This window comes from Streptomyces sp. NPDC053665 (assembly GCF_055585285.1).
This window is the reverse complement of record NZ_JBVJKK010000011.1, coordinates 29,496-85,261: the sequence shown is the minus strand read 5'-3', so window position 1 is coordinate 85,261 and position 55,766 is coordinate 29,496. Positions and strand designations below refer to the sequence as shown.

The following is a 55,766-nucleotide window of genomic DNA, read 5'->3' as shown; positions in this document are numbered from 1 at the left end:
CCGACGCGATCGTCGACACCACCAGCCCGAACGACACCACGCCCGTCGAGCGGACCATCGACCCGCACGAGTGCTTCGACATCCCGACCCAGTTGCCGGGTGTCGTCACCGTCAGCGCGACGGGCGTCGACAACCTCAAGTCGTACTACTCGACGTACGGCAAGGGCGTCGTGGACGTCGCCGCGCCGGGCGGCGACCGCCGCTACCAGATCCCGGACACGCCCTCCAAGGACGGCCGGATCCTGTCCACGCTGCCGAACGGCGCGTACGGCTTCCTCCAGGGCACGTCGATGGCCTCGCCGCACGTCGCCGGTGTCGCCGCGCTGCTGAAGTCGAAGCACCCCTGGGCCCCGCCGGCCGTGCTGCAGGCGCTGCTGAAGGCACAGGCCGACCGCACCGCCTGCCCGGAGTCCTACGACCAGGACGGCAACGACACCCAGGACGCGGTGTGCAAGGGCGGCCCGGCCGTCAACGGCTTCTACGGCCACGGCATCGTCAACGCGCTGCGCGCGGTCAAGTGACCTCTCGCCGCGCGCACTTGCGAACCATCCGCACCATCAGCTCGTACCGTGAACGAACTGGAGACACCATGACCGCGCCGCACGCGCGCTACCGCCGCGCCGTCGCCATCCCGGCCGGGATGGCCATGGCCACCGCCCTCGCCTTCCTGCCGAACACCGTCGCCACGGCCGCCGAGGACGCCCCCGCGGCCGTCTCGGCCGACGCGACGCCGCTGAGCTACGTCGTCAACGTCGCCCCGGGCCACGGCACCTCGGCCTCCGTGAAGAAGGCCGTCGCCAAGGCCGGCGGCACGATCGTGACGTCGTACGACCAGATAGGCGTCATCGTCGTCCACTCCTCGAACCCGGACTTCGCCAAGACCATCCGCACGGTGCGCGGCGTGCAGTCGGCCGGGGCCACCCGCACCGCGCCGCTGCCCTCGGCGACCACCGGCGACCTGGGCTCGCCGAAGGTGCTGAGCGCGGCCGAGGTCGCCGAGGCGGAGGCGGCGGAGGGCCAGGACCCGCTCGAGGGCCTGCAGTGGGACCTGCCCGCCATCAAGGCGGACAAGGCGCACGAGAAGTCGCTGGGCAGCAAGAAGGTCACGGTCGCCGTGATCGACACCGGTGTGGACGACACCCACCCCGACATCGCGCCGAACTTCGACCGCAAGGCGTCGGTCAACTGCGTGTCGGGCAAGCCGGACACGGCCGACGGCGCCTGGCGGCCGAGTGCGGCGGAGAGCCCCCACGGCACGCACGTCGCCGGTGAGATAGCCGCGGCCAAGAACGGCGTCGGCATGACCGGTGTCGCGCCCGGCGTGAAGGTGTCCGGCATCAAGGTGTCCAACCCGGACGGCTTCTTCTACACGGAGGCCGTGGTCTGCGGCTTCGTGTGGGCGGCCGAGCACGGGGTCGACGTGACGAACAACAGCTATTACACCGACCCCTGGTACTTCAACTGCAAGAACGACCCGGACCAGAAGGCGCTCGTGGAGGCCGTCACGCGTGCCTCGCGGTACGCGGAGAAGAAGGGCGCGGTCAACGTCGCGGCGGCCGGCAACGAGAACTACGACCTGGCCTCCGACGAGATCACCGACCCGTCGTCCCCGAACGACACCACCCCGGGCGACCGGGTCGTCGACCCGTCCGAGTGCCTGGACATCCCGACGCAGCTGCCGGGTGTCGTCACGGTCGCCTCGACCGGCGCCAAGGGCCTGAAGTCGTCCTTCTCCAACTACGGCCGGGGCGTCATCGACATCGCCGCGCCCGGCGGTGACTCGACGGCCTACCAGAAGCCGGAGCCGCCGGCCACGAGCGGCCTGATCCTGGGCACGCTGCCGGGCGGCAAGTGGGGTTACATGGCCGGTACGTCGATGGCGTCCCCGCATGTCGCGGGCGTCGCCGCCCTCATCAAGTCGACGCACCCGTACGCCCCGCCGGCGCTGGTGAAGGCGCTGCTGTACGCGGAGGCCGACGCCAAGGCGTGCACGGACCCGTACGACATCGACGCCGACGGCAAGGTCGACGCGGTGTGCGAGGGCCCGAAGAACCGCAACGGCTTCTACGGCTGGGGCGTCGCCGACGCGCTGGACGCGGTGACCAAGTAGGACCGCGGACCGGGTGGGCCGCGCACGGCCCACCCGGTCCACCCGGTCCACCCGCTGGTGACGGCACCGCGGGTCGGACGGCCCGCATCTCGCCGGACGTCACCGCCAGTGCCCTGCGGGCGTCGAGGGCCGCGACCCGGTACGGGCTTGCTTCTTGGTGATCTCCACCAACTCGCTTCCGGACAAACCCCCCATAGGGTTCCGGAGGGTTGTCGACGCCGGGACACGGCGGGCGCGGCTGACCGTCGATCAGACGTACGCCCCGCGAACGGACAGACCGGACAAGCCGCCTGAGGGGGCGTCGGGACGGCGAGCCCGGCGCACCTGGCGGACGGCGGTGTCAGTCGCGGCCCGTATCCTCGTGAACCATGCTGGATGACCTGACGACCGCCCTGTTCTCCGCCACGGCGTGGCCGGCCGCCTACCCCCGGGGATACGCGGTCGTCGACGTGGAGACCACGGGCCTGGCCCGGCACGACCGCATCATCTCCGCGGCCGTCTACCGGCTGGACGCCCGCGGCGAGGTCGAGGACCACTGGTACACGACGGTCAACCCCGAGCGCGACCCCGGCCCCGTCTGGATCCACGGCCTGACGAGCGAGGCACTGGAGGGCGCTCCCCTCTTCGCGGACATCGCCGAGGAGTTCGCGGCCCGGCTGACGGACCGGGTGCTCGTCGCGCACAACGCCGTCTTCGACTGGCAGATGATCGCCCGCGAGTACGCCCGCGCCCGGCGGGAGGCCCCGGTGCGGCAGCGGCTGTGCACCATCGCCCTGTCCAAGGAGCTGGGGCTGCCGCTGCCCAACCACAAGCTGGAGTCCCTCGCCGCGCACTTCGGCGTGGTCCAGCAGCGGGCACACCACGCGCTGGACGACGCGCGGGTGCTGGCGGAGGCGTTCCGCCCGAGCCTGCGGACCGCCGCGGCGCGGGGCGTCCGGCTGCCGCTGCACGAGTGCCTGCCGCTGACCGAGTGGACGGACCGGCCCGTCACGCCCCGCATCGGGCAGCAGGCGGCCTACGGCGGCCACCGGCAGGGCGGCTGGCGTCCCTCCCGCAAGCGCCCCGCCTGCCCGTACCCCAACCCCGGGCGCTACGAGCCGGGCGGGCGGCTCAAGCAGGGCATGCGGATCGCCTTCTCCGGCGACACCTCCACCGAGCGGGAGCTGCTGGAGGACCGTGCGACCGAGGCCGGGCTGCACGTGGCCACGAGCCTGTCCCGGCTCACCAGCCTGCTCGTCACGAACGACCCGGACTCGGGCACGTCCAAGGTGGTCAAGGCCCGCCAGTTCGGCACACCGGTCGTGGACGAGGCGGCCTTCGGGCAGCTCCTCGCGGACGTGGAGCCGGCAGCGCCGCAGTGAGCGCGCCCGCACACCGCACCGACCGTACGGACGGGTGATTGCCGGGCGACTCGCCCGGCCGCCGCTCGCCCGCGCGGGGACGACGGCCCACCCTGTGGCGCATGGCGACCTGTGAGGTTTGTGGCAATCAGTACGGAATGACCTTCGAGGTGCACGCGCAGGGCGCGGTGCACGTCTTCGACTGCTTCGCCTGTGCGATCCACCGCATGGCCCCCATCTGCGAGCACTGCCGGGTGCAGATCATCGGCCAGGGCGTCGACGTCGACGGCCAGTGGTACTGCGGCGCCCACTGCGCCCGGGCGGAGGGAAAGGTGGGCATTGTCGACAAGGTGTGAACCGGTACCCGCCTGATTGCACCCCACGACCGAGTTGTACGGTCGTGGGGTGTACCGCTTCCTCATGTCCCGGCAGTGGGTGATCCTCGTGCTGGTCGCCCTGCTCCTCATCCCCACGATGATCCGCCTGGGCATATGGCAGATGCACCGCTACGAGGAGCGGACCGCCCGCAACCAGCTGGTCACCGACGCCCTGGCGGCGAAGCCGGTGCCCGTGGAGTCGCTGACCGGCCCGGGGCACACCGTCACCAGCGCCGAGCGCTACCGCACGGTGATCGCCCAGGGCCGCTTCGACGCCGAGGACGAGGTCGTGGTGCGCCGCCGCACCAACTCCGACGACGAGGTCGGCTACCACGTGCTCACCCCGTTCGTCCTGGACGACGGCAAGGTGCTGCTGGTCAACCGCGGCTGGGTCCCGGGCGATCGCAGGAGCCAGTCCGCCTACCCGAAGGTCCCGGCCCCGCCGGGCGGTGAGCTGACCGTGCGGGGGCGGCTGATGCCGAGCGAGACGACCGAGGCGAGCGGGATCAAGAACCTCCAGGGCCTGCCGGACCGGCAGGTCATGCTGATCAACAGCGAGCAGCAGGCGCGGCGCCTGAAGGCGGAGGTGCTCGGCGGGTACATCGCCCAGACGGCGCCCGAGCCCGCCGGCGACACCCTTGAGCCGCTGGGCGACCCGGGCAAGGAGGACGCCGCGCTGAACTACGCGTACGCCGTCCAGTGGTGGCTGTTCGCCGCCGCCGTCCCGGTCGGCCTGGTCGTCCTGGCCCGCCGGGAGGCCCGGGACCGGGGCCAGGCGGCGAAGGAGACCACGTCCGGCGAGGCGGCGGAACCGGCGGCGGTCTGAGGCGTCGGTCCGAGGCGGTCCGCCGCTCCGAGGGGGCGGTCCGAGGCGCCGTCGGCCCTCCCCCGCTGAGTGGGGTCCACGCCGTCGGGAACATGTCACCCACAGGGGCCTCTGCCCTGATTGCGGCGCCGACTTGCCGGGAACCCGCACTGCGTGCACCCCCGTATCGAGGACTACGCGCTCATCGGCGACGAACAGACGGCGGCCCTGGTCTCCACGGACGGATCCGTGGACTGGCTGTGCCTGCCCCGGTTCGACTCCGCCGCCTGCTTCGCCAAGCTGCTCGGCGACGAGGACAACGGCCACTGGCGCATCGCCCCCGTCGGGGCGGACCGCTGCACCCGGCGCGCCTACCGCCACGACACCCTCGTCCTGGACACGGAGTGGGAGGTGGAGCAGGGCGCGGTGCGGGTCACCGACCTGATGCCGCAGCGCGACCAGGCCCCCGACCTCGTCCGGATCGTCGAGGGTCTCGACGGCGAGGTGACGCTGCACAGCGTCCTGAAGCTGCGCTTCGACTACGGGTCGATCGTCCCGTGGGTGCGCCGGTCCGACGGCCACCGCGTCGCCGTCGCCGGCCCCGACTCGGCCTGGCTGCGCAGCGAACCGGAGGTCCACAGCTGGGGCGAGGACTTCGCCACGCACGCCGAGTTCACGGTCAAGAAGGGGGAGAAGGTCGCGTTCGTCCTGACCTGGCACCCCTCGCACGAACCGCGCCCGGCTCTGGTCGACCCCCACGAGTCCCTGCGCCACAGCGTCGAGGACTGGCGGGCCTGGGTCGCGCACTGCCGCTACGACGGGCCGTACCGCGACGAGGTGGTGCGCTCCCTGATCACGCTCAAGGCGCTCACCTACGCCCCGACCGGCGGCATCGTCGCCGCCGCCACCACCTCCCTGCCCGAGGAGCCCGGCGGGGTGCGCAACTGGGACTACCGCTACTGCTGGCTGCGCGACGCCACCCTCACCCTCAACGCCCTGCTCGCCGCGGGCTACCAGGAGGAGGCCGAGGCCTGGCGGAACTGGCTGCTGCGCGCGGTCGCGGGCGACCCGGCCGACCTGCAGATCATGTACGGGGTGGCGGGCGAGCGGCGGCTGCCCGAGTTCGAGCTGCCCTGGCTGTCCGGCTTCGAGGGGTCCGCGCCCGTGCGGATCGGCAACGACGCCGTGAACCAGCTCCAGTTGGACGTCTACGGCGAGGTCATGGACTCCCTGTCGCTGGCCCGCGAGTCGGGGCTGTCGCCGCAGCCCGACGTGTGGGCGCTGCAGCGGGCCCTGATGGACTTCCTGCGCACGCACTGGCGGCAGCCGGACGAGGGGCTGTGGGAGGTGCGCGGCGGCAGGCGCCAGTTCGTGCACTCGAAGGTGATGGTGTGGGTGGCCGCCGACCGGGCCGTGCGCACCCTGGAGGCCCACCCGGAGCTGGACGGCGACCTGGACGGCTGGCGGGCGCTGCGCGAGGAGGTGCACCGCGAGGTCTGCGAGAAGGGCTACGACGCCGAGCGCAACACCTTCACGCAGTCCTACGGCTCGCGTGAGCTGGACGCCGCCCTGCTGCTCATCCCGCGCGTCGGGTTCCTGCCGCCGGACGACCCGCGGGTGATCGGCACCATCGACGCGGTCCGCGAGGAGCTGGAGCACGGCGGCCTGCTGCGCCGCTACAGCACCACCCCGTCCGACGTCACGGAGGTCGACGGCCTGCCCGGCAGCGAGGGCACCTTCCTGGTGTGCTCGTTCTGGCTGGCGGACGCGCTGCACATGGCGGGCCGGACGAAGGAGGCCCGGGAGCTGTTCGAGCGGCTGGTGGGCCTGGCCAACGACGTCGGCCTGCTGTCCGAGGAGTACGACCCGGTGGCCGGCCGGCAGCTCGGCAACGTCCCGCAGGCGTTCAGCCACATCGGCCTGGTGCACACCGCCCTCGCCTTGTTCGGGGAGGACGGGGCAGGATAGGGGCCATGGATCTTGGACTGAAGGACCGGGTGTACGTCGTCACCGGGGCCACGCGCGGCCTCGGTCACGCCTCCGCGCGCGAGCTCGTCGCGGACGGGGCGAAGGTGGTCGTCTCCGGGCGGGACGAGGAGAGCGTGGCGAACGCGGCGGCCGCGCTGGGACCGAACGCGGTCGGGGTGGCCGTCGACAACGCCGATCCGGAGGCGGCGGAACGGCTGATCACTGCCGCGCGCGAGCACTTCGGCCGCTTCGACGGCGTCCTGGTGAGCGTGGGCGGGCCGCCGGCCGGTTTCGTCGCCGACAACACCGACGAGCAGTGGCAGACGGCGTTCGAGTCGGTGTTCCTCGGCGCGGTGCGGCTGGCCCGCGCCGCGGCGGCCGAGCTGGACGCCGGGGGTGTCGTCGGGTTCGTGCTGTCCGGGTCGGTGTACGAGCCGATCCCCGGCTTGACCATCTCCAACGGGCTGCGCCCCGGGCTGGCCGGGTTCGCCAAGTCGCTGTCCGCGGAGCTCGGACCGCGCGGGATCCGGGTGGTCGGGGTGCTGCCCGGGCGGATCGACACGGACCGGGTGCGTGAACTGGACGCGCTGTCGGCGGACCCGGAGGCCACCCGGGCGGCGTCGGAGTCGCGGATCCCGCTGCGGCGCTACGGGGCGCCCGAGGAGTTCGGCCGGGTGGCCGCGTTCCTGCTGTCGCCCGCGGCGTCCTACCTGACGGGGGTCATGGTGCCCGTCGACGGCGGCGCCCGGCACGGCTTCTGAGCCGCCCGCCGCCCCGGGCCGGTCTCAACTGACCCGTTCGGCCCCGTGCTTGACGCCCTTCAGCCGCACCTCGGCGGGCAGCGACTCCAGACCGGCCGAGGCCCGGGCGTGGGTCAGGGGGCCGGCGGCGAAGTCGTGCAGCGCCGTCCCGGGGTCCACGTGCGGCTCCAGCGCGAGGCGCACCCGGGCCTCGGGGGTGCTGTGGCGGCCCGTCAGACGGGCCTGGGCCCGGCCCACACCGTCGATGTGGGCGGCCTCCTGGGTGAGGACGTCCTCCACGGCCCGGCCGCGCAGCAGGGCCCCCTCGCCGTCGCCGGTGTCGACGAGGACCTCGGCGAGGCGGCGGCGGCGCAGCACGGCGACGAGCCACCACAGGGCGAGCAGCAGCAGGACGGCCAGCGCGGCGATGACGACGGGCCACCACCAGCTCTCGTCCTGCCAGCGGGTGCGCTCGGCCTCGCTCAGCAGCACGTCGTGCCGGTCGTGGTGGATCCACCACGAGGGCACGGGCGCGCCGAGGCCCACGGCCAGGACGGAGCCGCCCAGCACCAGCAGCACCAGGCCCACCAGTGCGAGGAACACGCGGTCGACGATCCTGAGCACCGCTCTCACCCCTTCCGGCCGGGCCGCCGCACCCGCACCTTGAGCGCGGGCGGGTGGGACAGGCCCAGGCCGCCGACCGCTCCGGTGAGCACGTCGTCCAGGTCGGTTCGTACGTCGTCCAGTTCACGGAAGTGCGACTCGGCCCGCACGGCCGCCCGGCGCCTGCGCACCTTCACCCGTGCCGACTGCACACCGGGCACCTCCATGGCCCGGTCGCGCAGGGCGGTCGCGGCGGCGTCCCGGTGCAGCCCGGCCCGTACGTCGGGATGGGTGCGCCGCATGGGGAGCACGGACCGCAGACCGGGCGTGCAGGCGAGGACCAGGAGCCAGAGCCCGAGGGCGGCGGCGACCCCGGCCCCGACGAGCACCCAGGTGTCGTCCAGGGGCAGTTCGGCGAGCTGGTCGGCCAGCTCGCGGCGCCAGTACATGCCCGGCCGGCCGGCGCGGACGGAGACGATGTCGTAGAGGAACAGTCCGGCGAGGCCCAGCAGGAGCAGGGCGACGATGCCCGCCGGGACGCGGCGCGCCGACCAGAAGCGGCCCGCGCGGCCGGTCGCCTTCTCGGGGGCGGGCTGCTGCGGTCCGTCACCGGGCGGCGTCTCCCCGGGGCCGGGGCCGTTCCCCTGCGCCTCCACGACCGGCAGGCGTCGCGTGTCGTCCTGCGACGGCTCGGAGCCGTGGGGCCGGCTCATCGCGTCCTCCCCTGTGCCGCGCCCAGGGCGGGGGCCAGGTGCAGCCGCTCGACGTGGACGACGACCTCGGGTACCTCCATGCCCACCAGGGTGCCCACCCGTTCGGCGACCCGCCGGCGCACACGGCGGCACCGGTCGCCGATGTCGCACGGGTAGTCGAGTTCGACGTGCACCCGGACGTGGGCGACGTCGTGGTGCACCACCACGGTCGCGGAGGGCGCCCCGGCGGACGGCGGCAGTGTCCCGACGGCCTCGCGGGCCGCCTGTGAGGCGACCTTGGAGACGACCCGGTCGGCGATCCGGGTCGCCCCGCGCTCCCCCGGCGGCACGACGGCCGGGGATCGTTCGAGTTCACCGGCCCCCGCGCTCATCGGTGTCACCGCCGCCGTTCACGGGTGCGGAAGAAGTCGCCGAGTTCCATGTCCCCCTCCAGGAACCGGCCGACGACGAAGCCGACGGCGCCCAGTGCCGCCACCAGCAGGAAGGCACCGAATCCACCGAAATATCCGGCGAACGCCAGTGCCATGCCGGCGATCATGCCGGCCACGGCCATGCTCATGCGCTCCTCAGCTCCTCAGCCTGTGTGGGGTCGTCCGTGGACCGGTGGCTCACTGGATCCGGCGTTCCGGCTCTTCCTCCTCCTCGTCGGGCAGCTTCACGTCGCTCACCGCGATGTTGACCTCGACGACCTCCAGGCCCGTCATCCGCTCGACCGCGGTGATGACGTTCTCCCGCACGTCGCGGGCGACATCGGCGATCGACACGCCGTAGTCGACGACGATCTCCAGGTCGAGGGCCGCCTGCACCTCGCCGACCTCGGCCTTCACGCCGCGGGTCACGCCCGACTTCTGACCGCCCGGCACACGGTCGCGCACGGCGCCGAAGGTGCGGGACAGGCCGCTGCCCATGGCGTGCACGCCGTCCACGTCCCGGGCGGCCAGGCCCGCGATCTTCTCCACGACGCCGTCGGCGATGGTGGTCCGGCCCCGGGAACCCGGGTCGCCACCGCCGTGCTTGGCCAGCGGGCTCCTGCGCGCCGCCGCCGACTCGCTCTCCCCGCCCCGGTTCTCCGTCATGTCAGTCATCGCCGTACGTCCTTTTCGGTCGTCGTCCTGAGACCCACGGTAAGCACGGTTGCGCGGAAGCGCGCCTCTGATGCGGCAGGCTGGAGGAATGACGGCGGATCGCTGGACGCAGGCAGTGAGACATCAGCTGGGCATCGGCAGGCTGCTGCCCCTCGGTGACGCGCGGGACGGCGCGTGGATCACGGAGCGGGCGGCCGAGGCGGTGCTGGCGGGCGCGGTGCGGGGCGTCCCGGGCGTGCGCCTGGGCCCGCTGCGGATCGCGCTGGCCGACCCGGAGGACGCGGAGGAGTCCGCTGTGCCGGCTCCGCCGAGCGCGTTGCCGTTCGGGCCCCTCCGGGTGACGGCGGACTTCGCGGCCACGGCGTCGCGGCCGCTGCCGGCGACGTCGGCGCAGCTGCGGGAGGCGCTGGCCACGGCGGCGGCGCAGCGGCTCGGTCTCGACGTGTCGGACGTGGACCTGCGGGTGACGGGCCTGCTGGACGAGCAGGACGTGGAGCGGCCGGCCGTCGAGGAGCCCGAACTGCCGCCGCAGGCGCGGGCCGAGGACGGCGACGCGGGCGTCGTGGCCGCCGCCGCCCGGGCGGTTCCGGGCGTGCTGCGGCTGACCGGCACCCTGGGCCGGCCGGTGCATCTGGAAGAGGTCCCGCACGAGGCCGCGCTGACGCACCGCCACGTCCGGCTGGAGGTGGCGGTGGCCGCGGACCACCGCAGCCGGGACGTGGCGCGCGCCGTCCGCGAGGCGGTCGGCGCGGCCTTGCCCGACCGGCCGACGGTGGCGGTCGTCGTGAGCGCGGTCGGCTGACCGCGCTTCCGGCCGGGCCGCGCTCTCAGTCGCCGACGCCCGCGAGGTCCCGCAGCCGGCGTGCCTGGGCCTGGCGCTCGGCGCCGCGCTGCTCCTCGTAGGTGCGGTCCTGGGCGCCGCGCAGCAGGGCCTTGGTCTCGATCACGGCGTCGCGGGGCGCGGCGAGGAGGGCCGCGACGAGGTCGCGCACGGTGTCGTCGAGCTGGCCGGTGGGCACGGCCACGTTGGCGAGCCCGGTGCTCACGGCCTCGTCGGCCGTGACGAAGCGCCCGGTCGCGCAGATCTCCAGCGCGCGGGCGTATCCCACGAGGCCCACCAGCGGGTGCGTGCCGGTGAGGTCGGGCACGAGTCCGAGGCTCGTCTCGCGCATGGCGAACTGCACGTCGTCGGCGACGACGCGCAGGTCACAGGCCAGGGCGAGCTGGAAGCCCGCCCCGATGGCATGCCCCTGGACGGCCGCGACGGAGACGAGGTCGCTGCGCCGCCACCAGGTGAACGCCTCCTGGTACTCGGCGATGGTCGCGTCCAGCTCGGCGTCGGAACCGCGGGCGAGGTCGATGAACGACGGCTCGCCGTCGAAGCCCTCGGGCGTGAACGCCTGCCGGTCGAGCCCGGCCGAGAAGGATTTGCCCTCGGCCCGGAGCACCACGACGCGGACGGAGCCCGGCAGCTGCCGGCCGGCCTCGGTCAGCGCCCGCCACAGAGCGGGGCTCTGCGCGTTGCGCTTGTCCGGGTTGGTCAGCGTCACCGTGGCGATCGCGTCGTCCACGGTGAGCCGTACGCCGTCCTTGTCGAGTACGGGAACGAGGTCCTGGTCGGGCGAAGCCATGGGACGCCTCCGATGTGTGCGGTCGCCTTCCGTGCCGCGCGACGGCTGTCCGCCGCCTCACGGCACGCTCAAGTGACTGCACAGTAACCACCCGGCCGGTCAGTGGGACGACCGGGTGGCCACCATCGAAGCCGTGGGGCCACCCGGGGTCAGGCCGTGGCCTTCTTGCCCCGGGTCGCCCCGCCGCGCCCGCGCAGCGTGACGCCCGACTCACTGAGCATGCGGTGCACAAAGCCATACGAGCGGCCGGTCTCCTCGGCCAACGCCCGGATGCTCGCACCGGCGTCGTACTTCTTCTTCAGGTCTGCCGCGAGCTTGTCGCGCGCGGCGCCGGTCACCCGGCTGCCCTTCTTCAGAGTCTCGGCCACCCGTGCCTCCTCAAGGAAGTGCGCTCTGGTCTCCTCATGATCACCCCTCCGGGCCGCGATGGCCACCCATTCGGCAAGGTCCGTGAGACAAGGTTGTGACGACGGGAGCGCGTCCCCACATCCGGAATCTGTGATTCCGAAGAGGGCCGTCCGCCCGGCCGAACGCGTCGGGGCGGGAAAGGCCAGGTCAGAAAGGCGGCGCGGCCGAGCCCCGGAGGATCGGGGACTCGGCCGCGAAATCGATGTAGGACACACCTCGGTACGAGGAGATCTCACACAGATGATGGATCACCGTTGGGCCGAATGATCCATACGCCGTTGATCACGCCTGCGGCCGGACGGTACCGGCGGCACGGGCAGGTCAGGCCAGGGCGACGAGATCCGCGTAGTCGGCGCCCCACAGGTCCTCGACGCCGTCCGGCAGCAGGATGATCCGCTCCGGCTGGAGCGCCTCGACGGCGCCCTCGTCGTGCGTGACCAGGACGACGGCGCCCTTGTAGGTGCGCAGCGCCCCGAGGATCTCCTCGCGGCTGGCCGGGTCGAGGTTGTTGGTCGGCTCGTCGAGCAGCAGCACGTTCGCCGAGGACACCACGAGGGTGGCGAGGGCGAGGCGGGTCTTCTCACCGCCGGAGAGGACTCCTGCCGGCTTGTCGACGTCGTCGCCGGAGAACAGGAACGAGCCCAGCACCTTGCGCACCTCGACGAGATCCATGTCCGGGGCGGCGGAGCGCATGTTCTCCAGGACCGTGCGGTCCGGGTCGAGGGTCTCGTGCTCCTGGGCGTAGTACCCGAGCTTCAGGCCGTGCCCGGGGACCACCATGCCGGTGTCGGGCTGCTCGACGCCGCCCAGCAGCCGCAGCAGGGTGGTCTTGCCCGCGCCGTTGAGGCCGAGGATGACCACGCGGCTGCCCTTGTCGATGGCCAGATCGACGTCGGTGAAGATCTCCAGCGAGCCGTACGACTTCGACAGGCCCTCGGCCATCAGCGGGGTCCTGCCGCAGGGCGCGGGCTCGGGGAAGCGGAGCTTGGCGACCTTGTCGGACTGGCGCACCGCCTCCAGGCCGGAGAGCAGCTTGTCGGCGCGGCGGGCCATGTTCTGCGCGGCGACCGTCTTGGTGGCCTTGGCGCGCATCTTGTCGGCCTGCGAGTGCAGGGCGGCGGCCTTCTTCTCGGCGTTGGCGCGCTCGCGCTTGCGGCGCTTCTCGTCGGCCTCGCGCTGCTGCTGGTAGAGCTTCCAGCCCATGTTGTAGACATCGATCTGGGCGCGGTTGGCGTCCAGGTAGAACACCTTGTTGACGACCGTCTCGACCAGGTCGACGTCGTGGGAGATCACGATGAAGCCGCCGCGGTAGGTCTTGAGGTAGTCGCGCAGCCAGACGATCGAGTCGGCGTCGAGGTGGTTCGTCGGCTCGTCCAGCAGCAGGGTGTCCGCGTCGGAGAACAGGATGCGGGCCAGCTCGATGCGGCGGCGCTGACCGCCGGAGAGCGTGTGCAGGGGCTGGCCGAGCACCCGGTCGGGCAGGTTGAGCGCGGCGGCGATCGTGGCGGCCTCGGCCTCGGCGGCGTACCCGCCCTTGGTGAGGAACTCCGTCTCCTGGCGCTCGTACTGCTTCATCGCCTTGTCGCGGGTGGCGCCCTTGCCGTTGGCGATGCGCTGCTCGTTGTCGCGCATCTTGCGGATCAGGACGTCGAGGCCGCGGGCCGACAGGATGCGGTCGCGCGCCAGGATGTCGAGGTCCCCGGTGCGGGGGTCCTGGGGCAGGTAGCCGACCTCACCGGAGCGCGTGATGGTGCCCCCGGCGGGCATGCCCTCGCCGGCGAGGCACTTGGTGAGGGTGGTCTTGCCCGCGCCGTTGCGGCCGACCAGGCCAATGCGGTCGCCCTTGGCGACACGGAACGTGGCGTTCTCGATGAGGACACGGGCACCGGCGCGCAGCTCGATACCGGAAGCGGAGATCACGGACAGACTCCAGGGCGGATACGGGGGCGGGAAGGGGCGGCTGAGGACGTTCCCGCCGTCTAATGCGCGAGGAGAAAGGCCATGACGACAGTCTAACGGGGCGGTGCAACCAGTTTTTCTGCGTGCGGGTGTTCGGTTCGTCTCGCCGGGTCGTGGGCCGTGCCCGGTGCCAGACTGGACAGGGACCGGCCGGAGCGGGTCCGGATCGCTCCGGGTCCCGGCGACCGCTGACCAGGGAGTGATCGGCATGGCAGGCACGTCCGGCGGACGTCCGAGCATCTGCCCGACGCTGCTGTACCGGGACGCGAAGGCGGCGATCCGCCAGCTCACCGAGGGTCTCGGCTTCACGGAGCTGTCGGTGTACGAGGGCGAGGACGGCTCGGTCCTGCACGCCGAGCTGGTGCAGGGCAACGGGGCGGTGATGATCGGCACCCGGGGCACCGGCACCGTCTTCGACCGGGCGATGACGGGCGCCGGCGCCGCGGGGGTGTACGTGGTGGTGGATGACGTGGACGCGCACCACCGCCGTGCCGTGGAGCACGGGGTGGAGATCCTGATGCCCCCGACGGACCAGGACTACGGGTCCCGGGACTACATGGCCCGGGACGTCGAGGGCAACGTCTGGAGCTTCGGCACCTACGCGCCCGGGGCGGGCGGCTAGGCCCTAGCTGCCGCCGGTGTGCACCTGGAACGCGGCCCGGCGTACGGCCTTGGCCAGGGCGGGGTCGGGGTGGGCGGCGGCCAGGGCGACGAGCACCTGGACGGTGCGCGGGTGCCCCACCGCCCGGACCTCGTCCAGGAGCATCGGCACGGTCGGCTGCACCGCGGACTCCAGGTGTCTGACGAGCAGCGGAGCCTCGCCGTGGTCGGCGACGGCGGCGGCGGTGTCCACCCACAGCCAGGTCGCCTCCTGGCGGGTGAGGACCTCGTGGGCGTCCTCCGGGTCGGCTCCGTCGTGCTCGGCCAGCCACAGCAGCGCGTACGGCCGCAGCGTGGGCTCGTCCAGCACGGCGCGGACGTCCGGCTCGGCGGGGGCGCCGACGACCCGCAGCGCCTCGAAGGCCAGGCCGCGCAGCAGGGCGTCCTCACCGCGGGCGGCCGCCAGCAGCTCGGTGACGGCACCGCCGACGGTCCGGGCCGCGAGCCAGGCGCGGTACTCGGCGCGGGCCGCGTTGGGACGCAGCTGGGCGCAACCGCGCAGCATGTCCTCGGCGGACTGCTCGATGTTCCCGGCGGGGCTCTGCGCGGCGACGCAGATCTGCTCCAGCTTGACCCACACGGCCCAGCTGCCGAGCGGGGTGAGCGTGGCCTGCCCGTCGCCGTAGGTGAGGGCGCCGACGGAGGCGAGGGCGCGCAGGGCCCAGTCGAGCAGGGGGGCGAGCGGGGCGTCGACGGGCGCGGGCTCGGCGGGCGGCTCCGGCCGCGGGCCGTAGGGCACCTCGCAGCGGGCGGTACGCAGCTCGGTGACGCGCTGCTCCAGCAGGTCGAGGAGCTGCTCCACGGGGACCGGGCCGGCGGACAGCTGGAGGAAGGTGAGCGTCTGCGGCATGGCCGAGACGACCTCGGCGACGGCGGCGGGCTCGTAACCCTCGGGCTCCGGGCAGGCGAGCGACCAGGCGTCGAAGAGGGCGACCCAGCCGCGCAGCACGGCACTGTCGTCGCGGTCCCAGGCGCGCAGCCGCCAGCCGGGGCGGGCGCTGTCCCCGTGCACCTCGACGAGTCCGGCGAGGCGGGCGGTGTCCCAGTCGGCCCGCACCTGATCGGGGGTCAGCCCGAGGTCGAGCGCGGCCCGTTCGGCGGTCGCGTCGGAGAGGGTGGCCTTGCCGTCGGCGGTGGCGCCGTCCCGGCCGGGGCCGAGCGCGGTGTCGGCCCAGCGGGCGACGCGGGCCGCGTCGGCCAGGCCCAGGCGTGCCATTCGGGCCAGCTCCGCCGGGGCCGGGGTGCCCTCCGGGGGGCGGGGCGCGGGTCGGCGCGAGCGCCGCTGGTTCATCGCTCGGGGGGCGGCGGCCAGGGGTCGCGGGCGGACGAGTCGAAGCCTGGAGTCGCGCGGGATACGGGACGTCACGGGTGCAGTCTTCCGGTTGACGGTCCGAAAACCCAAACGGAATGTCACCGCGGGCGACGAGGATGGCCAAGGCACCGGCTCCCCGGGGTGCTCGGGGAGGGGAACCGGCCAGTGGTACGGCACTAAACGGAATCCTTACGACCGGTCGGCCGGGAGACGAACGAGCCGTGTCTTCGACCACCCGGGCCGGGCGGTCACATGAGGGGCGTGAGGAAGCGGCGCAGGGCCTCCTCGTAGCCCTTGGGGTCGGCGTTCCACATGGCTCCGTGCGGGGCGTGGGCGACCGTGTGCAGGGCGACGGTGTCCGGGCGGGACTCCGCGAGCCGGCGGGAGAGCCGCCAGGGCGCCACCGCGTCGTCCGGTCCGTGCAGCAGCAGTGCGGGGACGCGCAGCCCGTCGGACGGGGGCGCGTCGGCGACGCGGTCGCCGTAGAGGCCGGTGCGCCCCTGGGCGGCGCGCACCGCCAGGGGCAGCAGCGCGCTCGGGGTGTGGCGGGCCGAGGCCAGGGCGCGCAGGGTGGTCTCCCAGTCGAGGACCGGGGAGTCCAGGACGAGCCCGGAGATGTAGTCGCGCAGTCCCGAGCGCTCGGAGGCGCGCAGGGCCATGGTGGCGCCCGTGGACCAGCCGTGCAGGACGACCTGGCGGGCCCCCTGGCGCACCGCGTGCCGGATGGCCGCGTCGAGGTCGCGCCACTCGGTCTCGCCGAGGTGGCTCAGGCCGTCGGGCGAGCGGGGCGCGCCGACGTCTCCGCGGTAGGCCGGGGCGAGCACCGGGAAGTGGTGGCGGTTGAGGAACTCCATGACGTTGAGGGCGAGTTCCCGGCTGGTGCCCAGGCCGTGCACGGTGATCACCCAGGTCTCCCGGGCGCCGGGGACGAACCAGGCGGGCAGGGGGCCGAGTTCGCCGATGATGTCGACGTCCTCGTACGCCAGGCCGAGGGCGGTGCGGGGGTTGCCGACGTACACGTTGGGGGTCAGCCAGGCCTTGTCGCCGCGCTGGAAGGAGCCGTGCGTGACGGCCTCCAGGCGGCGCACGACGGTGTCGGCGGTGGGCGAGGCGCCCTGGAGGACGGGGCCGACGACGGCGTGGGAGCCGTCCCCGGCCAGGCCGTAGCGGCCGGGTCGCAGGGCGGCGAGGTCCCGGGTGAGGCTGATCTGCCCGGCGGCCGTGCCGTGGACCGTGAGCCGCGGCTCGGTGGGCAGCGGACGGCCCGGGGGCGCCTTCAGCGCGGCGTGGCTGGCGAACCGGCCGGCGGCCACCGCGGCGGCACCGGCTCCCAGGACGGCGGTGACGGCAGCGGCCGTCGCTTTGACAGTGCGCACCGCTCCAGTGTCCTGGCCGGGCCGCCGCGCGACCAGTGGGAGGGGGCCGTGGGGTGATCCGCCGCCGTGCGGTCAGCCGCGCTGGCCGTAGCCGCGCAGGCGTTCCTCCACCTCGGTCAGCTGCCGCCGGGACAGCAGGCTCGGGCTCAGGCCGGGCACGGAGGCGGCGGTGAGCCAGACGCGGCACATCCACTCCAGCTGGGCCGTGCGGTCGTAGGCCTGGGCGAGGGTGGCGCCGTGGGTGACGGTGCCGTGGTTCTGCAGGAGGCAGCCGGAGCGGCCGTCGAGGGCCCGGAGCATGGTCGCGGCGAGCTCGTCGGTGCCGTAGGTGGCGTAGGGGGCGACCCGGACGGGTCCGCCGAGGGCGGCGGCCATGTAGTGGATCAGCGGGAGCTCGGTGACGAGCGTGGAGACGGCCGTGGCGTGGACGGCGTGGGTGTGGACGACGGCCCGGGCGTCGGTGGACCGGTGGAGCGCGAGGTGCATGGGCAGTTCGCTGGTCGGGACGAGGGTGCCGAGGACCTGCCGTCCGTCGAGGTCGACGCCGGTCACGTCGCCGGGTGCGAGCCGGTCGTAGGGGACGCCGGAGGGGGTCACGAGGACGGTGTCGCCGACGCGCACCGAGACGTTGCCCGAGGTGCCCACGACGAGCCCGTCGGTCACCGTCCGGCGGGCCGTCGCGACGAGCTCCTCCCAGGCGCGCGCCTCCTCGGGCGTCGCTCCCCGGGCGTGCGCCTCCCCCATGTCCCGCGCGCCCTGCGCCTCGCCGGAATTCCGTCCGCCGTGCCCGGTGCCGTCCCGCTGTTCCGCCATGCGGCGATCCTGCCAGGCGGCCGCGCAAGGCGCCCCGGGCCGGGGCCGGTTCCGGCCGGTGGCGGGCGGCGCACCTCGCCCGTATACGGCCGCGCCCCCCGACGGCCGGCGCCCCCGGTGGCGTCGCAGCGTCCTTGCGATCACCCCTGGTCGATCACCCGTCACTACGCGTCGGGTACTCTGCCTGTGGGCTGCCGCGGTCACTCGATCGGCTGAAGCGGTACGCGCGGGGCATCCGGCCGCCGGAGGGCGGGGACCCTGACAGCAGGGCGGAACGGCAACCCTCGTTTGTGGACACTCCCGCGCCCCTCCCAGTTCATCTTCCGTTCACTCGGGTTACCTACGTTCGTCCAGCCAACGACCTCGAACGATTGCCTGGGTAAATGGAAAGCTTCTCGCTGATCCTCGCGATTGTGGTGGTAACCGCACTCGCGTTCGATTTCACGAACGGTTTCCACGACACCGCGAACGCGATGGCCACGACCATTTCCACGGGCGCCATGAAGCCCAAGGTCGCGGTCGCCATGTCCGCCGTCCTCAACCTGGTCGGCGCCTTCCTCTCCGTGGAAGTCGCCAACACGATCTCCAAAGGCCTCGTCGACGAGGCCGGCATCCGGCCCGAGGTCATCTTCGCCGCCCTGGTCGGCGCGATCCTCTGGAACCTGCTGACGTGGCTGGTCGGTCTGCCGTCCAGTTCCTCGCACGCCCTGATGGGCGGTCTGATCGGCGCCACGATCGCCTCGGCGGGCGCCGGTGCGGTGCACGGCGACGTGCTGGTCACCAAGGTGCTGATCCCGGCGATCGCCGCGCCGCTGGTCGCGGGCATCGCGGCGATGCTCGGCGCGCGGCTGACCTACAAGCTGGGCAAGCGGGCCGAGGACACGGAATCCGCCAAGAAGGGCTACCGGGCCGGCCAGATCGCCTCGGCGGGACTGGTCTCCCTGGCGCACGGCACCAACGACGCGCAGAAGACCATGGGCATCATCACCCTCGCCCTGGTCGCCGGCGGCACCCTCGCCCCCGACTCGGACCCGCCCACCTGGGTCATCCTCTCCGCGGGCGTCGCCATCGCCCTCGGCACCTACCTGGGCGGCTGGCGCATCATCCGCACCATGGGCAAGGGCCTGACCGACCTCCAGCCGCAGCAGGGCTTCGCCGCCCAGACCAGCGCGGCCACGGTCATCCTGGCCTCCTCGCACCTCGGCTTCTCCCTGTCCACCACCCACTCCGTCTCCGGCGCCGTGATGGGCGCGGGCCTCGGCCGCAAGGGCGGCGTGGTCCGCTGGTCGACGGCGACGCGGATGTTCGTCGCGTGGGGCCTGACGCTGCCGGCCGCGGCCCTGGTGGGCGCGCTCGCCGAGTACGTCACGGGCTTCGGTGACTGGGGCACCGCCGTGGTGGCCCTCTTCCTGGTCGCCTCCAGCGCGGCCATCTGGAAGCTCTCGCGCCGCGAGGTCGTCGACCACACCAACGTCAACGACACCGAGGAGGCGGAGCCGGCCGGCGTGGTGACCACGGCGATGGCCGCGGTGACGCCGCCGCCCGCGGGCCAGATCGCGGAGGAGCCGGTCCCGGCGTTCCCGGCGCAGGCCACCTCCGAGCGGGCCACCTCCACGACCACCCCGGTCTGATCCGGCCACCGGTAACAAGGAAGAGTCACTGAGATGAAGATCGACTGGGCGGCCCTCGGTTCCGTCTTCGGCGTCAGCCTCGTGGTCACCGTGGCCCTGGTGGGCCTGTTCACCCTCGGCATCACCGGTCTGTCCCGCCGCGAGCGGGCGGCCGCCGAGGGCGGCTCCGCGGGCCTCGCCGTCACCGGCGCCTACGCCTGCTTCGCCGCGTGCGCGGCGGCCGTGGGCTACGGCATCTACCTGATCATGGCCTGACGGCCGCACCGCACGAGCGCGTCCAGCCGGGCGGCACGGGACCTGGAGTCCCGTGCCGCCCGGCACGCGTGTGACCGGGGGGATGTGGGGTTCTGCACACTCTCCCCCCGCAGGTCAACGGCAAGTTGACGGTTGTTCGCGGCCGTGGTGGACTGCCGGGGCCAATACGGCGGCAGGAGAGGAAGCCGGTGCGAGTCCGGCGCGGTCCCGCCACTGTCACCGGGGTGAACGCCCCGGGAGCCAGGAACTCTCACCGCCGGTCTCTTCGAACCAGGGCGTGGACACCCTGAGTGAGGACACATCGCCATGCGCGGCTGCCGACCGAGGCCCGACACCCCGCCTGCGACCTCCCCTTCGGCCGGCTGAGCCGATGAGTGCCGGTCGCGTCTTCGCGTACGGCGCCGCCGCCGGCCTGATCGGTGACCTGCTGCTCGGCGACCCCCGTCGCGGGCATCCGGTCGCCGCGTTCGGGCGGGCCGCGGGCGCCGTGGAACGGGTGCTGTGGCGGGACCACCGCGGGTGGGGCGCGCTGCACACCGCCGTGTGCGCCGGAGGAGCCGTCGCTCTCGGGTGCGCCGCCGCGCGCGCCGCGCGGGGTTCCGCCGTCGCCTCCGTCGCCCTGACCGGCGCCGCCACCTGGGCCGTGGTCGGGGGGACGTCGCTGGCCCGGGAGGCCGCGGCGATCGGCCGGGCCCTGGAGGCCGGGGACGTGGAGGCTGCCCGGGCCCGGCTGCCGCACCTGTGCGGACGGGACCCGCAGGCCCTCGACGCCGACGGCATCGCCCGGGCCGTGGTCGAGTCCGTCGCCGAGAACACCTCCGACGCGGTGGTGGGTGCCCTGGTGTGGGGAGCCGCTTGCGGGGTGCCGGGGCTGCTCGGGTTCCGCGCCGTGAACACCCTGGACGCCATGGTCGGGCACAAGTCGGCCCGTTACCGGCGCTACGGCTGGGCCTCGGCCCGGCTGGACGACGTGGCGGGGTGGCCGGGCGCCCGCCTGACCGCCGCGCTCGCGGCCGTGGCCGGACCCGATCCGCGCGGGGCCGTCCGGGCCTGGCGCGCCGACGCGGGGCTGCATCCGAGCCCCAACGCGGGCCTTGTGGAGGCCTCGTTCGCCGGGGCGCTCGGGGTGCGGCTCGGCGGGACGCTGTCGTACGGCGGGCGGGTGGAGCACCGGCCCGTGCTGAACTCCGGGGGACGTGCCGTCGTCACGGACGACGTGGAACGGGCCGTGCGGCTGTCGCGGCGGGTGAGCTGGCTCGCGCTCGGGGTGTGCGCCGGTGCCCGGCTGCTGACCGGTGCGCGACGCAGGAAGAGGGGGAGATGAGCATGCGCGGTGGGCTTCTCGTGGCCGGCACCACCTCCGACGCGGGCAAGAGCGTCGTGACGGCGGGCATCTGCCGGTGGCTGGTGCGGCAGGGCGTCAAGGTCGCGCCCTTCAAGGCGCAGAACATGTCGCTCAACTCCTTCGTGACGAGGGAGGGCGCGGAGATCGGCCGGGCCCAGGCCATGCAGGCGCAGGCCTGCCGGGTCGAGCCGGCCGCGCTGATGAACCCGGTGCTGCTCAAGCCCGGCGGCGAGCAGAGCAGCCAGGTCGTGCTGCTGGGCAAGCCGGTCGGGGAGATGAGCGCGCGCGGCTACCACGGCGGGCGGCAGCAGCGGCTGCTCGGGACGGTGCTGGACTGCCTGGAGCAGTTGCGGAGCACGTACGACGCGGTGATCTGCGAGGGGGCCGGGTCGCCCGCCGAGATCAACCTGCGGCGGACCGACATCGTCAACATGGGCATCGCGCGGAACGCCGGGCTGCCCGTGCTCGTCGTCGGCGACATCGACCGGGGCGGTGTGTTCGCCTCGTTCTTCGGGACGGTGGCGCTGCTGTCCCCCGAGGACCAGGAATGCGTCGCCGGGTACCTCGTCAACAAGTTCCGCGGGGACGTCACCCTGCTGGACCCCGGGCTGGAGATGCTGGAGGGCCTCACCGGGCGGCGGACGTACGGTGTGCTGCCGTTCCGGCACGGGCTGGGCATCGACGAGGAGGACGGGCTGCGGGTCTCGCTGCGTGGGACCGTGCGGGAGTCGGCCGTCGCGCCGCCCGTCGGCGAGGACGTGCTGCGCGTCGCGGTGTGCGCCGTGCCGCTGATGTCCAACTTCACCGATGTCGACGCGCTGGCCGCCGAACCGGGCGTCGTGGTGCGGTTCGTGGACCGGCCGGAGGAGCTGGCCGACGCCGACCTGGTCGTCGTGCCCGGCACCCGCGGCACGGTCCGCGCGCTGGAGTGGCTGCGCGAGCGGGGGCTCGCCGGCGCGCTGGCCCGCCGGGCCGCCGAGCAGCGGCCCGTCCTGGGCATCTGCGGCGGCTTCCAGATCCTCGGCGAGCACATCGAGGACGACGTCGAGAGCCGGCGCGGGAAGGTCGACGGGCTCGGACTGCTGCCCGTGCGGGTGCGGTTCGCGCGCGAGAAGACCCTCACCCGGCCGGCCGGCGAGGCCCTCGGGGAGCACGTCGAGGGCTACGAGATCCACCACGGGGTCGCCGACGTCCGGGGCGGCACGCCGTTCCTGGACGGCTGCCGGGTCGGCCAGACCTGGGGCACGCACTGGCACGGCTCGCTGGAGTCGGACGGTTTCCGCCGGGCGTTCCTGCGCGAGGTCGCGGCGGCCTCGGGCCGGCGTTTCGTGCCGGCCCCGGACACCTCGTTCGCCGCGCTGCGCGAGGAGCAGCTCGACCGGCTCGGCGACCTGATCGAACAGCACGCGGACACCGACGCGTTGTGGCGGCTCATCGAGTCCGGCCCGCCGAAGGGCCTGCCCTTCGTGCCGCCGGGGGCTCCCGCGTGAGCGGCGCGCCCCGGGCCCCGCGGGCCACCCACCCCGAACGCACAGGCACCTTGGAGGGCGACGACCAGTGACCACCCCGTTTCCGTTCACCGCCGTGGTCGGCCAGGACGATCTGCGGCTCGCGCTGCTGCTGAACGCCGTGTCACCGGCGGTCGGCGGTGTGCTGGTGCGCGGCGAGAAGGGCACCGCCAAGTCGACGGCCGTGCGGGCGTTGTCGGCGCTCATGCCGCAGGTCGACGTCGTCCCCGGCTGCCGCTTCTCCTGCGACCCGGCCTCCCCCGACCCCGCCTGCCCGGACGGACCGCACGCGCCCGGGACCGCCGGCCTGCACCGCCCCGCCCGCATGGTCGAACTGCCCGTCGGCGCCTCCGAGGACCGGCTGGTGGGCGCGCTGGACATCGAGCGGGCGCTGTCGGAGGGCGTGAAGGCCTTCGAGCCCGGCCTGCTCGCCGACGCGCACCGCGGGATCCTCTACGTCGACGAGGTCAACCTGCTGCACGACCACCTGGTCGACCTGCTGCTCGACGCGGCGGCGATGGGCGCCTCGTACGTGGAGCGCGAGGGCGTCTCCATGCGGCACGCCGCCCGGTTCCTGCTGGTGGGCACCATGAACCCCGAGGAGGGCGAGCTGCGGCCGCAGTTGCTCGACCGGTTCGGCCTGACCGTGGAGGTCGCCGCCTCCCGCGACCCCGACCAGCGGGTGGAGGTCGTACGGCGCCGGCTGGCCCACGACGACGACCCGGCCGCCTTCGCCGCGCGCTGGGCGGACGAGGAGGCCGAGGTACGGGCCCGGATCACCGCCGCCCGGGAGTTGCTGCCGTCGGTGCGGCTGGGCGACGGGGCGCTGCGGCAGATCGCGGCGACCTGCGCGGCCTTCGAGGTGGACGGCATGCGCGCCGACATCGTGATGGCCCGGACGGCCACCGCGCTGGCCGCCTGGGCGGGCCGTACGGACGTGCTGGCCGAGGACGTCCGGCAGGCCGCGCTGCTCGCGCTGCCGCACCGGCGCCGCCGCAACCCCTTCGACGCGCCCGGTCTGGACGAGGGCAAGCTGGACGAGACCCTGGAGGAGTTCTCCGACGACGACCCGGACCCCGACCCGGGTCCGGACGGCCCCGGCGGCGGCCCGGACGAGCCCGACGGCCCCGGCGGCGGTCCCGACGGCGGGGGCGGTGGCCGGCCCGAGCCCGGGGACGACGCACCCGGGCAGGGCGACGGCGCGGCGGACTCCCCCGCGCCCGGCGAGGAGGGACGGCCGCAGCGGCCCGGGGCCGGCGAGCAGCCGGCCGTGGGGGCCGGCGAGCCGTTCCGCACCAAGGTGCTGAGCGTGCCCGGTCTGGGCGAGGGGGCCGCGGGGCGGCGTTCACGGGCGCGGACCGAGCACGGGCGCACGACCGGGGCCCGCAGGCCGCGCGGCACGCTGACCAAGCTGCACCTGGCGGCGACCGTGCAGGCCGCGGCGCCGCACCAGCGCTCCCGCGGCAGGTCGGGGCCGGGTCTGGTGGTGCGCCGGGACGATCTGCGGCAGGCCACCCGCGAGGGCCGCGAGGGCAACCTCGTGCTGTTCGTCGTGGACGCCTCCGGGTCGATGGCGGCCCGCAAGCGCATGGGCGCGGTGAAGGGAGCCGTGCTGTCGCTGCTGCTGGACGCCTACCAGCGGCGGGACAAGGTGGGCCTGGTGGCCTTCCGGGGCTCGGGCGCGGACGTCGCGCTGCCGCCGACCTCGTCGGTGGACGCGGCGGCGGCCCGTCTGGAGACGCTGCCGACCGGCGGCCGCACCCCGCTGGCCGCCGGGCTGCTGCGCGCTCACGACGTGCTGCGGGTGGAGCGGCTGCGGGATCCGGCGCGGCGGCCGCTGATGGTGGTCGTGACGGACGGCCGGGCGACCGGTGGCCCGGAGCCAGTGGCGCTGGCCGGCCGGGCGGCCCGGCTGTTCGCGGCCGAGGGCGTCGCGTCCGTGGTCGTGGACTGCGAGTCGGGGCCGGTGCGGCTGGGGCTCGCCGGGCGGCTCGCCGGTGAACTGGGCGGAACCGCCGTGACGTTGGACGAGCTGCGGGCCGACTCGATCGCCGGGCTGGTCAGGGATGTGCAGGGAACCTCGAGGAGGGCCGCGTAATGCCGCAGGGACAGCCGAGTGTCGTTCCGGACGACGGTCTGACGACCCGTCAGCGCCGGAACCGGCCGCTGGTCATGGTGCACACGGGCGTCGGCAAGGGCAAGTCCACCGCCGCTTTCGGGCTCGCGCTGCGGGCCTGGAACCAGGGATGGCCCATCGGGGTGTTCCAGTTCGTCAAGTCGGCGAAGTGGAAGGTCGGCGAGGAGAACGCGCTGAAGGTGCTCGGCGCCTCCGGCGAGGGCGGCTCCGTGGCCTGGCACAAGATGGGCGAGGGCTGGTCCTGGGTGCAGCGCGGCCTCCAGGGCGACAACTCGAGCAACGAGGAGAAGGCCCGGGAGGGCTGGGAGCAGGTCAAGCGGGACCTGGCTGCGGAGACCTACCGGCTGTACGTGCTGGACGAGTTCGCCTACCCGCTGCACTGGGGGTGGATCGACCCCGCCGAGGTCGTCGACGTGCTGCGGCACCGGCCCGGGACCCAGCACGTCGTGATCACCGGCCGGAACGCGCCCGCCGAACTCGTCGACTTCGCCGATCTGGTGACCGACATGTCGAAGGTCAAGCATCCGATGGACGCCGGGCAGAAGGGGCAGAGGGGCATCGAGTGGTGACGTCGTCCTCGTCCGTCCCCCGGCTGGTCGTCGCCGCGCCCGCCTCCAGGAGCGGCAAGACCACGGTGGCCACGGGGCTCATGGCCGCGTTCGCCGCGCGGGGGCTCGCGGTGTCCCCGCACAAGGTCGGCCCCGACTACATCGACCCCGGGTACCACGCGCTCGCGACCGGGCGGGTGGGGCGCAACCTCGACGCGTACCTGTGCGGCCCGGACCTGGTCGGTCCGCTGTTCCGGCACGGGGCCCGCGGGTGCGACATCGCCGTCGTCGAGGGCGTGATGGGGCTCTACGACGGGGCGGCGGGGCAGGGCGAGCTGGCCTCGACGGCGCACGTGGCGAAGCTGCTGCGGGCGCCGGTGGTGCTGGTCGTGGACGCGTCGTCGCAGTCCCGGTCGGTGGCGGCGCTGGTGCACGGGTTCGTGTCCTGGGACCCGGAGGTGCGGGTCGGGGGCGTGATCCTGAACAAGGTCGCCACGGACCGGCACGAGAACCTGCTGCGGGAGGCGCTGGAGCACGTCGGGGTGCCCGTGCTCGGGGTGCTGCGGCGGGCACCGCAGGTGGACACGCCGTCCCGGCACCTGGGGCTGGTCCCGGTCGCCGAGCGGCGTGCGGAGGCCCTGGCGGCCGTCGCGGCGATGGCCGCGCAGGTGGCGGCCGGCTGCGACCTGGACGCGCTGGCCGCGCTGGCGCGCACGGCGGGCGACCTGTCCTGTGCGCCGTGGGACGCGGCCGGGGCGATCGCGGGCACGCTGCCCGGCGCGACGGCCGGGCCCCGGCCCGGCGGCGGGGCCGGGGGTGCGTCCGGTGCCGGGGCGGGGATCGGTGCGCCGACGAGGGGTGCCGCGCCGCGGGTCGCCGTCGCCGGCGGGCCGGCGTTCACCTTCTCCTACGCCGAGCACGCCGAACTGCTGACGGCCGCCGGGGCCGAGGTCGTCCCGTTCGACCCGCTGCGGGACACCGAACTGCCCGACGGGACGGGCGGGCTGGTGATCGGGGGCGGGTTCCCGGAGATGTACGCCTCGGAGCTGTCGGCCAACGAACCGCTGCGCAAGGCCGTCGCCGTCCTGGCGGACAGCGGGGCGCCGGTGGCCGCCGAGTGCGCGGGGCTGCTGTACCTGTGCCGGGAGCTGGACGGCCTGCCGATGTGCGGGGTGCTGGACGCCGGGGCGCGGATGACGGAGCGGCTCACACTGGGGTACCGGGACGCGGTGGCCGTGGGCGACAGCGTCCTCGCGGCGGCGGGGACCCGGATGCGGGGGCACGAGTTCCACCGGACCGCCGTCGAGCCCGGCTCGGGCGCCGAGCCGGCGTGGGGCCTGCTCGGTGCCGAGCGCCGGGTGGAGGGGTTCGTGCAGCGTTCCGTGCACGCCAGCTATCTGCACACCCACTGGGCGGCCGAGCCGGGGGTCGCCCGCCGGTTCGTGGAGAGATGCCGCCTCCCATGAGCGGCGTCGGGCCGCCGGGCGCGGGGGCCCGCGTGGTCGTCGGGGTCGGCGCGTCGAAGGGGGTACCGGCCGCGGAGGTGCTCGCGCTGGTCGAGGCGGCCCTGCACGAGGCCGGGCTGCCCCTCACGTGTGTCGCCGAGCTCGCCACGGTCGAGGCGAAGGCCGGGGAGCCCGGGGTCGTGGGGGCGGCGCGGCGGCTCGGGGTACCGCTGGTGGCGTACGGGGCCGGGGAACTGGCCCGGGTCGGCGTGCCCCACCCGTCGGACGCGGCACGCACCGCCGTGGGCACGCCCTCTGTCGCGGAGGCCGCCGCCCTGCTGCGCGGCGGCGCGCTCCTCGTCCCCAAACGCCGGTCTGCGCGGGCGACCTGCGCCGTGGCACGGCTCGGCGGCGCGGACACCGGCCGGAACACCGATGGCCACCACGAGCGAGGGCATGGGCACAGGGATGCGTACTGAGCATGGGCACACGGATGCGTACTGAGAGCGGGCACGACCTGCGCCACCACGGGGACGCCGAGGTGCGGGACGACGGCGGCGCGCTGGTCGACCTCGCGGTCAACGTCCGCGCGGACACACCGCCCGCATGGCTGCTGGAGCACCTCGCCGCCTCGCTGACCGGCCTGGCCGCCTACCCGGACGGGCGGGCCGCGCGGGCGGCGGTGGCGCGGCGGCACGGCGTGCCGGCGGAGCGGGTGCTGCTGACGGCGGGCGCGGCGGAGGCGTTCGTGCTGCTGGCCCGGGCGCTGAAGGTGCGGCGGCCGGTGGTGGTGCACCCCCAGTTCACGGAACCGGAGGCGGCGCTGCGGGACGCCGGGCACACCGTCGGCCGGGTGCTGCTGCGCGAGGAGGACGGCTTCCGGCTCGACCCGGCCGCCGTCCCCGAGGACGCGGACCTGGTCGTGATCGGCAACCCGACGAACCCGACCTCGGTGCTGCACCCCGCGGACACGATCACCGCCCTCGCCCGGCCCGGCCGGGTGCTGGTGGTGGACGAGGCGTTCATGGACGCGGTCCCGGGCGAACGCGAGGCGCTGGCCGGGCGCGTCGACGTGCCCGGCCTGGTGGTGCTGCGCAGCCTGACCAAGACGTGGGGCCTGGCCGGGCTGCGGGTCGGCTACGTGCTGGCGGCGCCGGAGACCGTCGAGGAGCTGGAGCGGGCGCAGCCGCTGTGGCCGGTGTCCACACCCGCGCTGGCGGCCGCCGAGGCGTGCGTGGGGCCCCGGGCGCTGGCGGAGGCGGCGCACGCCGCGCACCGCATCGCCGCGGACCGCGCCCACCTCGTGGCGGGCCTCGCCGGGCTCGCCCCCGCGGGACTGCGCGTCGCCGGACCGGCCGAGGCCCCCTTCGTGCTGATCCGCCTCCCCGGGGCGGCCGCCGTACGCGGCCGCCTGCGCGACCTCGGGTACGCCGTCCGCCGCGGCGACACGTTCCCCGGCCTGGACGACCGGTGGCTCCGGCTGGCGGTCCGCGACCGCAGGACGACGGACGGGTTCCTGGCGGCCCTGCGCAGCGTGCTGGAGGACTGACACCGGAGGCGTCCGGCCGCCCCGCCCGATCGGGAGCAGGGCAACCAGGCTGCACGCATGGGGAAATCCATGGTGCGACCCGCGCCCCTGACCGTCCTGCCCGCATGCGTGTGGAGCGAGGCCGAACGGGACGCGATCCGGCTCGGGCATGTCAGCCGCGCCATGGAGGGCACGTGGCACGTGGTGCCCGCGGGGGACGCCGTCCGGCTGCTGAGGAGCTGGACGGGACACGAGATCCACCGGGCCGCGTTCGGCCCGGTGGACGCGTCCGAGGGCGGCGGGTGGCGCATCGTCCGGGCCGAGGCGGAGCGGGATCCGGACCGGTACCCGGACTTCGGGGCGGAGTTCGACGCGGTGATGCTGGAACTCGTGCTGCGCACCTACGCGTTGGCCGAACCCGCGGCGGATCTGCGCACCCGCATGGTCTGCCTCGTCGCCGAGGCCACGGGCGACACCGACGCCCCCTCCGCCTTCGTGGAGACGAGCCTGCTCGGCACGCGTACGGATCCGCCTCCGGCCGACCGGCCGTGACCGGCTCCCACCGGGGGTCCGGCGCGATCACCCCCGGCGGCGGGACAGGGCCACGGCGGCTCCGCCCGCGGCCAGGAGGGCGAGGGCGCCCGCCGCCACGTACGGCGTGGTCGAACTGCCGCCCGTCTCGGCCAGGTTCTCCTCCTTCGGGGCGCCCTGCGGCTCCACGGCGGCCGGTGGGGCGGCGGACGCGGACGGGGGCTGCTCCGCCGCGGCGGGCCGGGGTGTCTCACAGCTCGCCTCGGCCAGGGTGAGGGTGCCGTCGACCTCGGCGACGTTCAGCTTCAACGGGTTGACGGAGACCTTGAGTTCGAGGGCCGTGGCGGCCGCCGAGCGGGCTGTCGTGCGGTCGTGGGACAGATCGAGCCGGACCTCGCCGACCCCGGGCACCTCGACGTCGGTGGGGCCGCCGGCGGTGAGGTGCACGCGCTTGCCGAGCACGGTCACCGAGCCGGGCAGGTCGGTCGTGGCCACCGGCTTCCTCCCGACCTCGCAGGTGGCCCTGGACGTGACCTGCTCGATCTCGATGACCGACAGCAGCGGAAGCCCGGGGACGTGCAGCCGGGCGTGGGCCAGGGTGGCGGACGCCTCGGCCTTCGTGGCGCTCGTGGTGGCCGTCGCCCGGGCCGCCTCGGCCCGCAGCACGCTGAACGGCTTGCCGCCGTCCACCGCGTCGAGCTCGGCCGTCAGCGTGCTCTTCTCCGCGCTCTGCGGGGCCCGCACCTCGTTGAGGGACACGGCGAGCGGGACGTTCACCGACTTGTTCAGCAGGGAGACGTCCAGGCCCGTGCGCAGGACGGCGGCGCTCGCGCGGCCGTGGTCGCCGGTGGCGTGCGCCGGGCTCACGCCGGTCAGCGCCATGGCTCCGGCGGCGAGGGTCGTGGCCGTCGCGACGGTCGCCAGTCGGCGTGCGGGCATGCGGAAGCAAGGGCTGTTCACGTGGGGACTCCTGGAAAGACAGGCTCGGGACCCGCACAGAATCGCCCCGGCGCGCGGGCGGCGTCAGCGATCCGCCGCCGCTTCACTCCAACGTGGCGAGACCGCGCGGCTTTTCGAATCTCCCGGCACAGGCGTTCCCCGACGTCACCCGGGTGGCCGAGAGACCTCAGCCCACCACGCGCCCGTTCAGCACCACCCGGCGCGGTGCGGCCAGGACGCGCACGTCGGCCCGCGGGTCCTCGTCGTAGACCACGAGGTCGGCCGGGGCCCCCTCCTCCAGGCCGGGGCGCCCGAGCCAGGAACGGGCCGTCCAGGTGCCCGCCGCCAGGGCCTCCACGGGCGGGATGCCCGCGGTGACCAGTTCGGCGACCTCGGCCGCCGCGAGACCATGGGCCAGCGCTCCCCCGGCGTCGGTGCCGACGAAGACCGGGATGCCGGCGTCGTAGGCGCCCCGCACGGTGTCGTAGCGGCGTTCGTGCAACCGTCGCATGTGGGCCGACCAGCGCGGGAACTTGCCCTCGCCGCCGTCGGCGAGCTGCGGGAACGTCGCGATGTTCACCAGGGTCGGCACGATGGCCACACCCCGCTCGGCGAACAGCGGGATGAGGTCGTCGGTCAGGCCCGTGGCGTGTTCGATGCAGTCGATGCCGGCCTCGACGAGGTCCCGCAGGGAGTCCTCCGCGAAGCAGTGGGCGGTGACGCGGGCGCCCAGCCGGTGGGCCTCGGCGATGGCCGCCTCGACGGCCCCGCGGGGCCAGCAGGCGGACAGGTCGCCCAGGTCGCGGTCGATCCAGTCGCCGACCAGCTTCACCCAGCCGTCGCCGCGCCGGGCCTCCTGGGCCACGTACGCGACGAGGTCCTCCGGCTCGATCTCCCAGGCGTAGTTGCGGATGTAGCGCCGGGTGCGGGCGATGTGCCGCCCGGCGCGGATGATCTTCGGCAGGTCCTCGCGGTCGTCGATCCAGCGGGTGTCGGAGGGCGAGCCGGCGTCGCGGATCAGCAGCGTGCCGGCGTCCCGGTCGGTGAGCGCCTGCTTCTCGGCGACGTCCGCGGGCACCGGGCCGTGCCGGTCCAGCCCGACGTGGCAGTGCGCGTCCACCAGGCCGGGCAGCGCCCAGCCCCTGACGGTGCGCACGTCCCCGGCTCCGGACGGACGGTCGTAGGTGACACGGCCGTCGACCACCCACAGTTCGTCCCGGACGTCCTCGGGCCCGACGAGCACCCGTCCCCTCACGTGCAGCACCGCGCGTTCGCTCATGCACCGCACCTTAGTGAGCCGGTCCGACCACCTCGAAGGGGGCCGGGACCGGGCCTCGCCGCGCGAGGGGAAGGGGACCGCCGGTTACCCTCGTTGCCGTTGAACCTGTGAGTGAAGAGAGCATTGCCGTGACGCATCCGTTTCTGGACCTGGCCCCGCTCGGCGCGGACCGTTTCGCCGCGATCGAGGACCGTGTGGCCCGGCTGCTGAGCACCGAGCAGGATGTCGTGATCATGCAGGGCGAGGCGCTGCTGCCGCTGGAGGGTGCCATCCGCGCCACGGCCGGTCCGGGCACCACCGCGCTGAACGTGATCACGGGACCGTACGGGCAGACCTTCGGCGACTGGCTGCGCGACTGCGGTGCGACGGTGATCGACCTGGCGGTTCCCTTCCACACGGCGGTCACGGCCGAGCAGATCCGGCAGGCCCTCGCCGAGCACCCGGAGATCGACTTCGTCTCCCTGGTGCACGCGGAGGCCGCCACCGGCAACACCAATCCGGTCGCGGAGATCGGCGAGGTGGTCCGCGCGCACGGGGCGCTGTTCTACCTGGACGCGGTGGCCTCCATCGGCGCCGAGCCGGTGCTGCCGGACGCCTGGGGCGTGGACCTGTGCGTGATCGGCGCGCAGAAGGCGATGGGCGGGCCGGCCGGTGTGTCCGCCGTGTCGGTGAGCGAGCACGCCTGGGCCCGGATGGCGTCCAACCCGCGGGCCCCGCGCCGGTCCTACCTGTCGCTCCTCGACTGGAAGGAGCGGTGGATCGACGGCGGGCGCAAGGCGCTGCTGCACGCCCCCGCGCAGCTGGAAATGCTGGCGCTGGAGGCGTGTGTGGAGCGGATCGAGGCCGCGGGGCTGGACACGGTGATGGCCCGGCACGCCTCGGCCGCGGCGGCGACCCGAGCCGGGGCGCCGGCGCTCGGGGGCGGCCTGGAGCCGTACGTGCACGAGGCCCGGGACGCGGCACCGGTCGCGACGACCCTGCGGGCCCCGGCCGGCGTGGTGGCCTCGGAGCTGGTGGCGCGGGCCCTGGCGGCCGACCCGGCGCTGCCGCTGGCCGCGGGCGGGGGTGCGCTGGCCAAGGAGATGATCCGGGTCAACCACTACGGCGCGGACGCGACGCCCGGAGCCGTGCGGGCGAGCCTGGCGGCACTGGGCGGGGCGATGGCGGAGTCCGGGCTGACGGTCGACGTGGAGGGCGCACTCCGCGCGGCGGAGCAGGCGTGGCGTTAGCCACCCGCCGACCGCCCACAGGCAGCGGCCCCGTCCCACCGGGGGCGGGGCCGCTGTCGCTGTCGCTGTCAGTGGTGCGTCCCACCGGGGCGGGGGCCGCTGTCAGTGGCCCGTGCCATGCTCCCCGGCATGACCACCGACTCCCCCCTCACCCTCCCCGACGGCCGGCCCGTCCCGCGTACCACCGGTGACGAGCGGGCCATGCTCGAGAGCTGGCTCGACTTCCACCGGGCCACCCTGGAACTGAAGTGCGCCGGGCTCGACGACGCGCAGGTGCGCACGGCCGCGGCGGAGCCCTCCTCCCTGACCCTGCTCGGGCTGGTGCAGCACCTGGCCGAGGTCGAGCGGAACTGGTTCCAGCGCGTGGCCTGCGGTCAGGACGTACCCCCCGTGTTCGAGGACGGCACGGGCTACGCGCTGCATCCGGCCCGGGGGCTGGACGAGGCGCTCGGGATCTGGCGGCGGGAGATCGCCCGGGGGCGGGAGCTGTCGGCCGGGCTGCCGCTGGACCACGTGGGCCGGGTGGCCGAGGGGCCGGTGCCCGGGATGGAGGTCAGCCTGCGCTGGGTCCTCATCCATCTGATCGAGGAGTACGCGCGGCACAACGGGCACGCGGATCTCCTGCGCGAACGCATCGACGGAGTGACCGGTACATGAATTCCGAATGCCTGCGTGATATCGCATCCGTGTAAGCTGGCGCACACAATGAGGAATTCTTCCGAGAACAGCCGACCACGTTCTTCTGCCCGCTTTTCCCGGTCCTAAACGCGTAGATTTCGAGGACCTTTCGCGAGGCAATTACGGCGCCTCGCGTGAGGGTCACATGGTTGTGACGCGTTACACAACGCGACCGATTTGCCCGGAACTTTCCGTGCGAACCAGGACAATGTTCCGCGACCTCGCGTTGATCTACGCGCCCGCGTGATAACACGAGTCCGGCCCACATGTAAGCCCCTCCCCCGATGCATTTTTGAATTCGGCTGGGTAAGTTCGATTTGCATGACCGCCGTACAAGCAGACCTGCAAATCGACCGACCGACGGTGGCCGACGGAGCCGCACTGTGGCGGATGGCCAAGGACTCGAAGGTTCTCGATGTGAACTCGTCCTACAGCTATCTGCTGTGGTGCCGCGACTTCGCAGCCACGTCGGCCGTGGCCCGTGACGCCCACGGCGAGCCGATCGGTTTCATCACCGGGTACGTGCGGCCGGACAGCCCGCGCACCCTGCTGGTCTGGCAGGTGGCGGTGGACGAGACCCACCGCGGACGCGGGCTGGCGGCCGCGCTGCTCGACGGACTGGTCGCGCGGACCGCCGCCGAGCAGGGGGTGACGACGGTGGAGACCACCATCACCCCGGGCAACACCGCCTCCGAGCGCCTGTTCACGTCGTTCGCCGAGCGCCACGGCGCCGGGCTGGAGCGCGAGGTGCTGTTCGACGCGGGCCTGTTCCCCGACGGGCCGCACGACGCCGAGGTCCTCTACCGCATCGGCCCGCTGTCCTCCTGACTTCACTTCCTGCCCTACGTCCCGCGCAGACTTCTCCCACCTCCCGCCCAGACTTCCCCCACGCACCGAGGAGCGATTCGCCGTGACCATCACCCAGCCCGACCTGAGCGTCTTCGAGACCCTGGAGTCCGAGGTACGCAGCTACTGCCGCGGCTGGCCCACCGTCTTCGACCGTGCGGTGGGCAGCCGCATGTACGACGAGGACGGCCACGAGTACCTCGACTTCTTCGCCGGAGCGGGGTCGCTGAACTACGGGCACAACAACCCCGTCCTCAAACGGGCGCTGATCGACTACCTGGAGCGGGACGGCGTCACGCACGGGCTCGACATGTCGACCACCGCCAAGCGCCGCTTCCTGGAGACCTTCCAGAACCTGCTGCTGCGCCCGCGCGACCTGCCGTACAAGGTCATGTTCCCGGGCCCGACCGGCACCAACGCCGTGGAGTCCGCGCTGAAGCTGGCGCGCAAGGTGAAGGGCCGCGAGGCGATCGTGTCGTTCACCAACGCCTTCCACGGCATGTCGCTCGGCTCGCTGGCCGTGACCGGCAACGCCTTCAAGCGGGCCGGCGCCGGCATCCCGCTGGTGCACGGCACCCCGATGCCGTTCGACAACTACTTCGACGGCCAGGTCCCGGACTTCCTGTGGTTCGAGCGGCTCCTGGAGGACCAGGGCTCCGGCCTGAACAAGCCGGCCGCCGTGATCGTCGAGACCGTGCAGGGCGAGGGCGGCATCAACGTGGCCCGGCCCGAGTGGCTGCGCGCGCTGGCCGACCTGTGCGAGCGGCAGGACATGCTGCTCATCGTCGACGACATCCAGATGGGCTGCGGCCGCACCGGTGCGTTCTTCTCCTTCGAGGAGGCCGGCATCACGCCGGACATCGTCACCGTCTCCAAGTCCATCAGCGGCTACGGCCTGCCGATGTCGCTGTGCCTGTTCAAGCCGGAGCTCGACGTCTGGGAGCCCGGCGAGCACAACGGCACGTTCCGCGGCAACAACCCCGCCTTCGTCACGGCCACCGCGGCCCTGGAGGCGTACTGGGCCGACGGTTCGGCGATGGAGAAGCAGACCCGCACGCGCGGCGAGCAGGTCGAGCAGGCCCTGATCTCCATCACCGAGGAGAACCTGGCCGACGTGAAGGAGTACCGGGGCCGCGGCCTGGTGTGGGGCATGGAGTTCCACGCCAAGGACCGCGCCGGCAAGGTCGCCAAGCGCGCCTTCGAGCTCGGACTGCTCATCGAGACGTCCGGCCCGGAGAGCGAGGTCGTCAAGCTGCTCCCGGCGCTGACGATCACCCCGGAGGAGCTGGACGAGGGCCTGTCCGTCCTGGCCCGCGCCGTCCGCGAGACCGCCTGACCCCCGGCACCACAGCACCACGGCACCACCCCACCTAGGAGGCATCGCAGCACCGTGATTGTCCGTTCGTTCAAGGAGATCGAAGGCACCGACCGGCACGTGAAGGCGGCGTCCGGCACGTGGGAGAGCAAGCGCATCGTCCTCGCCAAGGAGAAGGTCGGCTTCTCCCTGCACGAGACGATCCTCTACGCGGGTACGGAGACGTCGATGTGGTACGCGAACCACATCGAGGCCGTCGTCTGCGTGGAGGGCGAGGCCGAGCTGACCGACCACGAGACCGGGCAGAAGCACACGATCACGCCCGGCACGATGTACCTCCTGGACGGCCACGAGAGGCACACGCTGAAGGTCAAGGAGGACTTCCGCTGCCTCTGCGTGTTCAACCCGCCCGTGACCGGACGGGAGGACCACGACGAGAACGGCGTCTACCCGCTGCTCACCGAGGAGGTGTGACGTTCCATGACCGCCACCACCGACACGACCCCCACCACCGGTACGCCCGACCTCTACCCGACGCGCGGCGCCTCCGAGGTGCTCACGCCCCGGCAGGACCCGGTCGTCTGGGGCGCACCCGACGCCCCGGGCCCGGTCGCGCCGGCCGACCTGCTGTCGTTCGAGCGTGACGGCTTCCTCGCCATCGACGAGCTCATCGGCGAGGACGAGGTCTCCGTCTACCGCGACGAGCTGAACCGGCTGGTCGCCGACCCGGGCATCCGTGCCGACGAGCGGTCGATCGTCGAGCCGAAGTCGCAGGAGATCCGCTCGGTCTTCGAGGTCCACAAGATCAGCGAGGTGTTCGCGCGGCTGGTCCGCGACGAGCGGGTCGTCGGCCGGGCGCGGCAGATCCTCGGTTCGGACGTCTACGTCCACCAGTCGCGGATCAACGTCAAGCCGGGCTTCGGGGCGAGTGGCTTCTACTGGCACTCGGACTTCGAGACGTGGCACGCCGAGGACGGGCTGCCGCGGATGCGCACGGTGTCGGTCTCGATCGCGCTGACCGAGAACCACGACACCAACGGCGGGCTCATGATCATGCCGGGGTCGCACAAGACGTTCCTCGGATGCGCGGGGGAGACGCCGAAGGACAACTACAAGAAGTCGCTGCAGATGCAGGACGCGGGGACACCGTCCGACGAGGCGCTGACCCGGTTCGCCGCCGAGCACGGCATCAAGCTCTTCACGGGCAAGGCCGGTTCGGCGACGTGGTTCGACTGCAACTGCATGCACGGCTCCGGCGACAACATCACGCCGTTCCCGCGCAGCAACGTCTTCATCGTGTTCAACAGCGTGGAGAACACGGCGGAGGAACCGTTCGCCGCCCCGGTCCGCCGACCGGAGTTCATTGGGGCGCGGGACTTCACGCCGGTGCGGTGATCACCGCCGGCGGTGACGGAGCCGCGTGACTCGGCTGCCGGGTGGGGCCTCCTCGTGTGGGACGGGAGGCCCCACCCGGTTTTCGTGTGCCCTCACGCCCTGAGGGCGTCCAGCAGCCGGTCGACGTCCGCCGCCGTGTTGTACAGGTGGAACGCGGCCCGCAGGTTGCCCGCCCGGTCGGAGACCTCGATGCCCGCACGGCTCAGTTCGCCCTGCCGGTGGCCGAGCCCGGGCACGGACACGATGGCGGAGCCCGGCGCGTCGACGGGCCGGTGACCCAGCTCGGCCAGTCCCGCGCGGAAGCGGTCCGCGAGGGCGGTGTCGTGGGCATGCACGGCGTCGACGCCGATCTCCTCGATCAGTTCCAGTGACGCGCGCAGCCCGGCGTAGCTGAACAGCGACGGGCTGATGTCGAACCGGCGCGCGGAGCGGGCCGGTTCCTCGACCGGGCCGTAGCAGCTCTCCCAGGGGACCTCGCCGGCGACCCAGCCCGCGAGCAGCGGGGTGAGCCCGCCGAAGCCGGTGGGGACGACGAAGAAGGCGGCGCCGTGCGGTCCGAGGAGCCACTTGAACCCGACGGCGGCTACGAAGTCGTCGGCGTCGCCGTCCAGGGGCAGCCAGCCCGCGGACTGGGAGGCGTCGACGTAGGTGCGGGCCCTGTGCGCCCGGGCCGCCTCGCGCACGGCGGGCAGGTCCGCGAGCCGCCCGTCGGCGGACTGGGCGGCACTCACGGCGACCAGCGCGGTGCCGGGCCGGACCGCTTCGGCGAGCCGCTCCAGGGGCACGGCCCGGACCTTGAGGTCGCCGCGGACGTGGAAGGGGTTCACCAGGGACGAGAAGTCGCCCTCGGCGGTGAGGACTTCGGCTCCGGCAGGCAGCGACGCGGCGATCAGCCCGCCGTACTCGGCGACCGAGGCGCCCGTCGCGACGCGGGTCGCCGGCACGCCGGCCAGCCGGGCGAAGGACGCGCGGGCGGCCTCCACGTGCTCGTACAGGGGACCCAGGGGCGTGCCCTCGGCGCGCATCCGCACGGCCTGCTGCATCGCGCTGACGGCGCGGGCGGGCAGCAGGCCGTTGCTCGCGGTGTTGAGGAAGGTGTGCTTCGGGGTGAACTCGGCACGGACGAGGTTCTCGAAGGTCTCCATGGGACCACTGTGCGTCCCCCGGGTCTCCCCGTCCATTGCCGAAAAGTGCGTGATATTCCCAAGGAACGCTTATGCATGGGCTCCGAGCTGGGTTTTCACCGCTGCGGCACCGCACACCCGTCGGGACCGCAGGCATCCGCGCCCTCCGCGCTCCCGTCCTCCGCGCCCGCGCCGGTGACGATCGTCAGCGGCGCCCGTTCGCCGTACGCCTGGGTCAGGGCCCGGGTGAAGACCTCGGTGGGCTGGGCGCCGGAGACGCCGTACCTGCGGTCGAGCACGAAGAACGGGACGCCGTTCGCCCCGAGCTGCGCGGCCTCGCGCTCGTCGGCGCGCACCTCATCGGCGTAGGCGCCCGGGTCGGTGAGCACCGCGCGCACCGCGTCCGCGTCCAGGCCGGCGGCGACGGCCAGGTCCACCAGGCGCTCGTCGTCGTCGAAGACGGACCGCTCCTCGGCGAAGTTGGCCCGGTACAGCAGGTCCAGCAGCTGTTCCTGGCGGCCGTGGTCCTTCGCGAAGTGGAGCAGGCGGTGCATGTCGAAGGTGCTGCCGTGGTCGCGGCCGCGGGTGCGGTAGTCGAGTCCCTCGGCGGCGGCCTGCGCGCCCAGGTTGTCCTCGCCGGCCTCGGCCTGTGCCGGGCTCATGCCGTACTTCGCGGTGAGCATCGTGATCACGGGCTGGACGTCGCCCTTGGCGCGGCCCGGGTCCAGTTCGAAGGAGCGGTGCACCACCTCGACGTCGTCGCGGTGCGGGAAGTCCCGCAGCGCCTTGTCGAAGCGGGCCTTGCCCACGTAGCACCAGGGGCAGGCGATGTCGCTCCAGATCTCGACGCGCATGTGTCGGCTCTCTCCAGGTCGTGCGGTACGGAGACTCCCTCCGCCGGTGCCTGAACGTTCAAGCAGTGATGCGTATTCCCCGCCCCGCTCACGCGCCCGGCAGGGCGAGCCGCATCCGCAGGTGGTGCTCCCCCGGGCCGGCCGGCTCGGGCACCCAGCCCTGCCGCCGGTAGAACGCCTGCGCCCGCAGGTTGTCCACATGCACGTCGAGGACGGCCGTCCGCCTGGCGTCGGCGCGCCACTCCTCCAGGCAGGCGGTGTGCAGGGCGGTGCCGACGCCGCGGCGCCAGTGGCCGGGGTCGACGTGGAACTGGAACAGCGTGACCTCGTCCGCAGGGGCTCCCGAGGCCGTCCGGAAGGACGCGAGGCCGGTCATGCGCCCCGCCTCGACGACGCACAGCACCCGACCGTCCGGCCGGGTGATCGCGGACCGCCAGGCCGCGTGCCAGTCGGTGCCGTCCTGCGGGACCCCGTCGGGGTAGTACGTCGCCCGGGCCCGCGCGTGCAGCGCGACGACGTCCGCCAGCTCGGCGGGCAGGACGGTGCGGACGACGCGGCCGGGGCTCACTCGGTCACCGATCATGGAACCGAGGACGTGGAAGGAGCGGGCGGCGGTTCCCGGCTCAGCTGCCGTCGCGCAGGTCGTCCGGCCAGCGGGGGCGGAAGGCGAGGTGATCGTAGGTCACCACGCAACCCTCCCCCATCGGCGACTGGGTCATGAAACCGACGAGGGCCGCCCCGCTCTCCTTCTCGCCGCCGAGGGTGAACAGGCGGACGAAGGTCCAGCGTTCGCCGTCGCGGGAGGCGTGGAAGGCGAAGGCCCGGCCGGTGCGGCTGATCCGCAGCCAGACGGAACTGCCCTCCACGGTGAAGGAGTTGGCGTCGTCGGAGTGGCCCCGCGTGACGACCGTGCAGACGGTGGGGACGTCCGGGGAGTACTCCAGGCACAGCTTGGCCCAGGCGCGCTCGGCGACGTGCACGTACAGCACGCCGGCGTCGAAGGCGGCCCCGAACCCGACCGTGACCCTGGCGATCAGCTGGAAGTCCCCCTCGGGCGCGCCCAGCAGCCGCGGCGCGTCCGAGGCGGGGTCCAGGCCCTCCCCGGTGGGCGGCACGAACCGGTCCTGCCGCGCCCCGGCCCACCCGGTGAGCACACCGTCCTCGTAGGACCAATGACCGTCGGGCCCGTAGGTACGCAGCCCGAAAGGAAGTTCGGGAAGTTCCAGTTCCATTCGACCAACTCTTTCAGGTCCCACCTTCAGGGGCGCGGGGAACTGCGCGATCGACCACGACGAACCCGCAGCCCGCAATCCACCGCACCCGCACCCCTACGGCCCCGACCCCCGGCCGGGCCCGTCGCGCTAGCGCTCCAGCCGCCCGTCGACCCGCCGCGGCAACCCCAGCGGGTTGTCGTCCCGCAGCTCGGGCGGCAGCAGCGCCTCGGGCGCGTTCTGGTAGGCGACCGGCCGCAGCCACCGCTCGATCGCCGTCCCGCCCACCGAGGTGGACGTCGACGTCGTGGCCGGGTACGGGCCACCGTGGTGCTGCGCCGGCGCGACCGCGACGCCGGTCGGCCAGCCGTTCACCAGCACGCGTCCGGCCAGTGGCGTCAGCTCCGCCAGGATCTCGGCGCCGCGGCCCTGCCCGGCGGCCTCCTCCCGCGACAGCTGGACCGTCGCCGTGAGGTTGCCCGGCAGCCGGGACAGCACCGCCTCGACCTCGGTCTCGTCGTCGTAGCGGGCCACCACGGTGACCGGCCCGAAGCACTCCTCCAGCAGCAGGTCGTGCTCGCCGCCCTCCTGGGCCAGCCTGCTCGCCGGGACGGTGAGGAAGCCGGCACTGACGGTGTGCTCCCCGCCCGCGCCGGGCGTGACCGGGGAGTCGACGTCGGGCAGTTGGGCCCGCTCGGCGACACCGGCGACGAAGTTGTCGCGCATGCGGTGGTCGAGCAGCACACCGGCGTCGGTGTCGCTGACGGCGTCGGTCAGGGACTTCAGCAGGGCGTCGCCGGCGGCGCCGGACGGCGCGAGCACGAGGCCGGGCTTCACGCAGAACTGGCCGACGCCCAGGGTCATCGAGCCGGCCAGGCCCGCGCCGATCTCCTCGGCGCGCTCGGCGGCGGCGGCCTCGGTGACGACGACCGGGTTCAGGGAGCCCAGCTCGCCGTGGAAGGGGATCGGCACCGGACGGGCCGCCGCCGCGTCGAACAGCGCGCGTCCGCCGCGCACGGACCCGGTGAACCCGGCGGCCGCGACCAGGGGGTGCTTGATCAGCTCGATGCCCGCGTCGAAGCCGTGCACCAGGCCGACGACGCCCTCGGGGACGTCGTGCCGGGCGGCGGCGCGGCGCAGCACCTTGGCGACGTACTCCGACAGGCCCGGGTGGTCGGGGTGGGCCTTGACGACGACGGGGCAACCGGCCGCCAGGGCGCTGGCGGTGTCGCCGCCGGGCACGGAGAAGGCGAAGGGGAAGTTCGACGCCGAGTAGACGGCGACGACGCCCAGGGGCACCTTGTAGCGGCGCAGGTCCGGGATCGGCGGGGTGGCGGTGTCGTCGGGGTGGTCGACGACGATGTCGAGGAAGGCGCCCTCGTCGACGATGCCGGCGAAGGCCCGCAGCTGGTAGCAGGTGCGGGCGAGTTCACCGGTCAGCCGGACCGGGCCGAGCGCCGTCTCGGCGTCGGCGGTCTCGACGAGTCCGTCCCTGGCCGCCTCCAGTTCGTCCGCCGCGGTGCGCAGGAAGGCCGCGCGGACGGTGCGGTCGGCCAGCGCGCCCCGCGCCTCGTGCGCGGCACGGACGGCGGCGTCCACCTCCTGGGCTGTGGCCTCCACCGCAACCTGTTCCCGCTGCTTCCCGGTTCGGGGGTCGACACTCCAGACTGGTGCTGCTGCCACCGCGGGTCCCTCCACACATGTATTGCCGCAGTTCCGGGTCATCCACCAGGGACGTTCGATATACTGAACGCTGTCTCTGATGATGAATACGCTGTGGAGACTATTTCCCGTGGAACGAAGGGGTCAAGGGCGATGTCGGCTGGCGAGACGGGCGGCGGGGCGCAGGTCAAGTCCGCGGTGAGAACGGTTGAACTGCTCGAGTACTTCGCCGGACGGCCCGGGATGCACTCCCTCGCGGCGGTCCAGGAGGCCGTCGGGTATCCGAAGTCCAGCCTCTACATGCTGCTGCGCACCCTGGTCGAGCTGGGCTGGGTGGAGACGGACGCGACGGGCACGCGCTACGGCATCGGCGTGCGGGCGCTGCTGGTCGGCACCTCGTACATCGACGGCGACGAGGTCGTCGCCGCGGCCCGCCCGACCCTGGACCGGCTCTCGGACGACACCACCGAGACGATCCACCTCGCCCGCCTCGACGGCACGAACGTCGTCTATCTGGCCACCCGCCAGTCGCAGCACTACCTGCGCCCCTTCACCCGGGTCGGGCGGCGGCTGCCCGCGCACTCGACCTCCCTCGGCAAGGCGCTGCTGAGCACGTACTCGGACGAGCAGGTCCGCACGATGCTGCCGGAGGCGCTGCCCGCGCTGACCGAGCACACCATCACCGACCGGGAGAAGCTCATCGAGGAGCTGCACCAGGTGCGCGAGCAGGGCTTCGCCGTGGACCGCGAGGAGAACACGCTGGGGCTGCGCTGCTTCGGCGTGGCCATCCCGTACCGGACGCCGGCGCGGGACGCGATCAGCTGCTCGGTGCCGGTGGCCCGGCTGACCCCGGCGCACGAACAACTGGTGAAGGACGCGCTGTTCGACGCACGGGACCGGCTGACCCTGGCGACCCGGAGGCTGTGAAGGTGCAGATCGCGCTCCGTCCCGTCCACGACAGCGACCTGCCCGTCTTCTTCCGGCAGTCGAACGACCCCGAGTCGCTGCACATGGCGGCCTTCACCCCCGCGGACCCCGCCGACCGGGCCGCCTTCGACGCCCACTGGGCGAGGATCCGCTCCTCCGGCGACGTGCTGCGCACCGTCCTGGCCGACGGGGACGTGGTCGGCAGCGCGGCCGTGTACGGGGAACCGGGCGAGCGGGAGGTGACGTACTGGATCGACCGCGCGTACTGGGGCAAGGGCATCGCCACGGCGGCGCTGCGGGCGCTGCTGGCCGAGGTCCCCGAACGCCCCCTGTACGCGAGGGCGGCCTCGGACAACGCCGGGTCGCTGCGCGTGCTGGACAAGTGCGGGTTCCGCGCCGTGGCCTCGGCGCGGGGCTTCGCGCGGGCGCGAGGTGCCGAGATCGACGAGACGGTGCTGGTCCTGGAGGGCTGAGCCCCTCTCCCCCGCGCGGCGGAGGCGGATCGTCGCCGCGCAGGAGGCGGTGCGGGCCGTCGCCGCGCGAGTCTGATCCCATGACGCAGCCGCCCGCTCCCGCCGCCACGACCCGGCCCGCCGCCACGACCCGGCCCGCCGCCACGTCCCGGCCCGCCGCCCGGACCGGACGGACGCGACGCGCCCTGCGGGCCGTGGCCGTCGTCTCCTGCGTGCCGTACCTCGGGCTGAAGGCCGCCTGGATCGCCGGGAGCCGCCTCGGCATCCCGGAGGGCAGCTCCCTGCTCGACGACCGCGTCGGCATGGCCGTGGTCAACGGCCTGTCGGTCCTGCTGGACAGCGCGGTGATCGTGCTCGCCCTGGTGCTGACCAGGCCCTGGGGGCTGCGGGTGCCGGCCTGGCTGCTCGCCTTCCCCCTGTGGGTCGCCACCGGGCTGCTCGCCCCGGTCATGACCGGGTTCCCGGCGCAGCTGGCCGTGCGGGGAGCCGGCGGTGGGGGCGGACGCCCGGCGCAGCGCGCTCCGTTCCTGCACGAGTGGGTGTTCACCGTCGTGTACACCGGTTTCATCCTCCAAGGGCTCGCGCTGGGCGGGCTGTTCGTCCTGTACACGCGGGACCGCTGGGGGTGGTTGTGGCGCGGGCGGGTCCGGGAGCTGCCCGCCGGTGCCGCGTGGCCCGCGCACCGCTTCCTCGCCGTCACGGCGACCGTACTGGCCCTGCTCCCGCTGACCCTGCACGTCCTGTGGGCCTGCGGAGCCACGGCCGGACTCGGCGAGCGCCGGGCGGCGGACCGCACCGCCGACGACCACGTCCTGGAGGCCGTCTTCGCGCTGTTCCTGGCGGCGGCGGTGGCCGGTGTCCTCCTGCTCGTCTTCCGGCGCGGGCGGGAGCTGCCGGCGGGCGTGCCGCTCGGGCTCGCCTGGACCGGTTCGGCCGCCGCGGCCTGCTGGGGCGGCTGGCTGTCGCTGGCCTCCCTCGGCGGTGCGCAGGACATCGCGGACCGTCCCACGCCGCTGCTGAGCCTCGCCTACGCTGGGCAGATGCTCGTCGGGTTGCTCGTCGCCGCCGTCGTCGCCCGTCACCTCGCGGAGCGTTCGGCCGGGGCCGCACGGCGCGCGGCGTGATCCGGGCCGCCCGTTCGCTGTTCGGCCGGCGGACGCGCCTGCGCTGGATCCACCTGATCCTGGGCGGTGCGCTCGCCATGCCCTACGTCCTGGTCGGCACGACGATCGTCGGCCCGGTCTCCGGGTCCGCGGACGTCTTCGGGTCCTTCCCCCTGCAACTCGCCTCCTTCGCCGTGGGTCTGCCGCTGGCGGCCGTCACCTCGCTGTTCCCGCTGACCCGGCCGCTGGAGTCCGCGGCGGTGCGCTGGCTGTGCGGGGTCGACCCGGACCGGCTGGCCGGCACTCCCGCCCGGACGCGGGGTGAGAAGGGCCGTACGGCGGCCTGGTTCACGCTGCATCTCGGCCTCGGCGGGATCATCGCCGGGATGACGCTGGCCCTGCCGCCGTTCGCCGCCGTGCTGATCCTGCTCCCGGTCCTCTCGGCGCTGCGCGGCGACCGGCTCGGGCTGCCCGAAGTCTTCGACCACACCTGGGCGTTGCTCCTGTCCCCGGTCGCCGGGGTGCTGTCGCTCGCCGCCCTGGCGGGCTGCGCGGCGGGGTGCGGCGCCCTGCTGGCCCACGGGGCGCCGCGGTTGCTCGGACCCTCGGCGCAGGACCGGCTCGCCGCCGCCGAGGCGCGCGCAGCCGACCTGGCCGTGCGCAACCGGCTGGCACGCGAGCTGCACGACTCCGTCGGCCACGCGCTCAGCGCCGTCACGTTGCAGGCGGGCGCGGCCCGCCGGGTCCTGGACTCCGATCCCGAGTTCGTCCGCGAGGCCCTCGCCGCGATCGAGGACACCACCCGGCGCACGGTCGGCGAACTCGACGCCGTCCTGGGCGTGCTGCGTGCGGGCGACGCCCCGGGCACGGCACCGGCGCCCACACTCGCCGAGGACCTGGACGGGCTGCTGCGGCGCACCCGGGCGGACGGGCGGCGCGTGCGGGCCACCGTCGCCGCCGACCCGGAGAAGCTGCCCGCGCTGGTGTCCCGCGAGGCCTACCGGATCGTGCAGGAAGGGCTGGGCAACGCCCTCAGGCACGGCGGTGAGCGGGCCGCGGTGGACGTGCGCGTCGCGGTCACCGGCGGACGGCTGGAGATCACCGTGGAGAATCCGCTGACCGGTTCGCGGCACCCCCGCCCCGGCGGCGGCCACGGACTGCGCGGCGTCGCGGACCGCGCCCGGCTGCTGGGCGGGACGGCGACGGCCGGGCCCGCGGGCGGGACGTGGCGGCTGCACGTCCGCCTGCCGATCGAGGGGCCCGCACCGGGCGGGCCCGCGTGAGAGGACCCGTATGAACCCGCCCGCCGTGATCCGCGTCGTCCTCGCCGACGACGAGCGCATGGTCCGCACCGCGCTGCGCGCCATCCTGTCCGCCGAACCGGACCTGGACGTGGTGGGCGAGGCGGCCACCGGCGCCGAGGCGGTGTCGGTGGTCCGGGAACTGCGGCCGGACGTGGTCCTGATGGACGTCCGGATGCCGGGGACCGACGGCATCCGGGCCACGGAGCAGATCCTGGCCACCCTGGACGGGCCGCCCCGGATCGTCGTGGTGACGACCTTCGAGAACGACTCCTACGTGTACGACGCCCTGCGCGCGGGTGCGTCCGGGTTCCTGCTGAAGCGGGCGGACGCCGACGCCCTCGTGCAGGCGGTCCGGCTGGTGGCGCGCAGCGACAGCCTGCTCTTCCCGGCGGCCGTGCGCGCACTGGCGACCGAGCACGCCCGTGCGCACCGCACGCCGCCCGCCTGGGTGGCGCGGCTCACCGCCCGTGAGCAGGAGGTGCTGCGGCACCTGGCCGGCGGGCTGACCAACGCGGAGATCGCCCGGCGCATGGAGGTGGGACCGGCCACCGTGAAGTCGCACGTGGCGGCCGTCCTGGCCAAGACGGGCGCCCGGGACCGCACCCAGGCGGTGATCGCCGCCTACGAGGCGGGCTTCCTGAACGCCGGATGAGAAAACCGGGCCGCCGGATGAGAAAACGGGACGGACGGGAACGATCCGCCCGGCGCCGTTCGTCTTTCCGGTCGCCATGAACAAGACGATCAGGCGCGCCTCCGCCTTCACCCTGCTGCTCGTACTGGCCCTGCTGATCAGGGCCACGTGGGTGCAGTTCTACGAGGGCCGGGCGCTGGCAGACGACAAGGACAACCGGCGGAACGCGATCGAGACGTACTCGGCGCCGCTCGGCAACATCATCGTGGGCGGCCGGTCGGTCACCGGCTCGGCGCCGACGACGACGGGCGACCTCGCGTACAAGCGGACGTACCCGGACGGCAGCCTGTACGCGGCGGTGACGGGGTACGCGTCGCAGGCGTACGCGCCGACCCAGCTGGAGGGCATCTACACCGACCTGCTCAACGGCACGGACAGCCGGCTGAGGTCGGTGATGGACACCCTCACCGGCCGGCGGGCCGACCCGGGCAACGTGATCACGACGATCGATCCGGACGTGCAGAAGGCCGCGGTCGAGGCGCTCGGCGACAAGAAGGGTGGGGCCGTCGCCATCGACCCGGGGACCGGCAGGATCCTGGCGGTGGTGTCGTCCCCCTCGTACGACCCCTCGTCGCTGACGGACGCCAACACCGCGGGAACGGCCTGGAAGAAGCTCACGGCGGACCCGGACAAGCCGCTGGTGAACCGGGCCCTGCGGCAGCCGCTGCCGCCCGGCTCGACGTTCAAGCTGGTGGTGGCCGCCGCGGCGCTGGAGGACGGGCTGTACGCGTCGGTCGACCAGCGCACCGACAGCCCCGACCCGTACACCCTGCCGGGCACGACCCGCGAGCTGACCAACGAGAACCCCGACGCGCCCTGCACGAACGCCACCATCCGCACGGCACTGCAGTACTCGTGCAACAACGTCTTCGCGAAGATGGCCGTCACGCTGGGCCAGGACAAGGTGAAGGCGATGGCCGAGAAGTTCGGCTTCAACGACGACGAGCTGGACGTGCCGGTGCGGGCCTACACGAGCGTGTACCCCTCGGACATGCATCCGTCGCAGACGGCTCTGACGGGGATCGGCCAGTTCGACGTCACCGCCACCCCGCTCCAGATGGCCATGGTGTCGGCGGCCATCGCCAACGGCGGCAAGCTGGTCTCGCCGCACATGGTCGCGCAGATCACCGACAGCGGCGGTGACGTCCTGGAGGACTACGACGACGCGGGCTCCAAGCGGATCATGTCCTCTTCGACCGCCGGGCAACTGCGGTCGGCGATGCGGACGGTGGTGGAGAAGGGCACCGGCACGAACGCCCGGGTGCCGGGCGCGACCGTCGGCGGCAAGACGGGCACGGCCCAGCACGGTGAGAACAACAGCCAGGTGCCCTACGCCTGGTTCACCTCGTACGGCACGTCCGACGCGTCGGGCAAGGAGGTCGCCGTGGCGGTCGTCGTCGAGCAGTCCGACGCGGCCCGCTCGGAGGTGAGCGGCAACGGCCTGGCGGCACCGGTCGCCAGGGCGATGATGGAAGCGGCGCTGAAGGACTGAACCCCCGCCGCCCGGAATCCGTCTCCTCGGACGAGTCCGCACCGAGTCCCCGGCCGACCCCGGCCCCCCTGGGGTCCGCCGGTCGCCGGGGCGTCCGGCCCCCCAGCCGACGCCCCGGTACCGCGACCCTCCGGAGCCCCCCTCCGGACGGTCGGCGCAGCACCGTCCGAGCCCCCCTCGGCCGGTCTGCCGGGCGTCCCCGCCGGTTCGCACCCGGCGGGGGCGCCGTCGCCGGTCCTTGAGAACCCGTTCAGACCGGCCGCCAGTCGCCGAGCCAGGTCCGCCGGGTGTGGGCCCGCGCCTGCTCGGGGGTCAGCCGGGGGCGGTTCTCCGGCACGGTGACGGTGGCTCCGGGACCGGTGTTGCGGTACTCGGCGAACCGCATCGACTGCCAGGGGTGGGCGCTCGACATGTCGGCGTAGGGCGCGGCCGCGTCGATGCCCGGGCCGAGCCGGGTGTCGCGGACGGTGAGCATGGGGCGGGCGGTGGGGTCGGAGCTGGGCACCCAGGGGCGGGCCAGCTTGTAGAAGCCGTCCGGGGCGTCGCCGTCGACCCGGCTGCGGGTGACGAGGTAGCCGAGCGGGGTGGTGCGGGCCGTGGAGGGCGCGAAGACGAAGCCGTAGGGGGCGCCAGGCAAGTCGGCGCGCGTCAGGGTGCGGAAGCGGCAGTGCGCGAAGACGGCGGTGGCCCGTCCGAAGACGAAGTCGACGTCGCCCTCGACGTGGCAGTGCGCGAAGTACTGCCGGGCGACGGTGCCGAGGGCCATGGTGTCGGCGTACAGGGTGTCCTGGTGGCCGAGGAACCGGCAGTGGTGGAAGGCGGACCGGTCGCCCTGCACCTTGAGGGCGACGGCCTGAGTGCCGGTGACGCCGGGGTGGTCGGCGCGCAGCCAGTCGTTGGCGAAGGTGATCCAGCGTGCGGTGAACCCGTCGGCCTGCACGGTGGCGGTCGCCGAGCCGGTGGTGCCGTAGGTGCCGCCGCCGGGCTTGGGAGTGCCTGCCGCGTTGTCGTACACGATCACGACGTCCCGGGCGTCCTCGCTCGCTCCGATCCAGGTCATGCCGGTGCGGGCGGGGTCGACGGCGACGGTCTGCCGGTAGGTCCCCGGGGCGATGACCAGGGTGTGCCCGGGTCCGTCCGCCGCGGCCACTGCGTCCCGGACGGTGGTGACGTCGCCGGCACCGGCCGGGTGCACGTACAGGGTGGCCGGGGTCAGGCGGGCGGCCGGTGAGCCGTAGCGGCCGAACGGGCGCCCCGGACCCGTGGCGCGGGCCGGGACCGCGGCCGGGCCGGCCACCAGGGCGGCCGCGGCGCTCCCGGCGCTCGCGGCGCTCGCGGTCAGGAATCCTCTGCGGGACACGGGCATGCGGGTGCTCCTTCGGGGGTCGTCGCACAGGGGGCCGGGGCGGGCGTCGGGTCCGCCCCGGCCGGCAGGGGGAGGGCGTCAGCGGAGGCGGCCGGCGCCGGCCCGCTGCCCGACGATGCCGGGCACGGCCCTGGGCGGGTCCAGCCGGGTGCGCAGGGTGGGCGTCCAGCCCGCACCGGTCTGCAGGAACTCGCCCGGGATCTCGGCGTTGTGCACGGCGACGAGGTCGGTTCGCCTGCCGTTGACGTAGTTGTCCGCGGCGGTGAGGGGGGCCTCGCTCCACTTCTTGAGGATCTTCGCCGGGCTGAACCCGGGGGCCAGCGTGAAGGCGTTGTGCTCGGCGACGAGCCGGGACTCCTTGCCGATGCCGTAGACGTACCCCCACTTCTGGCCCTTGGTGACGACGAAGTGGTTGTTGTACGAGTCGACCTGCCCGAAGCGCACCCGGGGGGCGCGCTCGACGATGCCCTCGAAGCGGTTGTGGTGGAGGGTGACCTTGAGCTTGCCGGTGTCGTCGGCGGTGGCGCCGTCACTGTTGCCGATGAGCATCGTCTTGTCGTGGTCGCGGAACGCGTTCCAGGACACGGTCACGTGGTCGGAGCCGCGCACCACGTCCAGCAGCCCGTCGTGCTGCTGGTACACCTTGCCGAAATACTGCGGCAGGGAGCTGTCGGGGTGGCGCCCGTCGGTGAGCGTGTTGTGGTCGATCCACACATGGGTGGAGCCGTACACCACCACTCCGTCGTACTCGGAGTTCCAGGCGCCGGTGTTGCCGTCGTCGGTCGGGTCCCACTGCGGGAAGCAGTCGACCGGCGCCTCGAGGTGGAGGTTGCGGACGATGACGTTGTCGACGCCCTTGATCTGGAGGCTGCCCCCGCGGATCCCGGCGCCCTTGCCCACGCCGACGATGGTGGTGTCGGCCGGCACGTTCGCCTTGATGGCGGCGTCCTGGCGGGCGGCCGACGCGGCCCGCAGGTCCTCCTGCTCCCCGCTGACCGGCTTGTCGTGGCCCCAGACGGCCGGGTCGTAGGCGGCGAGGTAGGTCCCGAGGTCGTAGCCCTCGGCCGCGAACGCGTCGCAGCCCTGCGAGACGGCGTCGATCATCCCCTTGACCTTGATGATCTTCGGTGCGGATCCGCCCTGCCGCAGGGCGGCCCGGAACTGCTCCCAGGTGGTGACGGTGTGCACGTGTGCGGCGTCGGCGGCGGCGCCGCCCGTGGTGCCGGTGCCGTACGAACCCCAGCCGTCGCCGGCCGGCAGGGTCGCGCGGGCGGGGTCGGACGGCCGGGCCTGGGCGCCCGTTCCGCTCACGGACAGCACGAGGGCGGCACATCCGGCCACGGCGACCGCCCTCACAATGGCATGATCATGACACTTGCGGACGTTCATGGTTCTGGTCTCTTCCTTCTGCGTCGGGTCTGCGGACACGTGGAGCACCTTTCGAGCGGAGGGGTGCGGCCTCCGGGCGGACGGGGACCTGCGCGACCGGCCGGGGGGCGGCCCGCACCCGGCACACGTCAGGCCGCCCCGCGGTCGTCACCGCGCCTACGCCTTCTGCTCGTTCCACTCCTTCTGCGCGGCGTTCAGCTGCTCGGCCATGGTGTCCAGGAACGCTTTCGCGCTCATCTTCCCGAGCAGGACCTTCTGGAAGTTCGGCTCGTTGTCCGCCTTGGAGATCGTGTTCCAGTCGGGCAGGTAGTACGGCAGCTGCACGATCGACGTGGAACCGTCCGACAGCGCCTGCGCCGCCAGCTTCGTCGGCTCGGCCTTCGAGATCCACGGGTCCTTCGCCGCGTCGGTGTTCGACGGCACCTGGCCCGCGGCCTCGTTGAACTTCGAGTTCTCCGCCCGGGACGTGGCGAACTCGATGAACTTCCAGGCGGCTTCCTTGTTCTTGCCGCTCTTGAACAGTCCCAGCCCGTCCACGGGGTTGGAGACCTGCACGCGCTTGCCGCCCGGACCGGTCGGCTGCGGAACGCCGCGGAACTTGTCGGCGCCGAGGGCCTTCACATGGTCCTGGTACGAGCCCAGGTTGTGGTTCAGCATGCCGATCGTGCCGGAGTCCCACTGCGCGACCATCTTCGTGAAGTCGTTGTTGAGGTCGGCGGCCGGGGTGACCTTCTTGTACAGGCCCGCGTACTTCTCCAGCGCCGCCACGTTCTTCGGGTCGTCGAGCGTGGTCCTCTCGCCGCCGGCGTCCCAGAACGAGGTGATCCCGGACTGCCCGTACATGGCGTCCAGCGCCTGCGCGATGGACCCGGCGCCGCCGCGGATCGTGTAGCCGAACGCGTTGCCGCCCTTGTCCGTCAGCTTCTCGGCGGCCGTGAAGAACCGCTCCCACGTCGTGGGCTCCTCCAGCCCGGCCTTCTCGAACAGGTCGGTGCGGTAGTACAGCACGCCGTTGTTGGCGGAGGTCGGGACCGAGTAGAGCGTGTCGTCGCCGCCGGCCGCCTTCAGCGACTCGACCATGTCCTTGTTGAGCCGGCCGTCGAGGGAGGAGCCGGCGAGCCGCTCGTCCAGCGGCTCCAGCGCGCCCTGCGCGGCGAACCCGGCGATCATCGCCGATCCGACACCGCCCACGTCGGGCAGCCCGCCACCCTGGAGGGCGGTGTCGACCTTCGACTGGTACTCGGTGGCGGCGATCCCGACGTACTCGACGTCGATGTCCGGGTTGGCCTTCTCGAAGTCGGCGATGATCTCCTTCCAGATCTCGGTGCGGACACCGCCGTTGTTGTCCCAGAAGACGATCCTGCCCTTGCCGCTGCCCTCGGCGCCCTTGTCGCCGCCCGCCCCGCTGCCGTCGTCACCACAGGCGGTGGCGGTCAGCGCGAGCACGGCCCCCAGGGCGACGACCGTGGCGGCGCGCCTGCTTCTGCGATTGCTGATCTTCATTGGTCGGCTCTCTTCTTCCTGATCCGGCGGAACTCGTGGGTGTGGGGGGACGGCGAGAGGCGTCGGAGCCTTCGCGAGCGCTTGCTGCGGGGGTGCGTCATCAGGGCTCCCCACAGGCGTACGAGGTGGGTCATGCGGGGGTGACGGTGAAGCCGGTGAAGGTCGCGGGCCCGGCGTGTCCCGGGCCGTCGGGCGCGAGCGCGAACAGGCCGAGCAGGGCGCCGACCCAGCGCCACGCGGTGGCCGCGAAGACGGGCCCGGACGGCCGGAATCCGTCGCCGGTGTCGGCCGAGAAGCGGCAGCGCGCGCCCGGGCCGATCTCGACGCGCAGCCGGGCCCGGCCGCCGGGGGCGGGCCGGGCGTGCCCGGCGTCCCGCTCCCCGCCCCCCGCGGCCTCGGCGAAGCGGTGCACGAGGTGCACGGACCCGTCGGCGCCCCGTTGCAGGCCGATCCAGGAGTACGCGTCGCCGAGCACGGCGAGGCCCGCCCGCGCCCCCGCCTCGCCGCTGTCCAGGCGCAGTTCCACCTCGGCCGCGCAGGGGCTGCCGGGCAGCCGCTGGGTCAGCACATGAGGCAGCGTGCGCAGGTCGTGGGGGCCGCCCGAGCGGACGCACACCAGCCGCAGTCCGTCCCCGGAGTGCCGGGTGGCCCAGCCGTCGGCCGGATCGGCGGTCCACTGCCACTGCACGCCGTACCGCCCGCCGGGGAAGTCGTCGTCGGTGGCGGGGGCGGCGGGTGGTTGCGGTGGCAGGGCGGGGCGGCGGTGCACGGTGACGGGGGCGCCGTCGTCGCCGACGACCGGCCAGCCGTGCTCCCAGCACATGGGCTGGAGGTGCACGACCCGCCCGTAGGGGCCGCGCTGCTGGAAGTGCAGGAACCAGTCCTCACCGGACGGGGTGCGCACCCAGCCGCCCTGGTGGGGGCCGTTGACACCGGTGTCCTTCTGCTCCAGCACGATCCGCTCCTCGTACGGCCCGAAGAAGCCGCGGGAGCGGAAGGCGCCCTGCCAGCCGGTCTCGACACCGCCCGCGGGGGCGAGGATCCAGAACCAGCCGTCGTGCCGGTAGAGCTTGGGGCCCTCCAGGGTGAACCAGCCGGGGATGCGGTCGCCGTCGACGATCACCGTGCCCTCGTCGAGGAGTCCGGTGCCGTCGGGACGCATGCGGTGGCCGGTGAGGCGGTTCTTGACGCCGGAACGCGACCTGGCCCAGGCGTGCACCAGGTACGCCTCTCCGGTCTCCTCGTCCCACAGGGGGCAGGCGTCGATCAGCCCCCTGCCCGCCTTCAGCAGGAGCGGGCGGCTCCAGGGGCCCCTGACGTCCGGCGCGTTGACCTGGAACACACCCCGGTCGGGGTCGCCCCAGAAGATCCAGAACCGCTCGTCGTGATACCTCAGGGACGGCGCCCACACGCCGCAGTCGTGCCGGGGGGCCGCGAACTCCTCCCCGGGGGAGAGGCGTTCGAGGGCGTGGCCGATCAGCGTCCAGTTGACCAGGTCGCGCGAGTGCAGCAGCGGCAGGCCGGGCGACCGGCCGAAGCTGGAGGCCGTCAGGTAGAAGTCGTCGCCGACGCACACGACGTCCGGGTCGGACCAGTCGGCGTCGAGGACCGGGTTCGTGTAGGTGTCCGCGTCCAGGGGCGTTCCGCGCGTCACGCGCTCACCGCCTTGCGGACGAGGGAGGCCGCGCCCTCCCGGTCGAGGCGGCCGTCGGCGACCACGGTGACGATCCGGCGGACCGCGGTCCCGCCCGGCGGGATCGGCAGCCGGCCGTCGCAGGCCAGCGAGGACCCGACCCCCGGGTACTCCGCGGTCCGCACGAACCAGGGGTCCCTGCGGGTCCGTTCGGTGGCCCCGGCGAAGACGAGCGTCCAGTCCGATCCGGCCAGGGCCAGCCAGTCGGCGCTCCTGCCGTGCGCCTCGGCCTCGCCGTCACGGTCGGCGGTGAACACCTGCGGCGGGGCCGCCTCCTTGCGGGCCCGCCAGAAGAAACCACCGTAGGCGGCGCCCGGGCGGCCGTTCGTCGCCGGGCTGCCGAGGGACAGCGGTCTCCCGGTGACGTTGGTGAGGGAGAAGCCGAGGTCCAGCGCCCAGGCGCGGTCGGTGAGTTCGGTGGCGGCGACCGTGCGGCGCTCGCGCAGCAGCTCGCCGCCCGCGGCGACCCAGCGCAGTTCCTGGACGAAGCGGTCCGGGTCGCGCAGCTGGAACGCGACGTGCCGCTGGGCGCCGTGGTTGTCCAGCTCGGTCGGGCCCCGGTCGCGCACATAGGTGCGCCCGCCCCAGAAGTTGAACCCCTCGACGTCGGGAACGGCGACACCGACGCCGAGGTGGTGTGCGTGGTCGGCCGGACCGGACTCGGTCACGGTGGTGCCGGCCAGGGTGGTGACGGGGTGCAGGTAGGGGCGCGGAGACAGCCGGGCGGGCAGTTCGGGGCGGGTGACGTACCGGGCGACCGGCCGGCCGGCCACCCGCAGGATGGGTGTGTCGTCGCCGGTCATCGGGTCTTCACCTCGTTCGGCAGGGGTTCGGCGGCCGGGGCCCAGGGGGCGCCGAGCTCGGAGTAGAGGGAGAGGGTGTCGGCGGCGGCCGCGACGAGTCCGTCGACGCCGGGCACCACCCGGCGGTGCTCGCCGGGGACCCGGTGCCAGGCGGTGTCCGGCAGCGGCGCCGGGTCGGGCGCGGTGCGGACGGCCTCCACCACCTTCATGAACGCGCCGGTCGCCTCCGGCGGGGCCAGCAGGGCGGCGCCGGTGGTGAGGTGCGCGACGAGGTTCTCCAGCAGGTCGGTGCGCCCGTGCCCGGTCTCCTGCGGGCCGTGCCCGGCGCGCTGGAGCAGCACGCGGTCCTGCTTGTACCAGAAGGTGATCCGGCCGCTGCTGCCGTGCGCCAGCACGTACGGCTCGTCCGCCCGCTCGGCGCACAGGGTCGCGGCCACGGTGACCGGGTGGCCCTGAGCGGTGGTGACGCGGACGCAGGAGGTGTCGTCGGACTCGATGGCGTTGGCGCGCAGCAGTTCCGTCTCGACACCGAGGACGTCCTCGGCGCGGCTGCTGCCGCCGAGGGCGAGCGCGGTGGCGACGGCGTGGGCGAGGGGGTTGGTCAGCGCCCCGTCGATCACGTCGACGCCGTTCATCCGCCGTCTGCCCGCCCAGGGCGCCCGGCGGAAGTAGTCCTCGTCGCGGACCCAGGCCCCGGCGCCGCCGACGCCGGCCAGGGTGCCGATGGCGCCCTCGGCGATCAGGGCGCGGACGGCGGGCAGGGCGTGCGAGCCGAGCGACTGGAAGCCGATCTGGCAGGCGACCCCGGCCGCGGCGACCCCGTCGGCCATCCGGCGGAACTCCGCGTAGGAGGGCGCGGGCGGCTTCTCCAGCAGGAGGTGCACCCCGCGTCCGGCCGCCGTGAGGGCCAGGTCGGTGTGGGTGGGGATGGGCGTGCAGATCACGGCGATCCGGGCGCCCGTGGAGTCCAGCAGCGCCCCGAGGTCGGCGGACTGCTCGGGGGTGCCCAGGCCGTCGAGCTCCCGGCCGGCCAGCGGCGTCAGCTCGCAGACACCCACCAGCCGGACGAGGCCCCGCTGCTGGAGACGCCGGATGTTCGCGACGTGCCAGCGACCGTGACCGCGGGCACCGGCGAGGACGACGGGCACGGGTGCGCTCACGGTGGCGATCACGGGATCAACCCCGCTCCGACGGCGGGAGCCGGCCCGGCCGCGCCGGCGCGAACCGGTCCCCGCCCGGCATCCGCACCCCGGTGCACCCGACCCTCCGGGATGACCACCCGGCCGACTGTGGCGGGATGGACGGGGACCCGGCCGACTGTGGCCGCGTGGACGAGGACCCGCCCGGACGCCGCGGCGCGGACCGGGACCCTCCCGGCTGCCGCGACGCGGCCCGGGACCCGCCCGGATGCCGCAGCACAGCTCGGCACCCGCCTCGCTGCGGCGGTCCGGACAGCCCCGCCCTGCGAGGCGGCCACCCGCCCGGCGGCCGCACCCCGGTGCACCCGACCCTCCGGAACGACCGCCCGGCCGACTGTGGCGGGATGGACGGGGACCCGGCCGACTATGGCCGCGTGGACGAGGACCCGCCCGGACGCCGCGGCGCGGACCGGGACCCTCCCGGCTGCCGCGACGCGGCCCGGGACCCGCCCGGATGCCGCAG

The 55,766-nt window shown here is 73.9% G+C and carries 54 protein-coding genes, 1 pseudogene and 1 riboswitch (1 of these 56 only partly in view); of the genes and pseudogenes, 31 read left to right on the top strand and 24 right to left on the bottom strand.

The genetic code is table 11. The annotated features are described in order from the left end of the window. From ACZ6ZN_RS32120 to ACZ6ZN_RS32090, 7 genes are all read left to right on the top strand, one after another. Positions 1-521, top strand: partial view of a S8 family serine peptidase gene (locus ACZ6ZN_RS32120; protein ID WP_469651685.1) — the end only. The gene continues 1,009 nt to the left of window position 1, outside the view; the window shows 521 of its 1,530 coding nt (coding positions 1,010-1,530); its start codon lies off the left edge, out of view; its stop codon occupies positions 519-521. Between the two features lie 68 nt (positions 522-589). Continuing rightward, positions 590-2,110, top strand: a complete 1,521-nt coding sequence (locus tag ACZ6ZN_RS32115) for a S8 family peptidase (protein ID WP_398111694.1) — start codon at positions 590-592, stop codon at positions 2,108-2,110. A 368-nt stretch (positions 2,111-2,478) separates the two neighbouring features. Beyond that, entirely contained in the window at positions 2,479-3,471 is a 993-nt protein-coding gene (locus tag ACZ6ZN_RS32110) for a DEDDh family exonuclease (protein ID WP_398111693.1), read from the top strand. 101 nt (positions 3,472-3,572) lie between these two features. Beyond that, complete coding sequence (locus ACZ6ZN_RS32105; protein ID WP_279545926.1) at positions 3,573-3,806, top strand: hypothetical protein; 234 nt, start codon at positions 3,573-3,575, stop codon at positions 3,804-3,806. 49 nt (positions 3,807-3,855) lie between these two features. Next, complete coding sequence (locus ACZ6ZN_RS32100; protein WP_469651682.1) at positions 3,856-4,653, top strand: SURF1 family cytochrome oxidase biogenesis protein; 798 nt, start codon at positions 3,856-3,858, stop codon at positions 4,651-4,653. Positions 4,654-4,806: 153 nt separating this feature from the next. Continuing rightward, positions 4,807-6,600 carry a glycoside hydrolase family 15 protein gene (locus tag ACZ6ZN_RS32095; protein ID WP_398111690.1) on the top strand — a complete coding sequence of 598 codons (1,794 nt, stop codon included), beginning with the start codon at positions 4,807-4,809 and terminating at the stop codon, positions 6,598-6,600. A 5-nt stretch (positions 6,601-6,605) separates the two neighbouring features. Beyond that, positions 6,606-7,361, top strand: coding sequence for an SDR family oxidoreductase (locus tag ACZ6ZN_RS32090; RefSeq protein ID WP_451877413.1), 756 nt, complete (start codon positions 6,606-6,608; stop codon positions 7,359-7,361). Positions 7,362-7,385: 24 nt separating this feature from the next. Here the strand turns inward: ACZ6ZN_RS32090 and amaP are convergent, their stop codons facing one another. The 5 genes from amaP to ACZ6ZN_RS32065 are packed head-to-tail and all read right to left on the bottom strand — an operon-like array spanning position 7,386 to position 9,741. Then, a complete protein-coding gene (gene amaP / locus ACZ6ZN_RS32085) occupies positions 7,386-7,973 on the bottom strand; it encodes an alkaline shock response membrane anchor protein AmaP (RefSeq protein WP_398111688.1) in 588 nt (195 codons plus the stop codon). Then, a complete protein-coding gene (locus tag ACZ6ZN_RS32080; RefSeq protein ID WP_469651680.1) occupies positions 7,970-8,656 on the bottom strand; it encodes a DUF6286 domain-containing protein in 687 nt (228 codons plus the stop codon). The genes amaP and ACZ6ZN_RS32080 overlap by 4 nt, the downstream gene beginning before the upstream one ends. Next, a complete protein-coding gene (locus ACZ6ZN_RS32075; RefSeq protein ID WP_469651678.1) occupies positions 8,653-9,027 on the bottom strand; it encodes an Asp23/Gls24 family envelope stress response protein in 375 nt (124 codons plus the stop codon). The genes ACZ6ZN_RS32080 and ACZ6ZN_RS32075 overlap by 4 nt, the downstream gene beginning before the upstream one ends. 5 nt (positions 9,028-9,032) lie before the next feature. Next, on the bottom strand, positions 9,033-9,215 hold the full coding sequence (locus ACZ6ZN_RS32070; RefSeq protein WP_398111685.1) for a hypothetical protein: 183 nt from the start codon (positions 9,213-9,215) through the stop codon (positions 9,033-9,035). Positions 9,216-9,264: 49 nt separating this feature from the next. Further along, positions 9,265-9,741 (bottom strand): Asp23/Gls24 family envelope stress response protein, encoded by a 477-nt coding sequence (locus ACZ6ZN_RS32065; protein ID WP_398111684.1) that lies wholly within the window; start codon positions 9,739-9,741, stop codon positions 9,265-9,267. An 88-nt stretch (positions 9,742-9,829) separates the two neighbouring features. Between ACZ6ZN_RS32065 and ACZ6ZN_RS32060 the strand changes: the two genes are divergently transcribed. Further along, on the top strand, positions 9,830-10,543 hold the full coding sequence (locus ACZ6ZN_RS32060) for a nucleopolyhedrovirus P10 family protein (RefSeq protein ID WP_469651675.1): 714 nt from the start codon (positions 9,830-9,832) through the stop codon (positions 10,541-10,543). Positions 10,544-10,568: 25 nt separating this feature from the next. On the opposite strand, the gene ACZ6ZN_RS32055 is transcribed toward ACZ6ZN_RS32060, so the two are convergent. The 3 genes from ACZ6ZN_RS32055 to ACZ6ZN_RS32045 all read right to left on the bottom strand — a co-directional run bounded on the left by ACZ6ZN_RS32055 (position 10,569) and on the right by ACZ6ZN_RS32045 (position 13,700). Then, positions 10,569-11,372: an enoyl-CoA hydratase/isomerase family protein gene (locus ACZ6ZN_RS32055; RefSeq protein ID WP_469651673.1), complete on the bottom strand. Its 804-nt coding sequence runs from the start codon at positions 11,370-11,372 to the stop codon at positions 10,569-10,571. Positions 11,373-11,521: 149 nt separating this feature from the next. After that, positions 11,522-11,740 (bottom strand): helix-turn-helix domain-containing protein, encoded by a 219-nt coding sequence (locus ACZ6ZN_RS32050; protein ID WP_010037790.1) that lies wholly within the window; start codon positions 11,738-11,740, stop codon positions 11,522-11,524. A gap of 361 nt (positions 11,741-12,101) precedes the next feature. Continuing rightward, positions 12,102-13,700 (bottom strand): ABC-F family ATP-binding cassette domain-containing protein, encoded by a 1,599-nt coding sequence (locus tag ACZ6ZN_RS32045; protein ID WP_398111681.1) that lies wholly within the window; start codon positions 13,698-13,700, stop codon positions 12,102-12,104. Positions 13,701-13,947: 247 nt separating this feature from the next. Between ACZ6ZN_RS32045 and ACZ6ZN_RS32040 the strand changes: the two genes are divergently transcribed. Next, a complete protein-coding gene (locus tag ACZ6ZN_RS32040) occupies positions 13,948-14,361 on the top strand; it encodes a VOC family protein (protein WP_469651671.1) in 414 nt (137 codons plus the stop codon). Between the two features lie 3 nt (positions 14,362-14,364). On the opposite strand, the gene ACZ6ZN_RS32035 is transcribed toward ACZ6ZN_RS32040, so the two are convergent. The 3 genes from ACZ6ZN_RS32035 to ACZ6ZN_RS32025 all read right to left on the bottom strand — a co-directional run bounded on the left by ACZ6ZN_RS32035 (position 14,365) and on the right by ACZ6ZN_RS32025 (position 17,900). Further along, positions 14,365-15,765: a hypothetical protein gene (locus ACZ6ZN_RS32035; protein WP_469651669.1), complete on the bottom strand. Its 1,401-nt coding sequence runs from the start codon at positions 15,763-15,765 to the stop codon at positions 14,365-14,367. Between the two features lie 194 nt (positions 15,766-15,959). After that, positions 15,960-17,087 carry an alpha/beta hydrolase family protein gene (locus ACZ6ZN_RS32030; protein WP_398111678.1) on the bottom strand — a complete coding sequence of 376 codons (1,128 nt, stop codon included), beginning with the start codon at positions 17,085-17,087 and terminating at the stop codon, positions 15,960-15,962. 72 nt (positions 17,088-17,159) lie between these two features. Next, entirely contained in the window at positions 17,160-17,900 is a 741-nt protein-coding gene (locus ACZ6ZN_RS32025; RefSeq protein WP_469651667.1) for a class II aldolase/adducin family protein, read from the bottom strand. A gap of 383 nt (positions 17,901-18,283) precedes the next feature. Here ACZ6ZN_RS32025 and ACZ6ZN_RS32020 point away from each other — a divergent pair, with 383 nt between their 5' ends. From ACZ6ZN_RS32020 to ACZ6ZN_RS31975, 10 genes and pseudogenes are all read left to right on the top strand, one after another. Continuing rightward, on the top strand, positions 18,284-19,531 hold the full coding sequence (locus tag ACZ6ZN_RS32020; protein ID WP_398111676.1) for an inorganic phosphate transporter: 1,248 nt from the start codon (positions 18,284-18,286) through the stop codon (positions 19,529-19,531). Positions 19,532-19,564: 33 nt separating this feature from the next. Beyond that, complete coding sequence (locus ACZ6ZN_RS32015; protein ID WP_369197704.1) at positions 19,565-19,786, top strand: hypothetical protein; 222 nt, start codon at positions 19,565-19,567, stop codon at positions 19,784-19,786. A gap of 131 nt (positions 19,787-19,917) precedes the next feature. Further along, a riboswitch (cobalamin riboswitch) is annotated at positions 19,918-20,055 on the top strand. Positions 20,056-20,156: 101 nt separating this feature from the next. Beyond that, a complete protein-coding gene (locus ACZ6ZN_RS32010) occupies positions 20,157-21,110 on the top strand; it encodes a cobalamin biosynthesis protein (protein WP_469651665.1) in 954 nt (317 codons plus the stop codon). Positions 21,111-21,112: 2 nt separating this feature from the next. Beyond that, complete coding sequence (locus ACZ6ZN_RS32005; protein ID WP_469651663.1) at positions 21,113-22,621, top strand: cobyric acid synthase; 1,509 nt, start codon at positions 21,113-21,115, stop codon at positions 22,619-22,621. A gap of 67 nt (positions 22,622-22,688) precedes the next feature. After that, complete coding sequence (locus ACZ6ZN_RS32000) at positions 22,689-24,737, top strand: putative cobaltochelatase (RefSeq protein ID WP_469651661.1); 2,049 nt, start codon at positions 22,689-22,691, stop codon at positions 24,735-24,737. Continuing rightward, the gene (gene cobO, locus ACZ6ZN_RS31995; protein WP_398112400.1) at positions 24,737-25,345 is read left to right on the top strand and encodes a cob(I)yrinic acid a,c-diamide adenosyltransferase; all 609 of its coding nucleotides are present in this window, start codon (positions 24,737-24,739) and stop codon (positions 25,343-25,345) included. Before ACZ6ZN_RS32000 ends, cobO begins: the two co-directional genes overlap by 1 nt. Then, entirely contained in the window at positions 25,342-26,790 is a 1,449-nt protein-coding gene (locus ACZ6ZN_RS31990; protein ID WP_469651659.1) for a cobyrinate a,c-diamide synthase, read from the top strand. The genes cobO and ACZ6ZN_RS31990 overlap by 4 nt, the downstream gene beginning before the upstream one ends. Positions 26,791-26,822: 32 nt before the next feature. After that, positions 26,823-27,182 (top strand): annotated as a pseudogene (locus tag ACZ6ZN_RS31985) (cobalamin biosynthesis protein); the annotation flags it as partial. Positions 27,183-27,262: 80 nt separating this feature from the next. After that, positions 27,263-28,318 (top strand): Rv2231c family pyridoxal phosphate-dependent protein CobC, encoded by a 1,056-nt coding sequence (cobC, locus tag ACZ6ZN_RS31980; RefSeq protein WP_469651658.1) that lies wholly within the window; start codon positions 27,263-27,265, stop codon positions 28,316-28,318. Positions 28,319-28,375: 57 nt separating this feature from the next. Next, the gene (locus ACZ6ZN_RS31975) at positions 28,376-28,849 is read left to right on the top strand and encodes a hypothetical protein (RefSeq protein ID WP_469651656.1); all 474 of its coding nucleotides are present in this window, start codon (positions 28,376-28,378) and stop codon (positions 28,847-28,849) included. A gap of 27 nt (positions 28,850-28,876) precedes the next feature. On the opposite strand, the gene ACZ6ZN_RS31970 is transcribed toward ACZ6ZN_RS31975, so the two are convergent. Next, complete coding sequence (locus ACZ6ZN_RS31970) at positions 28,877-29,788, bottom strand: SCO1860 family LAETG-anchored protein (protein WP_469651654.1); 912 nt, start codon at positions 29,786-29,788, stop codon at positions 28,877-28,879. 166 nt (positions 29,789-29,954) lie between these two features. Continuing rightward, positions 29,955-31,046 carry an amidohydrolase family protein gene (locus tag ACZ6ZN_RS31965; protein ID WP_451877400.1) on the bottom strand — a complete coding sequence of 364 codons (1,092 nt, stop codon included), beginning with the start codon at positions 31,044-31,046 and terminating at the stop codon, positions 29,955-29,957. A 128-nt stretch (positions 31,047-31,174) separates the two neighbouring features. On the opposite strand from ACZ6ZN_RS31965, the gene ACZ6ZN_RS31960 reads away from it, so the two are divergent. The 6 genes from ACZ6ZN_RS31960 (at position 31,175) to thpD (ending at position 36,509) form a co-directional block, all read left to right on the top strand. Beyond that, on the top strand, positions 31,175-32,275 hold the full coding sequence (locus tag ACZ6ZN_RS31960; protein WP_469651652.1) for a pyridoxal-phosphate-dependent aminotransferase family protein: 1,101 nt from the start codon (positions 31,175-31,177) through the stop codon (positions 32,273-32,275). Positions 32,276-32,404: 129 nt separating this feature from the next. Further along, positions 32,405-32,932 carry a DinB family protein gene (locus ACZ6ZN_RS31955; protein ID WP_469651650.1) on the top strand — a complete coding sequence of 176 codons (528 nt, stop codon included), beginning with the start codon at positions 32,405-32,407 and terminating at the stop codon, positions 32,930-32,932. Positions 32,933-33,274: 342 nt separating this feature from the next. Continuing rightward, on the top strand, positions 33,275-33,781 hold the full coding sequence (ectA, locus tag ACZ6ZN_RS31950) for a diaminobutyrate acetyltransferase (protein ID WP_451877397.1): 507 nt from the start codon (positions 33,275-33,277) through the stop codon (positions 33,779-33,781). Between the two features lie 82 nt (positions 33,782-33,863). After that, complete coding sequence (gene ectB / locus ACZ6ZN_RS31945; RefSeq protein ID WP_451877396.1) at positions 33,864-35,135, top strand: diaminobutyrate--2-oxoglutarate transaminase; 1,272 nt, start codon at positions 33,864-33,866, stop codon at positions 35,133-35,135. Between the two features lie 54 nt (positions 35,136-35,189). Further along, complete coding sequence (locus ACZ6ZN_RS31940; RefSeq protein WP_369197715.1) at positions 35,190-35,588, top strand: ectoine synthase; 399 nt, start codon at positions 35,190-35,192, stop codon at positions 35,586-35,588. Positions 35,589-35,594: 6 nt separating this feature from the next. After that, positions 35,595-36,509 (top strand): ectoine hydroxylase, encoded by a 915-nt coding sequence (gene thpD, locus ACZ6ZN_RS31935; protein ID WP_398112390.1) that lies wholly within the window; start codon positions 35,595-35,597, stop codon positions 36,507-36,509. A gap of 92 nt (positions 36,510-36,601) precedes the next feature. On the opposite strand, the gene ACZ6ZN_RS31930 is transcribed toward thpD, so the two are convergent. The 5 genes from ACZ6ZN_RS31930 to ACZ6ZN_RS31910 all read right to left on the bottom strand — a co-directional run bounded on the left by ACZ6ZN_RS31930 (position 36,602) and on the right by ACZ6ZN_RS31910 (position 41,381). Then, positions 36,602-37,654, bottom strand: a complete 1,053-nt coding sequence (locus ACZ6ZN_RS31930) for an aminotransferase class V-fold PLP-dependent enzyme (protein ID WP_469651646.1) — start codon at positions 37,652-37,654, stop codon at positions 36,602-36,604. A gap of 95 nt (positions 37,655-37,749) precedes the next feature. Further along, a complete protein-coding gene (locus tag ACZ6ZN_RS31925) occupies positions 37,750-38,487 on the bottom strand; it encodes a DsbA family oxidoreductase (protein ID WP_469651644.1) in 738 nt (245 codons plus the stop codon). An 88-nt stretch (positions 38,488-38,575) separates the two neighbouring features. Beyond that, positions 38,576-39,070, bottom strand: a complete 495-nt coding sequence (locus tag ACZ6ZN_RS31920; RefSeq protein WP_398112387.1) for a GNAT family N-acetyltransferase — start codon at positions 39,068-39,070, stop codon at positions 38,576-38,578. A 40-nt stretch (positions 39,071-39,110) separates the two neighbouring features. Next, positions 39,111-39,719 carry a DUF1349 domain-containing protein gene (locus tag ACZ6ZN_RS31915; protein WP_469651641.1) on the bottom strand — a complete coding sequence of 203 codons (609 nt, stop codon included), beginning with the start codon at positions 39,717-39,719 and terminating at the stop codon, positions 39,111-39,113. Positions 39,720-39,848: 129 nt separating this feature from the next. Continuing rightward, positions 39,849-41,381: an aldehyde dehydrogenase (NADP(+)) gene (locus ACZ6ZN_RS31910; protein WP_469651639.1), complete on the bottom strand. Its 1,533-nt coding sequence runs from the start codon at positions 41,379-41,381 to the stop codon at positions 39,849-39,851. A 132-nt stretch (positions 41,382-41,513) separates the two neighbouring features. On the opposite strand from ACZ6ZN_RS31910, the gene ACZ6ZN_RS31905 reads away from it, so the two are divergent. The 6 genes from ACZ6ZN_RS31905 (at position 41,514) to ACZ6ZN_RS31880 (ending at position 47,350) form a co-directional block, all read left to right on the top strand. Then, a complete protein-coding gene (locus ACZ6ZN_RS31905; protein WP_398112383.1) occupies positions 41,514-42,287 on the top strand; it encodes an IclR family transcriptional regulator in 774 nt (257 codons plus the stop codon). Positions 42,288-42,289: 2 nt separating this feature from the next. After that, positions 42,290-42,760, top strand: a complete 471-nt coding sequence (locus ACZ6ZN_RS31900) for a GNAT family N-acetyltransferase (RefSeq protein ID WP_398112382.1) — start codon at positions 42,290-42,292, stop codon at positions 42,758-42,760. A gap of 80 nt (positions 42,761-42,840) precedes the next feature. Continuing rightward, on the top strand, positions 42,841-43,884 hold the full coding sequence (locus ACZ6ZN_RS31895; protein ID WP_469651636.1) for a hypothetical protein: 1,044 nt from the start codon (positions 42,841-42,843) through the stop codon (positions 43,882-43,884). Further along, positions 43,881-45,146 carry a sensor histidine kinase gene (locus ACZ6ZN_RS31890; RefSeq protein WP_469651634.1) on the top strand — a complete coding sequence of 422 codons (1,266 nt, stop codon included), beginning with the start codon at positions 43,881-43,883 and terminating at the stop codon, positions 45,144-45,146. The genes ACZ6ZN_RS31895 and ACZ6ZN_RS31890 overlap by 4 nt, the downstream gene beginning before the upstream one ends. Before the next feature lie 10 nt (positions 45,147-45,156). Continuing rightward, the gene (locus ACZ6ZN_RS31885) at positions 45,157-45,819 is read left to right on the top strand and encodes a response regulator transcription factor (protein WP_469651632.1); all 663 of its coding nucleotides are present in this window, start codon (positions 45,157-45,159) and stop codon (positions 45,817-45,819) included. Between the two features lie 76 nt (positions 45,820-45,895). Continuing rightward, positions 45,896-47,350: a peptidoglycan D,D-transpeptidase FtsI family protein gene (locus ACZ6ZN_RS31880; RefSeq protein ID WP_469651630.1), complete on the top strand. Its 1,455-nt coding sequence runs from the start codon at positions 45,896-45,898 to the stop codon at positions 47,348-47,350. 250 nt (positions 47,351-47,600) lie between these two features. On the opposite strand, the gene ACZ6ZN_RS31875 is transcribed toward ACZ6ZN_RS31880, so the two are convergent. From ACZ6ZN_RS31875 to ACZ6ZN_RS31850, 6 genes are all read right to left on the bottom strand, one after another. Then, positions 47,601-48,716, bottom strand: coding sequence for a pectinesterase family protein (locus ACZ6ZN_RS31875; protein WP_469651628.1), 1,116 nt, complete (start codon positions 48,714-48,716; stop codon positions 47,601-47,603). 78 nt (positions 48,717-48,794) lie between these two features. Further along, positions 48,795-50,105, bottom strand: a complete 1,311-nt coding sequence (locus tag ACZ6ZN_RS31870) for a pectate lyase family protein (RefSeq protein WP_469651626.1) — start codon at positions 50,103-50,105, stop codon at positions 48,795-48,797. 156 nt (positions 50,106-50,261) lie between these two features. Beyond that, positions 50,262-51,608, bottom strand: coding sequence for an ABC transporter substrate-binding protein (locus tag ACZ6ZN_RS31865; RefSeq protein WP_398112377.1), 1,347 nt, complete (start codon positions 51,606-51,608; stop codon positions 50,262-50,264). 130 nt (positions 51,609-51,738) lie between these two features. Next, a complete protein-coding gene (locus tag ACZ6ZN_RS31860; protein WP_469651624.1) occupies positions 51,739-53,262 on the bottom strand; it encodes a glycoside hydrolase family 43 protein in 1,524 nt (507 codons plus the stop codon). Further along, positions 53,259-54,104 (bottom strand): DUF6807 domain-containing protein, encoded by an 846-nt coding sequence (locus ACZ6ZN_RS31855; protein ID WP_469651622.1) that lies wholly within the window; start codon positions 54,102-54,104, stop codon positions 53,259-53,261. The genes ACZ6ZN_RS31860 and ACZ6ZN_RS31855 overlap by 4 nt, the downstream gene beginning before the upstream one ends. After that, positions 54,101-55,276 (bottom strand): Gfo/Idh/MocA family protein, encoded by a 1,176-nt coding sequence (locus ACZ6ZN_RS31850; RefSeq protein WP_469651620.1) that lies wholly within the window; start codon positions 55,274-55,276, stop codon positions 54,101-54,103. The genes ACZ6ZN_RS31855 and ACZ6ZN_RS31850 overlap by 4 nt, the downstream gene beginning before the upstream one ends. Positions 55,277-55,766 lie beyond the last annotated feature (490 nt).

Excerpts from the sequence above, each read along its gene's own strand:
- ACZ6ZN_RS32115 (WP_398111694.1), top strand. The coding sequence starts at position 590 with ATGACCGCGCCGCACGCGCGCTACCGCCGCGCCGTCGCCATCCCGGCC.
- ACZ6ZN_RS32110 (WP_398111693.1), top strand. The coding sequence starts at position 2,479 with ATGCTGGATGACCTGACGACCGCCCTGTTCTCCGCCACGGCGTGGCCG.
- ACZ6ZN_RS32105 (WP_279545926.1), top strand. The coding sequence starts at position 3,573 with ATGGCGACCTGTGAGGTTTGTGGCAATCAGTACGGAATGACCTTCGAG.
- ACZ6ZN_RS32090 (WP_451877413.1), top strand. The coding sequence starts at position 6,606 with ATGGATCTTGGACTGAAGGACCGGGTGTACGTCGTCACCGGGGCCACG.
- ACZ6ZN_RS32080 (WP_469651680.1), bottom strand. The coding sequence starts at position 8,656 with ATGAGCCGGCCCCACGGCTCCGAGCCGTCGCAGGACGACACGCGACGC.
- ACZ6ZN_RS32075 (WP_469651678.1), bottom strand. The coding sequence starts at position 9,027 with ATGAGCGCGGGGGCCGGTGAACTCGAACGATCCCCGGCCGTCGTGCCG.
- ACZ6ZN_RS32070 (WP_398111685.1), bottom strand. The coding sequence starts at position 9,215 with ATGAGCATGGCCGTGGCCGGCATGATCGCCGGCATGGCACTGGCGTTC.
- ACZ6ZN_RS32065 (WP_398111684.1), bottom strand. The coding sequence starts at position 9,741 with ATGACTGACATGACGGAGAACCGGGGCGGGGAGAGCGAGTCGGCGGCG.
- ACZ6ZN_RS32060 (WP_469651675.1), top strand. The coding sequence starts at position 9,830 with ATGACGGCGGATCGCTGGACGCAGGCAGTGAGACATCAGCTGGGCATC.
- ACZ6ZN_RS32055 (WP_469651673.1), bottom strand. The coding sequence starts at position 11,372 with ATGGCTTCGCCCGACCAGGACCTCGTTCCCGTACTCGACAAGGACGGC.
- ACZ6ZN_RS32040 (WP_469651671.1), top strand. The coding sequence starts at position 13,948 with ATGGCAGGCACGTCCGGCGGACGTCCGAGCATCTGCCCGACGCTGCTG.
- ACZ6ZN_RS32025 (WP_469651667.1), bottom strand. The coding sequence starts at position 17,900 with ATGGCGGAACAGCGGGACGGCACCGGGCACGGCGGACGGAATTCCGGC.
- ACZ6ZN_RS32020 (WP_398111676.1), top strand. The coding sequence starts at position 18,284 with ATGGAAAGCTTCTCGCTGATCCTCGCGATTGTGGTGGTAACCGCACTC.
- ACZ6ZN_RS32015 (WP_369197704.1), top strand. The coding sequence starts at position 19,565 with ATGAAGATCGACTGGGCGGCCCTCGGTTCCGTCTTCGGCGTCAGCCTC.
- ACZ6ZN_RS32010 (WP_469651665.1), top strand. The coding sequence starts at position 20,157 with ATGAGTGCCGGTCGCGTCTTCGCGTACGGCGCCGCCGCCGGCCTGATC.
- ACZ6ZN_RS32005 (WP_469651663.1), top strand. The coding sequence starts at position 21,113 with ATGCGCGGTGGGCTTCTCGTGGCCGGCACCACCTCCGACGCGGGCAAG.
- cobO (WP_398112400.1), top strand. The coding sequence starts at position 24,737 with ATGCCGCAGGGACAGCCGAGTGTCGTTCCGGACGACGGTCTGACGACC.
- cobC (WP_469651658.1), top strand. The coding sequence starts at position 27,263 with ATGCGTACTGAGAGCGGGCACGACCTGCGCCACCACGGGGACGCCGAG.
- ACZ6ZN_RS31975 (WP_469651656.1), top strand. The coding sequence starts at position 28,376 with ATGGGGAAATCCATGGTGCGACCCGCGCCCCTGACCGTCCTGCCCGCA.
- ACZ6ZN_RS31965 (WP_451877400.1), bottom strand. The coding sequence starts at position 31,046 with ATGAGCGAACGCGCGGTGCTGCACGTGAGGGGACGGGTGCTCGTCGGG.
- ACZ6ZN_RS31955 (WP_469651650.1), top strand. The coding sequence starts at position 32,405 with ATGACCACCGACTCCCCCCTCACCCTCCCCGACGGCCGGCCCGTCCCG.
- ectA (WP_451877397.1), top strand. The coding sequence starts at position 33,275 with ATGACCGCCGTACAAGCAGACCTGCAAATCGACCGACCGACGGTGGCC.
- thpD (WP_398112390.1), top strand. The coding sequence starts at position 35,595 with ATGACCGCCACCACCGACACGACCCCCACCACCGGTACGCCCGACCTC.
- ACZ6ZN_RS31930 (WP_469651646.1), bottom strand. The coding sequence starts at position 37,654 with ATGGAGACCTTCGAGAACCTCGTCCGTGCCGAGTTCACCCCGAAGCAC.
- ACZ6ZN_RS31925 (WP_469651644.1), bottom strand. The coding sequence starts at position 38,487 with ATGCGCGTCGAGATCTGGAGCGACATCGCCTGCCCCTGGTGCTACGTG.
- ACZ6ZN_RS31920 (WP_398112387.1), bottom strand. The coding sequence starts at position 39,070 with ATGATCGGTGACCGAGTGAGCCCCGGCCGCGTCGTCCGCACCGTCCTG.
- ACZ6ZN_RS31915 (WP_469651641.1), bottom strand. The coding sequence starts at position 39,719 with ATGGAACTGGAACTTCCCGAACTTCCTTTCGGGCTGCGTACCTACGGG.
- ACZ6ZN_RS31905 (WP_398112383.1), top strand. The coding sequence starts at position 41,514 with ATGTCGGCTGGCGAGACGGGCGGCGGGGCGCAGGTCAAGTCCGCGGTG.
- ACZ6ZN_RS31895 (WP_469651636.1), top strand. The coding sequence starts at position 42,841 with ATGACGCAGCCGCCCGCTCCCGCCGCCACGACCCGGCCCGCCGCCACG.
- ACZ6ZN_RS31885 (WP_469651632.1), top strand. The coding sequence starts at position 45,157 with ATGAACCCGCCCGCCGTGATCCGCGTCGTCCTCGCCGACGACGAGCGC.
- ACZ6ZN_RS31880 (WP_469651630.1), top strand. The coding sequence starts at position 45,896 with ATGAACAAGACGATCAGGCGCGCCTCCGCCTTCACCCTGCTGCTCGTA.
- ACZ6ZN_RS31875 (WP_469651628.1), bottom strand. The coding sequence starts at position 48,716 with ATGCCCGTGTCCCGCAGAGGATTCCTGACCGCGAGCGCCGCGAGCGCC.
- ACZ6ZN_RS31870 (WP_469651626.1), bottom strand. The coding sequence starts at position 50,105 with ATGAACGTCCGCAAGTGTCATGATCATGCCATTGTGAGGGCGGTCGCC.
- ACZ6ZN_RS31865 (WP_398112377.1), bottom strand. The coding sequence starts at position 51,608 with ATGAAGATCAGCAATCGCAGAAGCAGGCGCGCCGCCACGGTCGTCGCC.
- ACZ6ZN_RS31855 (WP_469651622.1), bottom strand. The coding sequence starts at position 54,104 with ATGACCGGCGACGACACACCCATCCTGCGGGTGGCCGGCCGGCCGGTC.